The sequence below is a fragment of the Xanthomonas cannabis pv. cannabis genome (assembly GCF_000802365.1).
GTDB classification, from domain to species: Bacteria; Pseudomonadota; Gammaproteobacteria; order Xanthomonadales; family Xanthomonadaceae; genus Xanthomonas; species Xanthomonas cannabis.
In genome coordinates this window covers 1-41686 of sequence record NZ_JSZE01000055.1, presented here as the reverse complement: position 1 = coordinate 41686, position 41686 = coordinate 1, and the positions used below count along the sequence as shown (strand labels likewise).

Here is a 41686-nt window from a genome sequence, read left to right as displayed (position 1 = left end):
AGCTGCGACAGGAAGGACGCCTGGTGAACTACAAGCGCGTGGAGCGGTTGTATCGCGAGCAGCAGCTACAAGTCCGGCGCCGCAAGCGCAAGAAGGTACCGGTTGGCGAGCGTCAGCCGCTGCTGCGGCCAGCGCAGGCCAACCAGGTGTGGTCGATGGACTTCGTGTTCGACCGCTCCGCCGACGGCCGAGTGATCAAGTGTCTGGTGATCGTGGACGACGCAACGCACGAAGCGGTCGCCATCGAGGTGGAACGCGCGATCTCCGGGCACGGGGTTGCGCGCGTGCTGGATCGGTTGGCACACAGTCGCGGCCTGCCGCAGGTGATCCGCACCGACAACGGCAAGGAGTTTTGCGGCAAAGCGATGGTTGCCTGGGCGCATGACCGGGGTGTGCAGCTACGGCTCATCCAGCCGGGCAAACCAAACCAGAACGCCTACGTCGAATCGTTCAACGGCCGGCTGCGCGACGAATGCCTCAACGAGCACTGGTTCCCGACGTTGCTGCATGCGCGCACCGAGATCGAACGCTGGCGACGCGAATACAACGAGGACCGACCCAAGAAAGCAATTGGCGGCATGACGCCGTCCGCTTATGCCCAACATCTGGCAAACACCGATATCATCAACCCCGGACTCTAAACCCGACCGCTACTCAGGGCGGGGGGACGTCGCGTCGCATGTCGCATAATCGCAATGGCGGCGTAGGACCCAAGAAACAATAAGATGGCGGTCCTTGGGTTAGGGAAGGTCTGATCAACTCTCCACAGATGCGCGACACTACCGCCTCATGTAGAGGATTCATCCATGCAACTGACGTTCGGTGACGCTGAGGGCCTGGGCAAGCGCAAGCAGACCCGGCGCGAGATCTTTCTGGCCGAGATGGAGCAGGTGGTTCCGTGGCAGCAACTGCTCGGGCTGATCGCGCCGCACTATCCGGTGTCGGGGCGGCCAGGGCGGCAGCCGTACGCCCTGGCGACGATGTTGCGGATTCATCTGCTGCAGCAGTGGTATGCGTTGAGCGATCCGGCGATGGAAGAAGCGCTGCACGAGATTCCGACCTTACGGCGATTTGCCCAGCTCGGCGGGTTGGACGACATTCCCGACGAGACCACGATTCTCAACTTTCGGCGCCTGCTGGAGACCCATGGCCTTGCCGGGCGGATGCTGGAAGCGGTCAACGCGCATCTGGCGCGCAAAGGCCAGAGCCTGCGGTCAGGCACGATCGTCGATGCGACGCTGATCGCCGCACCCAGTTCGACCAAGAACGCCGATCACGCGCGCGACCCTGAGATGCATCAGACCAGGAAGGGCAATCAGTGGTATTTCGGGATGAAGGCGCACATCGGCGTCGATGAGTTTTCCGGGCTGGTGCACCATGTCCATTGCACAGCGGCCAATGTCGCCGATGTCACGGTGATGCATAGGTTGCTGCATGGCAAAGAAGACAGCGTGTTCGGCGACAGCGGCTACACCGGTGCAGACAAACGCGAAGAATTGCAGGACTGCGAAGCAGCATTCTTCATCGCCGCCAGGCCCTCGACGATCCAAGCCATCGGCAACAAACGCGAGCGTGCTCAGGAACAGCGTTGGGAACGCTTCAAGGCCAGCGTGCGCGCGAAGGTGGAGCATCCGTTCCGGGTGATCAAGCGCCAGTTCGGCTATACCAAGGTCCGCTATCGCGGATTGGCCAAGAACACGGCACAGGTGCTGACCTTGTTTGCACTGTCAAACCTGTGGATGAAGCGAAAGCAGTTACTGCCGGCTATGGGGAGCATGCGCCTATAAACCGGGGAATTCCCACGGAAAGCGCCATAAACGGCGAGAAATCCGAAGCTCCAAACGCAACTCTCCGGAACGATGCCACCTTCCGCCTTGTCAGGCATCGTTGTTCAGACCTTCCTTAGGTAACAGTCTTTCCCGACTAAATAGACCGATTTGCTTTTGGGCGTCCATTGAGTTGTGATAGATGGCTAACGCTTGAATTAAGCCGAGTTGCGAAGCAACTCGGCTTGAATGAGTTGTTAGGCAGTAAGTGGCCGCAAAGGTTGGATGGTGCAACCATGCTCTCCAGCACTGCCGCCTGGACCAAGTGTGCCACAGCTTGCGGGATAGAGCTTGTCCAGCGATGCAGCGGCGCGTGATGCCATAGAAGCCAAGCGCACCGAACGCGGCATGGGAACGACTTGCCAAGGAGAAGTACCAAACTTACCGCAACCAGCAACGGTGATGACTACTGTCCGAAGCCAACCGCATGCACGCCTGCGAACTCACCGAAGCGGCGACCACCAATGCATTTGCTCCACCACGGCCTAACGCCTGAATTAAGCCGAGTTGCGAAGCAACTTCGGCTTAAATGATTTGTTAGGCGGCTGATCCATTAATGGACGCCGCTGGGCGGACCGATGAGGGAGTCAATTCCCTCATCCCGAATAGTGCGCAACGCCTCGTCGAGTGCGGCCTGGTCCGTTGCGAATAGGTCATCCCAAACGGTGGAGTTGTTGAACTCATCAACAGCCTCAAGGGTCCAGTCGGTGTCGAGCCCGCGATAGATCTCTAGGCGAACAGTGCGGCCATCGGTCGTGACGGAGCGGCATAGGGGCGATGTAACAAGCTGATAGTTGTCCATGAAAAGTCTCAGTTGCGATTGTCTCTGTTCATCTGCCTAACGTCTGAATTTAGCCGAACCGCGAAGCGGTTTCTGCTTGAATGAATTGTTAGGCCATTGGTCGGGAGCCCATGGTCTGATGCAGCAGAACGAACGACTCACGAGCGCGTACAAGTCCCAGCCTTACCTCAGTGATGGAGTTCTCAGGCTTGTCCATGAAGAAGGCAATGTCATCGGGTGACGCAATCATGCTCTCCAACACTTGAAGTTGTGTCCCTGCAATTAGTGGATTTGCAATCTTTCCGTAGCTGAGAGAGTCCGCGACGCTCTTAAGGCAAACTGCGATAACGTGAACCTTTTCCGCCGCGTCATAGCCGGCGCTGGATGAAACAAAGTCTGCCTTTGCTTTTACAGCTGCGGCCAGCACCTCCACGGCGTTGATGCTCTTGCGGTATTGCCAGAAGTTCCAGAGATAGCGTGCGACCGATAGTGCGACCGCGCAAACAGCGACTGTCCCTATGAACTCAAGCATTTCGTCCCCCCGCGAAGATGTGTCCGCGGAGTATCTTCTATCGCTGGCGCTTTGTGAATGGGAGAAATCCTAGCCGCGATCACGGGATTACGCGACGGCAGGCGGACTCTACCTTTGCGCGGCTTCTAGTTTTATCCAGCAAGGACACAGGCGTAGAAATACACCCCCTTAAACAATGGCGTAAACGCATGTCCGCCGACGCAGTTGCTCTATCAAGTGCACGACCGCTTGCGCGTTCGGCACTACAGCCTGCGCACCGAGCAGGCGTGTCTCAGTTGGACACCGCGCTTCATCCTGGCCAGCGGCTCTCTACCGCAACGTATTGCGTATCGATCGGCATCACATGTCGACGAGATCCCTAGTGTTCAAGATCTTGAGTAGTGGCGTCATAGTGCACAACCGTGCACTCACGACATACGACGCCAGAAACGACAAAACCGCGCAATGCGCGGTTTTGTCGTGATCGAAGATCGATGCGCGATCAAGGACGACGCGCCAGCGCCTCCACGTCCTTGGCCTTGGGCAGCAGATCCTGCTTGGTCACCGCAAACGGTCCGATGCTCAGCATCGGCACCGCCACGATCACCGAGGAGATCACCACGATCACCGCGCCGATCATGTGCGTCTCGGCCAGGCCTTCCATCGACTCGCCGCCGTAAATGTACAACGCCATCGCCGACAGGAAGAACATCACCGCGGTGATCACCGTGCGCGACAGCGTCTGGTTGATCGAGCGGTTGAGCACTTCCAGCGGCTCCACGCGCAGGGCGCGGAAGTTCTCGCGCACACGGTCGAACACCACGATGATGTCGTTGATGGCAAAGCCCATCACCGACAGCAGGCCGGCCAGCACGGTCAGGTCGAACTCGCGCCCGGTCAGCGACACGAAGGCCACCGTGACCAACAGGTCGAACAGCGCGGTCAGGCTGGCCACCACCGCAAACTTCCACTCGAAGCGGAACGCGATGTAGATCAGAAAGCCCACCAGCATGAACACGGTGGCGTAGACACCGTTCAAGGCCAGGTCCTTGCCGACCTGCGGGCCGACGAATTCGCCCGGCTGCACGGTGGCGGGGTTCTGCGGGGTGCTGACGGCCTTGCGCACTTCTTCGGCGACGGTGCTTGCGGCATCGTCGCGGTTGTTGTGCTGCTCACGCGCCTGCAGGCGGATCATCACTTCGTTGCCGCCGCGTGCGTTCTGCACCTGGGCGTTTTCAAAGCCGGCCTTGGACAGTTGCTCGCGCACCTGGTCCACGTCCACGGTCTTCTGGAAGGAGGTCTGCACCAGCGTGCCGCCGGTGAATTCCAGTGCGTAATTGAAGCCCTTGCCGACGATGACGCCGACCGAGGCGACCGCGATCACCAGCATCAGGATCAGCACCGGCTTGCGCAGGCGCATGAAGTCGATCTTGGTGTCGTTGGGAATGAGATGAAGCGGGAACAGTTTCATGAAAAGAGCTTCCGTTAGACGACCGCACCGTCAAGGCCCGGCCGCTTGCGCAGGGATTCCTGCCGCGGCGTTGCGCAAAGGCGCGCGCCGCAGCAGGACTCGCATCTCAGATGGCCACAGACTTGAGCTTCTTGCGGCGGCCATAGATCAGAACCGCCAATGCACGCGAAACCGTGATCGCAGTGAACATCGAGGCAAAAATACCGATCATCATGGTCAACGCAAAACCGCGCAGCGGCCCGGTGCCGAAGGCATACAAGGCCACCGCTACGATCAGGCCGGTGAGGTTGGCGTCCAGAATGGTGCCGCCGGCCTTTTCGTAACCGGCCGCAATCGCCGATTTGGCCGGCACACCCAGGCGCAACTCTTCGCGGATACGCTCGTTGATCAACACGTTGGCGTCCACCGACAGGCCCACCGACAACGCCAGACCGGCAAACCCCGGCAGCGTCATGGTGGCGCCGAACAACGACATCACCGCCACCACGATCAGCAGGTTGAACAGCAGCGCCACCGAGGTGATCGCGCCGAACACGCGGTAATAGATGGTGAAGAACACCAGCGTGAATAGGAACGAATAGATCACCGCGGTGACGCCCCGCTCCACGTTCTCCGCACCCAGGCTCGGGCCGATCACGTATTCCTCGACGAAATCCATCGGTGCGGCCAGCGAGCCGGACTTGAGCAGCTTGGCCAGATTCTCGGCCTCCACCTTCTCAAGACCGGTGGTCTGGAAGTTCTTGCCGAACACACCCGCAATGCGGGTTGGCGACAGGGCCTCTTCCTTGACCCGCACGCTGCGCACTTCCTTGCCGTCGACCATGGTCACGGTGGGAATGCGTTCGATATAGACCACCGACATCAGCTTGCCGACGTTGGCGCTGGTGTAATCGAGCATGCGCTGGCCGGCCACGTTGTTGAGCGTCACTGCCACCGCGGGCATGCCGTTCTGGTCGGTGCTGACGCTGGCGCTGACCATCTGGTCACCGGTCACCAGCGCGCGCTTGTTGAGCAGCACCGGCGCGCCGCTGTCACGCACGCGGTAGACCTTGGCTTCCGGCGGGATGGTGCCGCTGCGCACGGCGTCTTCGGCATTGCCTTCGACCACGGCGCGGAATTCCAGCGAGGCGGTGGCGCCGATCAGGCGCTTGGCCTCGGCCGTGTCCTGCAGACCGGGCAGTTCGACCACGATGCGGTCTTCGCCCTGGCGCTGGATGGTGGGCTCGGACACGCCCAGCGCATTGACGCGGTTACGCAAGGTAGTGAGGTTCTGCTCGATCGCACCGCTGGCGATCTGCTTGAGTTCGGCCTCCGGCACCTTGACCGAGATGGTCTGGCCGCTGACGTCGTAGGTCAGCGTGGGCTGCGACTTGGCCAACGCGGTCCGTGCGGCATCGGCGCTGGCGCCCTCGCCCAACGAGACCTGGATGCTGTTGTCGCCACGACGCTCGACCGAGCGATAGGCAATGCGGCCATCGCGCAGCGTGGTGCGGATGTCCTCGGCAAAGCCCTCCAGACGCTTTTCCAGCGCGGCTTTCTGATCGACCTGCATGGCGAAGTGCACGCCGCCCACCAGGTCCAGACCCAGCACCATCGGCCGGCCGCCCAGCTTGGCCAGCCAGTCCGGCACGGTGGAGGCCAGGTTCAGCGCCACGGTGTAGTTCTCGCCCAGTTGCTGGCGCAGCACATCGTTGGCACGGGTCTGCGCCTGCAGGTTGGGCAGGCGCACCATCAGGCTCTCGCCTTCCTTGGTCACCGCCTTGGGGGTGATGCCGGCGGTCTTGAGTTCGGCATCGATGCGGCTGCGCAACGCGTCGTCGAGCTGCGCGCCATGACTGGCAGTGATCTGCACCGACGGGTCTTTCTGGTAGATGTTGGGCAGCGCATACAGCGCGCTGACCGCCAGCACCAGCAGGATCAGGAAATACTTCCAGCGAGGAAATTCGAGCATTGCGACAGTCCCGCGCTGCACCATCCCGGCGCCGCGCCTAGCAGTGAGAACGACTTCAAGCGGCCGATACAGCGTCGCGAGCGGTCATCCGGTGGATGCGAGCAGTGCGCGGAGCCGGCACGCCGGTGAGGCGCAGAACGGCTTCGTGCACCGACTGCGCCCGCCTGATGGTGCGCGCAGCTGTGGTGTTGCAGGTAGTGCGGTGCAGCGAGGTGGTGCGCAGCGGTTGCAGGCATCGGCAGCGCGGCGAGCCGCAAGTGTACGAGCGGTCCCTGCCGTTTTCGAGCAGCGGCCAGCCGCGCCGGCCGGTGCCCTCGGTGCCGACGGCGCGACTCAGCTGGCCGACTTCAGCGTGCCCTTGGGCAGCACATGGCCCACGGCGCTCTTCTGCACGCGGATGCGTACGTTGTCGGCCACCTCGATGCTGATGAAGTTGTCGCCGATGTCGGTGATCACGCCGGCAACGCCGCCGGAGGTGATGACCTCGTCGCCACGTGCCAGCTTGTCCAGCAGCGACTTGTGCTCCTTCTGACGCTTCATCTGCGGGCGGATCATCAGGAAGTACATGACCGCAATCAGGATGATCGGCAGCGCGAAGGTGGACAGGCCACCCATCGGGCCGGCTGCCGGCGCGCCACCGGTGGCTTGCGCCTGGGCGACGGGGATCAGGAAATCGAGCAAATTCATTCAGTGCATCCTAGTTTGGTGCCAGCGCGCCCACGGGCCCACTCGCTATTCAGGTACCGCCAGGGCGGAACAGCCGGGAATTATGCCATGCAGGTTCCAACGCGTCCGCGCCAGGGTGCGGGCGGCAGGGTTCAGCTGGTTTCCCCCGGCAACGGCGGCGTGGTGGCGCCGCGTGCCGCATAGAAGGACCGCCGGAACTGCACAAAGGTTCCCGAGGCGATCGCCGCGCGCATGTCGGCCATCAGCTTTTCGTAGTACCACAGGTTGTGCAGCGTGCCCAGCATCGGCGCCAGCATCTCGTTGCAGCGGTCCAGATGGCGCAGGTAGGCGCGCGTATAGCCGCTGCTGCAGGCATGGCAGCCGCAGCCCGGCTCGATGGTGTCCAGGTCGCGCTCGTACTTGGCGTTACGGATGCGCACGGTACCGAACGAAGTGAAATAGTGGCCGTTGCGTGCGTTGCGGGTGGGCATGACGCAGTCGAACATGTCCACGCCGCGGGCCACGCCTTCGACCAGGTCTTCCGGCCGGCCCACGCCCATCAGGTAGCGCGGGCGGTCGGCCGGCAGCTGCGGGTGCAGGTGTTCGAGCATGGCATTGCGCTCGTGCTCGGGCTCGCCCACCGCCAGCCCGCCGATCGCGTAGCCATCGAAGCCGATGGCGTGCAGGCCGTCCAGCGAACGGCTGCGCAGGTCCGGATGCACCCCGCCCTGCACGATGCCGAACAGCGCGGCATCGTTGCTCAGCCCGTCGTGCGCCTCGCGCGAGCGCTGCGCCCAGCGCAGGCTCAGCTCCATCGAGCGCCGCGCCACCTCCTCGGTGGCCGGGTATGGCGTGCACTCGTCGAAGATCATCACGATGTCCGAATCGAGCACCTTCTGAATCTTCATGCTCTCCTCGGGGCCCAGGAACACCCGCGCACCGTCGGTGGGCGAGGAAAAGGTCACGCCCTGCTCGGTGATCTTGCGGCGATGCGCCAGCGAAAACACCTGGAAACCGCCGGAATCGGTAAGGATCGGCCCGTCCCAGCGCGCAAACCCGTGCAGCCCGCCGTGGTCGCCGATCACCTCCAGGCCCGGGCGCAGATACAGGTGGAAGGTATTGCCCAGGATGATCTCCGCCCCCAGCGCGCGGATCTGCTCGGGCAGGATGCCCTTGACCGACCCATAGGTGCCCACCGGCATGAACGCCGGGGTTTCCACCGTGCCGCGCGGAAAGGTCAGGCGCCCACGCCGGGCATGGCCGTCGGTGGTCTGGAGCTGGAACTGGAGTCGGGACATTGAAAGGCCGGGATTTGAAATTCGGGATTTGGGATTGGCAAGAGCGGCTGCGGCGGTGGGCGGAAGGCCGCGGCAACGTGCGAGCCCGCTCACTTGATGTTTGATAGCCGTGTCGATATGGCGCTGGCTGTGCGTTGAGACTTGGGAAATCTGCAGCGAGTTTGGCGGAAGCGGAAAGCGCAGCAAACCTCCGCTTTTACGAATCCCCACTCCCGAATCCCCAATCCCTGCCCCACAGCAACATCGCATCGCCATACGAAAAGAAGCGATAGCGCTGGGCGATGGCGTGCTGGTAGGCGGCGAAGATGCGCTCGCGGCCGGCGAAGGCGGAGACCATCATCATCAGGGTGCTTTCGGGCAGGTGGAAATTGGTGACCATCGCATCGACGCTGCGGATGCGGTAGCCGGGCAGGATGAAGATCTGGGTTTCGCCGGCGAATGGCAGCAGTTCGCCGTCCGGGGCCGCATCTGTCTTGCGCCAGGCGCTTTCCAGCGAACGCACGACGGTGGTGCCCACCGCGATGACGCGGCCGCCGCGCTCACGCGTGCGGCGCACCTGCTCCACCAGCGCGGCACCGACGTTGAGCCACTCTTTATGCATCACGTGCTGCTCGAGCGCATCCACGCGCACCGGCTGGAAGGTGCCGGCGCCCACGTGCAAGGTGACGTGGCCGAACTCCACCCCGCGCGCGCGCAGGCGTGCCAGCAGCGCCTCGTCGAAATGCAGGCCGGCGGTGGGCGCGGCGACCGCACCGACTTCGCGCGCGAACACGGTCTGGTAGCGCTCGCGGTCTTCGATGCCCGGCTCGCGGCGGATGTAGGGCGGCAGCGGCAGGCGGCCGGCCTCCAGCAGCCAGTGTTCCAGCGGGGTCGGGATCTCGAAGCGCAGCAGATAGAACTCGCCGTCGCGCCCGAGCACCTCGGCCTGCCCGCCGGCATCCAGCGCGATCAGGCTGCCGGCCTTGGGCGATTTGCTGGCGCCGATCTGCACCCGCGCCTCGCGCTCGCCCAGCAGGCGCTCGATCAGGATCTCCACCCGCCCGCCGCTGGCCTTCTGCCCGAACAACCGCGCAGGAATGACCCGGGTGTCGTTGAAGATCAGCAGGTCACCGGGCTGCAGCAGCTCCGGCAGATCGCGCACCTGGCGGTCGCTGAAGGCCTCCGGCGCCGGCGGCACCACCAGCAGGCGGCTGGCCGCGCGCTCGGCAAGCGGCGCCTGGGCGATCAGTTCGTCGGGCAGGTCGTAATGGAAATCGGACTTCTTCAAGGCCGCAGGATTGGTTGGCAGAGGAGCCGGGCATTGTAACTGCGGCCGGGATTGGGGATTGGGGATTGGGGATTGGGGATTGGGGATTCGGGATTTGGGATTTGGGATTCGCAGTGAGGCAGGGATTGGAAATTGGGGATTGGCAAAAGCAGGATCCGCTAGCCGGAACGTGTACGACACAAGCCTGCCCGCTTTTACGAATCCCCAATCCCCAATGCCAAATCCCGGCTCCCCTCACCGCTCAAACTTGGTCGACAAAATGATCGAACTGGTCGTGCGCTCCACCCCGTCGATCGCGCCGATGGCGTCGGTGAGCACGTCCATCTCGTTGACCCCGCCCACCACCCCCAGGGCGATCAGGTCGTAGGCGCCGCTGACCGAATGCAGCAGGCGCACCTCAGGGATGTCGCGCAGCGCCTTGACCACGGCCGGCATCTTCTTGGGCAGCACGGTGATCAGGATGTGCGCGCGGATGCGGCCCTGCTCGTAGTCGTCATGGGTGCGCACGGTGTAGCCGCTGATCACGCCGTCGCGTTCGAGCTTTTCGATGCGGCTCTGCACCGTGGTGCGCGAGAGCCCGAGCCGGCGCGCGATCTGCGCGGTGGAGGCGCGCGCGTCCTCGCGCAGCAGCGATAACAGGCGTTCGTCGGATGGGGTGATCTTCACTATGCGCATTCGTTTCGGCGAATCGCCGAAAATACCGCACTTCCTGCCCAGATTCACGCTGCCAAACGCCGATCTTCTGCCGATAATAGAAGAACAACGCCACCTTGCAGGAGATGCGCCATGTCCGTCCTCGCCCCGCTCGCCCCGCTGCGTGCCCATGCCGGCCGCCGCCTGACCGATGGCCTGGACGATGCCGCCATCGTGCGCCTGGCTGCCAACCACCCCGACCTGCAACACGCCATCACTGCGGCAGCCGCCGAATACGCGCTGGTGCGCGATGAGGCCGCCGACCTGCTGGACCTGGACGAAGACGCCCAAATCGGCGCGGTGCAGGACGGCTTCATCAACTTCTACGCCGACGATGCGGTGACGCCTTACGTGGCGCTGGCCGCCCGCGGGCCGTGGGTGGTCACGCTCAAGGGCGCGGTGCTTTACGACGCTGGCGGCTACGGCATGCTTGGCTTCGGCCACACGCCGGCGCCGGTGCTGGAAGCCATGGCGCGCCCGCAGGTGATGGCCAATGTGATGACGCCCAGCCTGGCGCAGCGCCGGCTCGACCGCGCCCTGCGCGCCGAGATCGGCCACAGCCGCGGCGGCTGCCCGTTCGCACGCTTCATGTGCCTCAACTCCGGCTCCGAAGCGGTGGGCCTGGCCGCACGCATCGTGGATACCAACGCCAAGCTGCACACCGACCCGGGCGCGCGGCATGCCGGCGCCACCATCAAGCGCCTGGTGGTCAAGGGCAGCTTCCACGGCCGCACCGATCGCCCCGGCCTGTATTCCGACTCCAGCCGCAAGACCTACAGCAAATATCTGGCCAGCTATCGCGACGAGGACTCGGTGATTGCGATTGCGCCCTACGATGTGGCCGCGTTGCAACGCGCCTTCGACGAGGCGGCGCGCAATCACTGGTTCATCGAAGCGGTGTTCCTGGAACCGGTGATGGGCGAAGGCGACCCGGGGCGTGCGCTGCCGGCCGAGTTCTATGCCGCCGCGCGTGCGCTCACACGCGCGCACGGCAGCCTGCTGCTGGTGGATTCCATCCAGGCCGGCCTGCGCGCGCATGGCGTGCTGTCGGTGGTGGACTACCCGGGCTTCGAGCAGCTGGACCCGCCGGATCTGGAAACCTATTCCAAGGCGCTCAACGCCGCGCAATACCCGCTGTCGGTGCTGGCAGTGACCGAGCACGCCGCGCAGGTGTACCGCAAGGGCACCTACGGCAACACCATGACCACCAACCCGCGTGCGCTGGACGTGGCCTGCGCCACGCTGGCCTTGTTCACTCCGCAGGTGCGCGACAACATCCGCACCCGCGGCGCGCAGGCGATTGCCAAGCTGCAGGCCCTGCAATCGGAGCTGGGCGGCCTGATCACCAAGGTCCAGGGCACCGGCTTGCTGTTCTCGTGTGAGCTGGCGCCGCAGTTCAAGTGTTACGGCGCCGGCTCCACCGAAGAGTGGTTGCGCCACCGCGGCGTCAACGTGATCCACGGCGGCGAGAATTCGCTGCGCTTCACCCCGCATTTTGCGATGGACGAAGAAGAACTGGACCTGCTGGTCGGCCTGATCGCACGGGCATTGAAGGAAGGCCCGCGCCAGACCCAGGCCGAGGCCGCCTGAGCCGGGCGGGTGCGCATCGGCTGCGGCGCAGTCGATGCGGGCCTGGTGGTAACGCGCCTGCCCCGCCCGGTGGGTGTGACGCGGGTTGAAGCGTTTGGTTTGGGTGACCAGCTGATTTCGATCGTGCTGGCAGCGCCAGTCGGGGCAGTGCAGCCCGATCGGCCATCGCGCATCGCAGCGTGATGGCAAGCTGCACTGCGAAGTACATGACGTCCGCGTCCTTTCGCGCGACTGAATACCACAGCGCCAGACCCAAGGCGTTGCCCCGTCGGCCGCCGCTCAGATCGGCACTGCACTCAACTTGCGCCGCAGATAATTGGTCACCGCGCGCCGTGGCGATTTTCCCCGCCACGACGCCCAGCACAGATGCGAGCCCACCGCGGCCTTGCCGCCACGATGACCCAGGCCGAACCAGGTGCGGTCCGGGTGGAACGCATCGCGCGGCGGAAACACGATGCCCGCAAACTGTGCAGCGTGCGCGTTGTAGAAACGCGTCAACCCGCGCGGCCCGGAAATCATCGGAATCTGCCGGTGGTCCTCCAGCGTTTCCGGCGCATACACGTTGAAGATGTGCTCGATGAACGCGCGCCAGAACGGATGGCCCGCTTCGGAGCCGAACACGGCATTGCCGATCTTGAAGTCGTCGTGACCCGGAACGCCTTCTTCGATCGGCAACACGCACTGCTGCGACAGCACGTCCGCAGCCAGCGGACGCAACAGTTTGTAATCGGTATCGAAGTAAAACCCGCCGTGCGCATGCATATAGGCACAGCGCGCAATATCGGCCTTCATCACGCCGAAGCGGATGCGCTCGTAACGCTCGGCAAACTCCGGGAATGCACGCCGCATCAGTTCCGAATTATCGGCATCGTCCCAGAGGTAGCACGTCCATCCAGGCAGCAGGCGCTGCAAACGGTCGCAAATCCTGCGCTCCTCCCATAGCAGATGCTTGGTCGGTGCGGTCAGGTGAAAGAGCGGGGGAATCATGGGCACGGCTCGGTGGGGCTGGGGGAACCGGACCCTGCGCCGTGGCACCGCATTGCAGGGCGCCACGGACACGAGTTCGGCGCACCCACCGTAGCCGCATTATCAATGTGACGTAATTCGCATTTTTCGATAGGACACCCGCGCGTTATTCGAAGAATCTATGCGCGCGCGAAGGTTCCTCACAATGCCCTCATTCACCACGACGATTCGCCCGAATAATCGTCGCGTTGTCATCTTTACGTCACTCCCAGCACCGATCCGCCCGCCCTTTCAAGGTCGCCTCGCGCGGGCACGTGCGTGGGGCGATACGTCCTTGCACATGCTCGATCAACCGCTTTGCACCCTGTGCATCGCGTTGCAATTCGAATGCGTCGTACAAGCGGCCTGTGGCGGTGCGCGATTCGTACACCAGGCGCTGCCTGTCCAGTCGAAGCACCTGATACAACTGGGTGTCTTCACCCACCGGCCGCATGGTCTTGCGCGCCATGTCCGAGAGGCGGTACTGCTTGGGCCCGGCCACCGACACCACGAATACCGGCGTCGCCTGCCCCGGCTGGTCGCCGCGCCGGCCGTAGGTGTGGTCATGGCCTTGCAGCACCAGATCCACCTTGTGCCGGCGAATCACCGGCAAAACCTGCTCCACCAGTTTTTCGTTCTCGCGATCGGCACGCGGCGAGAAGAACGGCTGGTGGATGAGCACGATCGACCACGGATGCGGGTTGTCGGCCAATACCTTGTCCAGCCACTGCGCCTGCGCCGGGCCGGTGCCCAGATCCAGCACCGAGGTGCCATCGAGCACGGCAATGCGCACGCCCTGGTAATCGAACCAGTAGCTGGTGCGCGCGGTGGCCGAGGGCCCGTTATGCGGCAATGCAAAGGTCACCGGCCAATGGTTGCCCAGGGTGCGGGTCGCCTGCGGAGACTCGTCGCCTTCCTCGTGATACTCGTGGTTGCCCGGCGCCGGCGCCACCGCGGTGCCTTCGAGCAGCCAGCGCCCGGCTTCGAACCATTCCGCCCACTCGTTGTCGTCCTGGCCGTCCTTGCCGCTGACCAGGTCGCCGGCGAACAACGTAAGCCGCGCGTCCGGCGCCGAGCGCCATGCCTGGCGGATCACCCGCGAGACCAGGCTGAGGTTCTTGTTCTGGGTATCGCCGAAATACAGCAGCGTCAGCGGGGCGTCCGGCGTGGCAGCGGTACGGAACTGATTCCAGGCGCCCCAGGTGTCGTGGCCCTGCACGCGATAGGCATACAGTGTGTCCGGCGTGAGCCCGGCGATCTCGGCCCGGTGATGGTGCGAGCTGCCATTTTCGCTGGCCAGCGTCGCCGTGGTGGCACGGATGCGCCGCGGCGTGCCCAGGTCGGGCGAATCGCCGGCAACCACCAGTTCCAGCCAGGGCTGGCTGACGCTGGCATCGGTGCGCCAGGCCACCGCAAACCCGGTGCCCGCATCCTGCGCCGGCGTGGCGACGATGCGGTCGGGAAAGCCGTCGGCCACATAGTGGGTGGAGCCGGCCGGCACCTGCGTGTTCGGCTCGGCAGCGTGCTCGGCCGCACATACCTGGCCAGCGGCCAGCGCAAGCACCGACACCACCACGGACAGCACCCTGCGTGGGGCGTTCATGGCGCGCAGTCCTTCAGCCGCAAGGTGCGCGCGATGTCGCGCCAATCGAAGGCCGCCACCGCCTGGTCGTCGTGCAGCGCGTAGAACACGCCACCGGGAAAGCGCGCGTCGCCACGTTGGTCCAGCCACACACCGTCGGTGTTGGCAGTCACCCGGCCGGCGAAGGCGCCCACGTGCGCCAGCGTCTCGCGGTCGAACACCTGGAACACGCTGCGGTCCTTGAACTGATCGGTGGCGATCCAGTAACCGCTGCCGTCGGCGCATTGCAGCAAGGTCAGGCCTTCGGCCTGCGCCTTGAACAGCCCGGTGCCGACATTACGCCCGCGATAGCGCCCGTCCATGCCGTATTCGCGCAATTGGGTGCCGACGGCCACGTCCTCTTCGGCAATCATCAGCCGCGCATTGGCCTCGTCGCCGAAGACCGACTCGGCAATACGGATGGCACCGGCCTCGGTGGTATCGCCAAAGCTCTGCGTCAGCCGCGCCTGCCAGCCCTGCCCTGTCGCGTTCAGCTGATAGCGCCGGAAACGCTGGCCCAGCTCGGCCAGCGGCGGCGGCTGGTCCTTGTTGGCCGGCGACATGTAGTTGTCGCTGACCACCACCTCGTAGCCGCCGTCGTGCTTGCGCACCCACAGCCCGTAGGGCTCGCGCAGCGCATCCTGGCCGAACGCGGTCAGCGGCCTGAAATCCGGCAGCGAAAACACCTGCACGCGGCGGTTGTCGCGCTCCACCACGAACACCAGGTCATCCACCACCGAAATGCCGTTGGGGCGATCCAGCTTGCCCAGTGCCTTGCCCTTGCCGCCCACCACCCGCAGCCGCTTGCCGCTGTCGCCGTCGAACACCACCAGCGCATGCGTGGCCTTGGCGGTGGCGATCAACCAGCGGCTGCCATCGGGCGCACTCCAGCTGGCCGGCGAATCCAGATTGTCGGCCGGGGTCAGCGCGGTGATGAAGGCCTCCGGCACCACCTGGTGCGCCACCTTGGCCTCGCTGAGCAAGGGGTCTTTCAGCAATGCCTCGTCGGCTTCGCGGTCGGCCGGTGCGCTGGCGCAGGCGGTCAGCGCCAGCGCGCTGGCGAGCAGCGTGGTGTGGAGTAACGTTGTGTGGAGCCGCGCGCGCGTTGCGATCACAGTGCCACCTTCAGGCCGAGCGCGTAGGTGCGGCCGTACTCTTCGTTCTGCAGCGTGCGCGAGGGCACGCCCTGGTACAGCTCCAGCGGTTCGTCCAGCAGGTTCTGCGCTTCCAGATACAGGCTGACGTGGCTGTTGAATTGGTAGTTCATGCTGAAATCCAGCTGGGTATGCGGGGCGACATAGATATCGTACGCGCGGCTTTCGCCGATGGTGTCCAGGTACTCGCTGCGGTACACCGCCGCAACCCGCGCACTGAAGCCGTATTTTTCGTAGCCCAGGTGGCCGCTGTAGATGCGCTTGGACGAGCGCGGCAAGGTGAAGTCCTCGCCGGCGCGATCGCTCAGGCCGGGATCGAAGTCGCTGTCCAGCACGGTGGCGCTGGCGCCGACCAGCAGGCCGTTCCAGCCTTCGGGCAGGAAGTCCAGCGCCTGCTGCCAGTTGAATTCGGCGCCGCGCACCTTGGCGGTGTCGCCGTTGATCGAGCGCGTGACCTGCAGGTCGGGGAACTCGGCATCGTTGGTGCTGATGGTCTGCACGATGTAGTCGTCGATCGACTTGTCGAACACGCCCAGCGAGATCAGGCCGGTGCTGCCGATGTACTTTTCGAACGACAGGTCCAGGTTGGTGGAGCGATACGGATCGAGATCGGGGTTGCCGACGTTCACCTCGTTGTCGCCACGATTGATGCTCACGCGTGGGGAGACATCGCCGAACGCAGGCCGCGACAAGGTCTTGTTGGCGGCAAACCGCAGCACCCAGTCGTTGCCGGTATCGTAGCGCAGATGCAGGCCAGGCAGCACGTTGGTGTAGCTGCTGGAGGCTTCGCGCGGCGTCACCGTGGCGGTGCGGCCGTTCTCGGCCACGTCGACCTGGTTGCCGGTGGCGTCGAACTGGGTGTTTTCCACGCGCACACCGGCAATCGCGCGCAGCGCGCCGATGTCCCAGGTGCCCATCACATAGGTGGCGAACACGTCTTCGGTGGCCTTGTAGTCGTCCTGCAGCGAGGTCTGCAGATTGCCGCCGACATCCTGCGGGCGTGCGCTGTACAGATTGCCGGAGGTGTTCCAGTAACGGCGCATGCCGTCCGAGCCGATGCTTTCGCCCAGGGTGCCGCCACGGTGTTCCGGCGCGGCGGTGGTCCAGTCGCTCAGATCGATCGCCGGACCGCGACGCAGCTCGCTTTCGTCCACATTGACATCGCGCTCGCGCCAGCGGCCGAGCACCCCCATCTTCAGGCTGGAATGCTCGCCGTCGAAGCGCACGTTGATCTGCGCGCTGCGCTCGCTGTCGTCCACCCGCTTGGGCGCAAGCACGAAGCGGTCGAACACGAACTCCTGGTTGCTCTGCCAGCCGTTATCCGAAAACCCCAGGCGCGGGATGCCGCTGCGCTGGTCCACCGTAGCCGAGAGGTCGTCGCCGTCGTAATCGAAGTACGCCTCCATCTCGTCGTTCACCCGCTCGGTGGTCTTGGTGTAGCCGGCCTTGTAATCGATGGTGGCGCTGCTCAGGCGGTTCTCGCCACCGACGCTGATTGCGGTGTTGTCTTCCTTCTTGGTGCGGTAACGCACGCGCTTGGAAATGCTGTCGGCCGGCAGATCGGCCACGGTGTAGGTGCCATCGCCGTTGGCGCTCACCTGCCCATCGGCCAGGCCGAAGATGGTGCGCTGGCGCGTTTCGGCATCGTCGAAGCGGCTGTACAGCGTGCGCAGGTAATAGCGGTTGTCCGCGTCGGGGCGCCAGTCCAGATTGAGGTTGGCGCCCATGCGGGTCCGCTCGATGAAGTATTTGCGGCGCTGCACCTGGCCAGCGAACAGATCGTCAGCAGCGCCACCTTCGAAGCTGTCGTAGGCCACTTCGGTATTGTCCGATTCGAACTCGCGGTCCTGGTAGTTGACCCCCACCGCCACGCCGAAGGTGCCGCCGACAATATCGCTGTAGTTGAACGCGCCCTTGGGGCTGGTCTTGCCGGACAGCGACTGATGGCTGCCCTCGATCGAGCCGCGCAGCGTGCGCCCATCGCGGTCGAAGGCGGAGGTGGATTCGACCTGGATGGCGCCACCGATCGAATCGCCCGGCATGTCCGGGGTCGGCGACTTCACCACCTTCAGGCGCTCGGTGGAATCGGAGGGGATCACGTCCAGCGGCGTGGAACGCGTGCCGTCTTCGGGCGTGCCCATGTTCATGCCGTCGATGGTCACGCTGTTGAGCGCCGAATCCAGGCCGCGGATGACCACAAAACGCCCTTCGCCCTGGTCGCGGGTGACGCTGACACCGGGCAGGCGCTGCAAGGATTCTGCAACGTTCTTGTCGGGGTAACGCCCCAGCGCATCGGAGGCGACGGCGTCCTGGATGGCATCGGAGCCGCGCTTGAGGTCGACCGCGCGCTCCTGCGCTTCCTGTTGCGGGCGCACTTCCAGGCGTTCCAGATCGATGGCGGCTGCACCGCTGGCGGCACCGCCGGCGGCAACAGGCTCTGCCGCATGTGCCTGCGGGCCCCAGCCGGCGCTCGCCAGCGTCAGCGTGATCGCGAGACAGAGCGGAGTCTTGTTCGACACGAGTGCTTCCCCAATCGGTTAAGAATGGGTGTGCACACTATGTCCGCGACGTTTCACCGACATGACATGTGCAAGCGCGATCACATGCGCACTGTGGCGACGCCCTGGCTGGCTGCGGCACACTGTGCCTCTTTCCTGCCTGTCGCCGCCCATGAAAATCGTCGAAGTCCGCCACCCCCTCGTCCAGCACAAAATCGGCCTGTTGCGCGATGCCGCCCTGAGCACCAAGGGCTTTCGCGAACTGGTCACCGAGCTGGGCACCCTGCTGGCTTACGAGGCCACGGCGAACCTGGACACCGAATCGCATGTGCAACAGGGCTGGGCCGGCCCGGTGAACGTGCAGCGCATCGCCGGGGCCAAGATCACCCTGGTGCCGATCCTGCGCGCGGGCCTGGGCATGCTGCCCGGTGTGCTGGCCCTGATCCCGGCGGCACGCGTCAGCGTGGTCGGCCTGCAGCGCGACGAAGAAACCCTGCAGCCGGTGCCCTACTTCGAACGCCTCACCGGCCGCCTGGAAGAGCGCGAGGCACTGATCCTGGACCCGATGCTGGCCACCGGCGGCACCCTGATCGCCACCATCGACATGCTCAAGCGCGCCGGTGCGCGCCGCATCAAGGGCATCTTCCTGGTCGCCGCACCGGAAGGCCTAAAGGCCCTGGAAGCAGCGCATCCGGACGTGGAGGTCTACACCGCCGCCATCGATGACCACCTCAACGAAAAGGGTTACATCCTGCCCGGCCTGGGCGATGCGGGCGACCGGATCTTTGGCACGCGGGTGGAGTGAACGGCGCTGGCTTGAGGCCCCTCTCCCCTCGGGAGAGGGGTTGGGGTGAGGGTACGGTGCGTCAGTGTTCCTGCCGACGCCGCACCCTCATCCGGCGCTACGCGCCAGCTTCTCCCGAGTGGAGAAGGAACAGCTGCAGTGTGCGATCGCTACGAGGGTGCCGGCACCACTTCGAAAACCGCACGTCCTACCGCGTCGATGCCTCAATCGCCGCACTCACATACACCAGCGGCGCGTTCCAGTTGATGGCCACCTCGTTGGTCGCGTAACTGCAGGTGTCATCCAGATACGACAGCGCCGGCAACGTGGACGGATAGGCCACCTTGCAGTCTTTGGCGTCCTGATGGCCCGGCTGCGGGCCGCCGGCCAGCCAGCCCGGCACCGGCGCGGCGATGCCGTCCGCTTCGGAAGGGCGATGGTGGATATGCATTGGCGTGCGCTGCCCGACCCCGGTGACAAACGACAGGCCCAGCGGATTACGGCCCAGGATGTAATCCAGGTGCGACTGCGCGGCATCCAGATACGTGCGCTGCCGGGTCAGGCCATAGCCTTGCAACAACATCATCGCGCGGTTGAGCACCGCGGCATTGCTGCCCCAGACGAAATCCTCGTCGTTCATCGCCAGCCGCCACGGCGATGCCTGCCACGCATCGGCCAGCTGCTGCGCCAGGCCGGTGATTTCGCGCGTGATGCGGGCACGGTCGGCATGCGCGGTCAGCGTGTCGCGGTGCGCGGCCAGCGACATCCAGGCCAGTCCGCCCACGCTGCCCCAATTCGGCACGCTGGCCGGCACGTTGCGCGCCAGCATCGCATCGTAGAACTTGTCCTCGCCGGTGGTCACGTACAGCTCCGCTGCTGCCCAGGCAAATTCGTCGTCCACCTGCGCGTCGTCGTAGCCACCGGTACGCACATCGTCGGGCTGGCGATAGATCACATCCGGATGCTGCTGCGCCCACGTCCACGCGGCCCGCGCGGCCTTCAACATGCGTGCCGACATGCCCGGATACTGTTTATCGAAGGGTGCATACACGCGGCTGGCCGCGGCCATCGCCGCGGCAAAGTCCAGCGTGGCGGCTGCGGCCTTCATCACCACATAGCGTTGCTGCTTGGCCTGGTCCGGCATCACCAACCCGTCGAACTGCTTGTCGGTGAGCTTGTGGTAGACGCCGCCATCGGCCGGGTCCTGCATGGCCAGCATCCATTCCAGGTTCCACAAGGTCTCCTGCAGGATGCCCGGCACGCCGTGCGCGTCGTCCGGAATGGTCAGGGGCTTTGCCTTGAACAGCGCCGGATAATGTTCGTAGGCCGCCAGCAACGTGTAGGTGCTGATGCCGGAATTGACGATGTACTTGTTGTAGTCGCCAGCGTCGTACCAGCCCTTGGGCGCACTGATCACGCTGTCGGCCGGGCGCGTGGCCGAGGCCGCGGACGGATGGATGCGCACCTGCGTATCCGGATGCCCGGCCGCACGCGCATAGCGCCCGGCAAACTGCGCCGGCAGCGCGGTACTGGCGCGGTTGAAATAGAACGCCTTCAGCGAGGCATCGACCAACGGCTGGTAGGCGTGCGCATCGATGGGGAACGGATCCGATGCCGGCAGCCCGTCGACCTTCAACCGGTAGCTGCCGGCCGCACGCAGGCCGGAAAAATCCGCCACCCGCGCCTGCTGCCCGGCTGGCGTCCACAGCGCTGGCGGTTGCAAGGTGCCTTGCAGCACCTTGCGGCCGTGTGCATCTTCGACGGTAAAGCGGTCCGAGCCGATCGCCGCACCCTGTGGTAGCGCGACAACCGCCAGTTTGGTCGAGCCAGGCAGGTACCCGAGCTGGTTGACGCGAATGAGGCCCGGAGCGGCATCGGCTTCCTGCTGCGCAGAGCAACCTGCAGAAGCGAGCATGAGGACAGTGGTCAGCACAACGTGGCGAATAGTCATGCCTCAATGGTGACGGCGGTGCATCGCGACCACAAGCCCGGACTGCACTCGCAACCAGCCCGAACGGTCAGCAGCCGGCCCTGCGCCAAGCACGCTATCACCAGCGCCAGGTTCGGAACCCTTGCACGGACCAGCACTGAGGTAGCGGTACGTGCGGCCGGTCGTGCGTTTCCAGCCCGCGCTTGCGAATTGCCGCCACCTTCATCGCACCTCGTCGGCGATTCCACCGCATCGGTGCGATCGCTCGTGCACGCCACTGACCCCGACGCGATCACTGGTCGTTTCCCAGCGAAGACACGGTGATTGCCATCGTTTCGACCAATTTTTTCCGATGTCGCGGATCTACCCTGGCGGCGCCGTGACGAACGGCATCACCGCACCCTTGCGCGGCAGTTATCGATACCCGCATCCGCACGCGGGCACCGCACATGTCGCATCGCGCCTTTCTCTTTCAAGGACCGCCCATGACCATCCAACCGATCACCCACTGCTCCCATGCTGTCCATCTGCATGCACGCCCAGCCGGACCGCGTTCGCACGCACGCGCATGGCGCGTGTTTGCCGTCCTGCTGTCGATGAGTTTGCTGGCCGTGAGCCAGAGTGCGCTGGCGACACAGCAATGGAATGCCAATGCCAATCAGGCCATCAACAACTGGATCTCGGGCATGTACGCCAACATCGGCGGGCCGCTGCAGACGATCCTCCGGCAATGTCAGCTTGCACCGCAAGCCACGTGCGAGGTCACGATCCAGGCCAATGGGGGCGTCCATACCAGCGCAACCGACGACACGCAGCACTTCACGCTGCGCTTCGCTGGCAACCCCGCACCGTTTGGCGCATGTCACATCTATCCGCTCAACCCAGGCAGCCCAGGCGACAAGCGCCTGCAGGGCGCCACCTGCTACGACGCCCAACACAACGGAACCTACTTCAAACTCAATTGACAACGAGGAGTTAGAGCCTATCTCCAGGCTCTGACGCCGCCACCTCGTCCTTGCAAACGGCGGCGCAGGGTGGGCCCGCCCACCCTGCGCCGTTGCGCCGGCCGTCAACGGCCGCGTATCTGCGTTGCGGCGCACGTACGGCGAAACTGCGCGCTCACTGCCCTGGCGTCGCCAGCTGCACCTGCGCCTTGCCCACCGGATTACGTGGGTCGCTGCCGCCGCTGAGCACGTTGCGGCGCTTGTCCCATTCCACGGTCTGCAGGTTGCCCCACACGTGGCTGGAACCGCGGCCGCCCTCGGCGGTGTCGCCGGGCAGTTTGAGGGCGTGGCCCATCGCTTCCAGGCCCTTGGCGGTCTGCGGCGAGAAGGCATCGGTTTCGGCGTCGATGACGTCCGGCAGCCACTGGTGGTGATACCGCGGTAGCGCGCTCACTGCCTGTGCATCCAGGCCTGCGTCGTAACCGAGGATGCCGAGCAGCACCATGGTGATGATGCGGCTACCGCCCGGCGTACCCAGCACGATGGCCTGGTCGGCCGACTCCATGAACGTGGGCGTCATTGAGCTGAGCATGCGCTTGCCCGGCTTGGGCGCGTTGGCTGCATAGCCCATCACGCCAAACGCATTCGGCGTGCCCGGCTTGAGCGCGAAGTCGTCCATTTCGTTGTTGAGCAGCACGCCGGTGCCCTTGGGGATCAGGCCCGAGCCGTACAGCAGGTTGACGGTCTGGGTGGCACCCACGCGGTTGCCTTCGCCATCGATGATGGAAAAGTGCGTGGTCTCGTCGTCTTCCAACGGGGTGGGATTGCCCGACAGCAGATCGCTGGGCGTGGCCTTGTCCGGATTGATCGTGGCGCGCAGGCCTTGCGCATAGTCCTTGCTGGTCAGCACGCGCTGCGGCACCTCCACGAAGTCCGGGTCGCCCAGGAAGAAGGTACGGTCGCGGTAGGCGCGGCGCATCGACTCCACCACCAGATGGGTGCGGTGCACGTCATCGAGTTTGTTCAGGTCCCAGCCTTCCAGAATCTGCAGCATGGCTGCCAGCGCGATGCCACCGGAGGACGGCGGCGGTGCGGTGGTGATTTTCCAGCCGCGGTAATCGAACTGGATCGGCGTGCGCTCCTTGACCCGATACCCGGCCAGCTCGGCGGCCTTCCACTGACCACCGGCCTGCTTCACGCCGGCCAGCAGCTTCTTGGCGGTCTCGCCTTTGTAGAAGCCGTCGAAGCCCTTGTCGCCGAGCAGCTGCAGCGTATGGGCCAGCTCCGGCTGCTTGAAGATCTCGCCTTCGGCAATGGGTTTGCCGCCGCGCAGATACACCTGCCGCGTGCCGGGGTAGCGCTCCATCACTTCGCGCCGCGAGGCATAGCCTTTGGCCATGCGCGCGTACACCGGGAAACCTTCGGTCGCGATGCGGATCGATGGCGCCAGCGACTGCTTCAGCGGCAGCCGGCCGTGCTTGGCAGCCAGTTCCACCAGCGCCGCCGGCAGCCCAGGAATACCGGCCGACCACGCGCCGTTGACCGAGCGGTCACGGTCCAGCTCGCCTTTCTTGTCGAGGAACTGCGCTTCGGTGGCCGACGCGGGCGCGGTTTCGCGCGCGTCCAGCATCACGTCCTTGCCGGTCTTGGCGTCGTGCAGCAGGAAGAAACCACCGCCACCCAGCCCCGAGCTGATCGGCTCGACCACCGCCAGCGTGGACGACACCGCAACCGCGGCATCGAATGCATTGCCGCCCTCGCGCAGGATCTGCAGGCCGGCATCGGTGGCCAGCGCATGGCCGCTGGCGATCGCCGCGCCAGGCGGATGCGCGGCAACCGGTGCGGTGCCGGCCGCTGCCGACTTGGCGCCGTCGGCAGACCACACAGGCGGTGCCAGCACCAAGGCCAGCAACAACAGGCCGCGCAGGGAGAAGCGTGGGGAGAAAGTGCTCACGGGGCGGGAGGCTCCTGTTCGTACAGTTCGGGATGATCGCGCTGCAACTGCATCAGCTTGGCCAGCAATTGATCATGGGTTTCCGGAATGTCCGGATCCGGGTCGATGCATTCGACCGGGCACACCACCACGCATTGCGCTTCGTCGAAATGGCCCACGCACTCGGTGCAGCGTGCCGGGTCGATGACGTAGATGGTCTCGCCCATCGAGATGGCCTGATTCGGGCACGCCGGCTCGCAGACGTCGCAGTTGACGCAGAGCTCGTTGATTTTCAGCGACATATCGACACCACCATGCAATGCGGGGCAGCGCGATTCAACTGCAGGCGCTGGAACGCAACGTACTGCTGCAGGCAGGCGCACATGGCGCGGATGATGACCACCTGGACAGCGCCTTGCGCGCTGTCGGACACCGGCCTGACACGGCCGGCGCCGGTGACGTGCGGAGTCAGCATGTTGCTGACTCCACACACGGCGGCCGGGTGCGCCCTCCCGCGCATCCGGCCTGGTACGGCATTACTTGGCTTCAACGAAGGTGTATTCCACGCCCTTGGGCTGGACGATAGTCTGCACGCGGGCATTTTCGGCAGCGTCGCCGATGAACAGCACGCGCACGCCCTTCATCGAATCCGGCTGCACGTCCTTGAACGCGGCGTCGATCAGGTCGGCCATCTTGGTGGACGCGGACGAGCCGAAGGCCAGCATGTTGCCTGGCTGCACGCCACGTGCCAGCGCGGTCTTGACGCTTTCCAGCTGACGCTCGTAGCTGCCGGCGAACTCGGCATCGGACTCCGGCGGCAAGTAGTACAGGAACGGGCTGTTGGTGATGGCGCCCAAGTTCTGGCCGACCACTTCCTGCAGGTACTTCTTCCAGCCGGCGTTGTCGTCCTTGGCCGGTGCCTTCAGCGGCGCCGGTGCGGCAGCGGCGGTCGGCGCCGGCTCTTCCTTCTTGCAGGCGGTGACCGCCAGTGCGGCGATCGAAGCGAGCGCCAGAGCGCGCATGGTGTGTTTCATGAAACTCCTCCCTTTGAAATGCATGTGGTGATGTAACTGCAAAAGCTCAGGCCTGCGCGCGGGATTCGCGCACCTGCCGCAACGCCTCGACGACCGAGGCCGGAACAAAGCCGGACACATCCCCGCCCAGACGCGCAATCTCGCGCACCAGCGATGAGGAAATGAAGCTGTATTGCTCGGCCGGGGTCAGGAACAGGGTTTCCACCTCCGGGATCAGATGGCGGTTCATGCTGGCCATCTGGAATTCGTATTCGAAGTCGGACACCGCACGCAGGCCGCGCAGCAGCACGCCGGCGCCCATGTCGCGCACGAAATGCGCCAGCAGGGTGTCGAACCCGCGCACCTCCACGTTGGCATGCGCGGCCAGGGCTTCCTGCGCCAGCGCCACGCGTTTTTCCAGCGGCAGTGCCGGGCCCTTGGACGGGCTATAGGCAACCCCCACCACCACGCGTTCGAACAGCGGCGCGGCGCGGTTCACCAGGTCGATGTGGCCATTGGTGATCGGGTCGAAGGTACCGGGATAGACGGCGGTGCGGCTGTTGGCCACGCTCATACGGAAACTACCGGGGTCGGATCGCTCTTCAGTGTAGCAGCGGCCCGGCGGTACAGCGCATAGCGCACCTCCCGGGTGCCGCCCTCGCGGTGCAGGTGCCAGCCGGAAGGCAGCGGGGGCACGCCGTCGGCGGGCGCTTCCAGATACAGCCAGGCCTCGGCGGCCAGATGCCGGGGCAAGCGGTCCAGCACGCCGGGCCACAGCCCGGCGGCGAACGGTGGGTCGACGAACACGATGTCGGCCTGGGCCGGCGGGGCGCGCTCCAGCCAGCGCAGCGCGTCGTCCTGCAGCACCTGCACCTGGCCGGCGGCATCCAGCTTGCTCACATGCTCGCGTAGCCGCTGCGCCAGGCCGGGGTCGCGCTCGATCAGGGTGGCATGCGCGGCGCCGCGCGAGACCGACTCCAGCCCCAGCGCGCCGGAGCCGGCGAACAGGTCCAGCACGCGCGCACCAGGCAGGCGCGGCATCAGCCAGTTGAACACCGTCTCGCGGACGCGGTCGCTGCTAGGGCGCAGGCCCGGCAGGTCGGGCACCGCCAGTCGCGTATTGCGCCAGCGCCCACCCACGATGCGCACCTGGCCGTCCGCGCCGCGCGGCGCCGGCCGCGCCGGTCGGCTCATCGCCGCGCGCCCGGCGTGGGCAGGCAATGGCGGCGTAGCGAGGGCACGAGTGGCGGCATGGGTCGGGGCGCGGTCAATGGCCGTCCATGATACCGCTGTGGCTGCCGTTCCCGCCCCGCCCTGCCCGCCGATGCACCACACATTCGGGCACGCCCGCCTTGAAAAAATCCGCCGACGGCCTCATCCCCCAGGCCATCGGCCGCGGTGCGGCCTGGACCACCATGGAGCACGACCCCAATGACCGTTGATACCGACAAGCAGACGCTGGGCTTCCAGACCGAGGTCAAGCAGCTGCTGCAGCTGATGATCCATTCGTTGTACTCGAACAAGGAAATCTTCCTGCGCGAGCTGGTCTCCAATGCCGCCGACGCCGCCGACAAGCTGCGCTTCGAAGCCTTGGTCAAGCCCGAGTTGCTGGAAGGCGGCAGCGAGCTGCGCATCCGCGTCGACTACGACAAGGACGCCCGCACCGTCACCATCGACGACAACGGCATCGGCATGAGCCGCGAGGATGCGGTGTCGCACCTGGGCACGATTGCAAAGTCCGGCACCGCTGATTTCCTCAAGCACCTGAGCGGCGACCAGAAGAAGGACGCCAATCTGATCGGCCAGTTCGGCGTGGGTTTCTATAGCGCCTTCATCGTCGCCGACCAGGTGGACGTGTACTCGCGCCGCGCCGGCCTGCCTGCCAACGAAGGCGTGCATTGGTCCTCGCGTGGCGAAGGCGAATTCGAAATCGCCAGCATCGACAAGCCCGAGCGCGGCACCCGCATCGTGCTGCACCTGAAGGACGGCGAAGACGGCTTTGCCGACGGCTGGACGCTGCGCGGCATCCTCAAGAAGTATTCCGACCACATCGGCCTGCCGATCGAGATGCGCAAGGAGCACCACGGCGACCAGGCCGACGCGCCGGCCGAGCCGGAGTGGGAAGCGGTCAACCGCGCCAGTGCGCTGTGGACGCGGCCCAAGTCCGAGATCAAGGACGAGGAGTACCAGGAGTTCTACAAGCACGTCGCGCACGATGCCGGCAACCCGCTGGCGTGGAGCCACAACAAGGTCGAAGGCAAGCTGGAATACACCTCGCTGCTGTTCGTGCCCGGCCGCGCCCCGTTCGACCTGTACCACCGCGATTCGGCCAAGGGCCTGAAGCTGTACGTGCAGCGCGTTTTCATCATGGACCAGGCCGAGCAGTTCCTGCCGCTGTACCTGCGTTTCATCAAGGGCGTGGTGGATTCGTCGGACCTGTCGCTCAATGTGTCGCGCGAGATCCTGCAGTCCGGCCCGGTGGTGGACTCGATGAAGTCCGCATTGACCAAGCGCTCGCTGGACATGCTGGAGAAGCTGGCCAAGGACAAGCCGGACGACTACGCGACGTTCTGGCGCAACTTCGGCCAGGCATTGAAGGAAGGCCCGGCCGAAGATTATGCAAACCGCGAAAAGATCGCCGGCCTACTGCGCTTCTCCTCCACGCACGACACCACCGGCGCGCAGAGCGTGGGCCTGGCCGATTACGTGAGTCGTTTGGCCGAGGGCCAGGACAAGCTGTACTACCTCACCGGCGAGAGCTACGCGCAGATCAAGGACAGCCCGCACCTGGAAGTGTTCCGCAAGAAGGGCATCGAAGTGCTGCTGCTCACCGACCGCATCGACGAATGGCTGATGAGCTACCTCACCGAATTCGACGGCAAGTCGTTCGTGGACGTGGCACGCGGCGACCTGGACCTGGGCAAGCTGGATTCGGAAGAAGACAAGAAGGCGCAGGAAGAAGTCGCCAAATCCAAGGAAGGCCTGGCCTCGCGCATCAAGGCCGCCCTGGGCGAGGACGTAGCCGAAGTACGCGTCTCGCACCGCCTGACCGACTCCCCGGCCATCCTGGCCATCGGCCAGGGCGACCTGGGCCTGCAGATGCGTCAGCTGCTGGAAGCCAGCGGCCAGGCCGTGCCGGAGTCCAAGCCGGTGTTCGAATTCAACCCGGCCCACCCGCTGATCGAGAAACTCGATGCGGAACAGGACATGGACCGGTTTGGCGATTTGAGCCGGGTGTTGTTCGACCAGGCTGCGTTGGCGGCAGGCGATAGCCTCAAGGACCCGGCCGGCTATGTGCGGCGTTTGAATAAGCTGCTGTTGGAGCTGTCGGCGTAAGCGGCAGCTGCACTGGGTGTCATCCAAAGACCGGCCTGCGCGCCGGTCTTTTTTTTGCACATGTTGGCAGGCACTCGACATCGCGTCCCTACCGCATGCCATCGACGCTGGCCAACCGCCAGAATAGGTGGCATTGCGATCTGTACTCGACCAGGCGGTCGCGGCGCAGCGAGACTGCGGCCAACTTGCTCATCGCAGAGCGCTGTGGATCGTCAACAAAATTCCAGCTTGCGCTTGCGAGGCTATCGCTGGAGCAGTTGCGACGTGCTGTTGGTTGCCGGTTGCAGACCGTTACGCATCGAGGCGAGTTGGTGGTGACTGTTGCAGAGGATTCCGTGGCTAGGCGGTGAGGTTATGCGGTGCGATGGATTGTCTGGGGGGGCTTGGCCTGCGTACCCTCACCCCAACCCCTCTCCCGGGGGAGACGGGCTTCCTCCCTGCGATGGTTGCTTATGATTCCTTGCTGGTTGTGCGCTTGCGGTGTGTCATCTCCGCGTGACGCAGCGCGCAGGTAACCGCAGCAATACGGTGGTCTGTGCCTTGATCACGCCGACTCCAGCACCCAACACCCAAACGCCGGCCCGGCCGAATAACCGGTTTCCGGTTCAATGCGGATCTGCAGGGTGGCGCGACCTGCTACCGCTGTGGGTAAGGCATAGTCCACGTCGACGAAATCCAGGCCGCGGTTGCCGTCGAGGCGTTCGTTGGCGATGAGTTCGCCGTCGGCGAGGATGCGGAAGCGGCGCCGGGTTTCGTCGCCCCAGTAGCGCAGGCGCAGGATGCGGGCCTGTGCGGTGTTGCGCACGGTAAAGGCGATGAAGCCGCCGGTGCGGGCGTCGCGGCCGGCGCGGCGCCGGTAGCTGAGTGCGTAGGAGCTTCCGCTGGTGAGCGCGTGGGCTTTTTCGGAGGTGTCATCGCCAAGCGCAACGTGGTCGAGCGCGCGCGTATCCAGGGCTGTTTGCCGTTGCGCGCTAGCGGCCCGTTCGGCCTGGCGTTGCTGCCAGGCGGTGGCGTCGCGGTGTTCCAGGTACACCGCGCTGCGACGATCGAACTGGGCGTAGAACGGCGAGAAATGCCAATGCTCGGCGCCGTCGGCATATGCGTAGTGGCCGTGTGCCGGCAGTGGCTGCAGGCGTTGCAGCACCTCATCGCCGCCCACCAGCGCGGGGGTCTTGGTGCTCCAGGGCTTTGCGGCGTCGCCAAGGTCGGCGGCGAGTACCAGCGGGCCGCGCATGAGCGCCACCCACGCCGGGTCGTCCGCTGTGGGTTCCAGGCGCAGCGGCATGTCCAGCTGCAGGGACACGTTGTCGCCAGCCTTCCACACCCGGGTGATGCGCAGGTAGCCGTCCACCGGTTGCAGGGTCTGCAGCTCACCGTTGATCTGCAGCGTGGGCCCACTGGACCAGCCGGGCACGCGCAAGGCCAGCGTGCGTGCCTCCGCTGGCGCGGCGTCGATGCGCAATGCGACCTGGCCTTGTTCGGGCAGCGTGCTGTGCAAGGTCAATGCGAAGCCGGCGGCATCGCGCACGGTGGAGGGCACATACAGATTGACGTACACGCCCTGCCCGTCTTCCCAGTAGATCGAGTCGCCGAACTGCGCGTGCGCCTCCATGCCGCTGCCGACGCAACACCAGAAATCGTCGAACGGGGACGACCAGGCGCGCGCTTCGCCGGCCAGCAGCGGTGTCATGTAGGTGAACATGCCGGTGCGCGGGTGCTGCTGCGCCATCACGTGGTTGAGCAAGGTGCGTTCGTAGTAATCGAAGAATGCCGCCTGCGGCCCCCATTGATACAGATGCCGGGTGAGCTTGAGCATGTTGTAGCTGGCGCAATGCTCGCAGGTCTGCTCGGTGAGGAATTTCGAGATACTGTCCGGCTGCTGGAAATATTCGCGGTCGCCGTTGCCGCCGATCACATAGGTGTGGTGGTCGGTGACGGTGTGCCAGAAGAAGCGCGCTGCGGCGCCGGATGCGGCATCGCCGGTCACTTCGTACTCGCGTGCCAGGCCGATCAGTTTGGGGATGTTGGTATTGGAATGCTGGTGCACCAATTCGTCGCGCTGGGCGATGAGTGGGTCGAGCACGGGGTGGTGATGCAGGCGCTGCGCCAGCGCCAGCCATTGCGCGTCGCCGGTTTGCACATGCAGTTCGACGAACGACTCGTTGAGGCCGCCGAATTCGCACGACAGTACTTTTTGCAGCTGCGCATCGTCCAGTGCAGAGAAAATGCCTTGCAGATACCCTGCCAAGTCCACCGCGACCTGCAGCGCTTGCGCGTTGTCGCAATGCGCATGCACGTCGAGCAGCCCGGCGAACAATTTGTGCCAGGTGTATAGCGGCGCCCAGCTACCGTTGAGATAGAACGGCGCCGGGTCGATCTTGCCGCGCTTGAGTTCGTCGAAGACCGCACGCCCGCTTTCGATCTGCCCTGCCGCGTTCTTGCGGGTGAAGCCGGCCACATAGCCATCGCCGGCATGCGCCTGGCAGCGGGCCAGTTCGCTGACGATGTAGGCCGCGCGCGTGCGGCATTGCGCATCGCCGGTTTGGGCATGCATCAGCGCCAGTGCGCTGAGGTAGTGGCCGAGCGTGTGCCCGGCGATGGTGTCCGCTTCCCAGCCGCCATAGGCCGGCGCCTTGGGATCGAGGCCGGCGTATAGCACGAAGTTGTGCAGCAGGCGGTCCGGCTGCAGGCGCATCAGGTAACGGCGATTGGTATTGAGCGCATCCAGGAACAACGACGGCGTGAGCCTGACCTGGGCCAGTGGCACTGCGCGTACGCTGCCCGGTTGCGCAGCGCTGGCCTGGGCCGGGAACCGCAGGAAGCCAGCGGCAACCGCCAGACTGCTCCAGGCCAGAAAACGCCGCCGCGACACATTCAGTGCGTGGGCGTCGGTCGATTCAGTCGCAAGCATCTCCGTCATGGGCTCAGCTTAGCTCCTGTCGGCACGCGCGGACTGCGCGCGCCATTGCAACAAAGGCCTGTGCAGCCGCGCAACTACTTGCGCTGCACAGGTGTGCCGCACGCGACCGATTAGCCCCGGACACATCCCATAGCGACGACACCGCCGCACTCAAAACTTCACCGTTGCGCGCGCCCAGTAGAACCGACCCAGCAAATCGTAGGTCGCCACGTCGGTGTTCGCATTACCCACGTTGTTGGAGTAATACAGCGGCGGCTGCTTGTTGGCGATGTTGTCCACGCCCACTTCAAAGCGCGTGTGCCACGGCTCCACGTTGTAGCCAAGCTGCAGGTTGTTGTAGACGTAGGCGCCAATGTTGCGCACCACGGTCGGCTCGCTGGAGTCGGCCGACAGGCTCTGGTCCGGATCCGAATTGCCGATGGCGGTGTGCCCCACATAGCGGATGCGCCAGGTGGCGCTCCAGTCGTCCAGTGCCCAGCTCAGCGTGCCCAGTGCGCGCCAGCGCGGGAAGTTGCCGTAGGCCTGGGTGTAGCGGCCCACGTTGTGGATGGTGACCGAGCTGGGGTCGGTGGTGTCGGGCAGCACGTCGTAACGGGTGAGGTAGGTGCCGTTGAGGCCGGCAGTGACATTGCCCCACGCAGTTGTCGGCAAGCGATAGGTCAGGTTGAAGTCCATGCCCTTGGCCCAGAGCTTGCCCAGGTTGACGGTGGGCTCGGCGATGTAATTGATGGTGCCATTGCCGTTGCGATGGATCAACGGGCAGAACGCGCTGGCCGGATTGGCAAAGCATTGATTGAGCACCGTCTGCGCCGACACCGTGGTGATGGTGTCTTCCAGGTCGATGCGCCACCAGTCCGCGCTCAGCGACAGGCCGTCGATCCAGTGCGGGTCGTACACGAACCCCACATCGTACGACTTGCCGGTTTCCGGCTTGAGCTGGTAGCCCGCCACCGCCGCACCAGACACCTTGCCCGACACCTGCCCGTCCGATTGCTGGTAGCTGCCATCGGTGGGCACGTTGGCGCAGGCTACGCTGTTGCCACCGGTGTAGCTATTGCAGGGGTCGTTGACGGTCGCCGCATCGCCGGCCACGCCGGCATACAGCTCGTTGATGTTGGGCGCGCGAAACACCTGTGAGACGGTACCGCGTAGCAGCAGGTTTTCGATCGGGCGGTATTCCAGCGACAGCTTGCTGTTGGTCTTGCTGCCCACCGAGCTGTAGTCGGAAAAGCGCGTGCCCACGGTGATGTTCAACGCGTTGATGCCGGGCAGATCCTTGAGCAGCGGGAACAGCGCTTCGGCATAGGCTTCCTTGACATCGAAACTGCCGCTCAAGGTGGACGAGCAGAACTCGATCACCCCGCACAGGCCGTTTTCATCGCCGGTCCACAGCGGGTCCGAGGCCGTGGTGGAGCGCTCCTTGCGGTACGAAATGCCGGCCGCCAGGCTGGCCGCTCCGGCAGGCAGGTCGAACAGGGTGCCGTTGGCATTGGCCTCGAACTGCTTGACCGTGTACACGCTGGTGACGATGGGATTGACCACCATGCCCCGCAAAGTGGCCAGGTTGGAGCTGTCGTTGAGGTTGAAGAAATTCAGCGGCGTGCAGCCGGCAATCGCTGCGCCGGCGCTGCCGCACCTGACCACACCATCGCTGTCCAGGAACGACGGGCCGATGGCCTGATTGAACGCGGCATAGTCGAGAAAGCCGTTGTTGATCGACTTCTGCTTGACCTTGCCGTAGTTCAAGGTGGCATCCCATTGCCAGGAGCTGTCGCCGAAGCGGCCGCGCAGGCCGGGGCTGATCTGGAAGTTGTAGGTGTCGTATTGGTAGCTGCGATTGCCCAGCACTGTGGCGCGCGTGTTGAGGTCGTTGTAGGAGGTGCCGGTGGTGCGGTCGGTGCCGAAGTTCACGCCGAACGGGTTGTAGTAGCTCTGCGCCGACACCAGGATGTTGTCGCCGTTGGAGAAGATCGGAATCGGCGCGATGATCGAGGCCGATTCGGTTTTGCTGAACCAGGTATTGACGTAGCCCTCGACGCTGTCGCTGAAGCGATAGGTGCCCAGCAGGAAGGCATTGGTGCGCTTTTGCGGCGTTTGCAGCAGGTTGAACGGCTGGTAGTTGTAGGAGTCTGCGCTGGCGTTGTAGCAATGGAAATCGCCCGGGCCGGCGCGCCCGCTGACGCCGCTGTTGAGGGTGACGCGCCCGCAGCCATTGGACTGGGCGAGCAGCAGCGATTGCTCCGAACCATCGTTGAAGTTGACCGTGCCGGTGGGCGTGGCGGACGAGCCCTGCTTCACCGGTTGGCCATTGGTCAAGGCGAGCGCGTCCCTGGAGTAATCGCGCGCCGCTGCCGACACCGGGTCGATGTTGTGATACGACAAACCGCCGATCAGGCTGCCGCGCTCCCAGGTCTTGCCGGTGGTCAGTGCGAAGTTGCGGCGGTTGCCATCGCCTTCGCTGCTGGTGCCGAAGTCGCTGCTGAACTGCACGCCATCGAAGCGCGTGCGCAGGATGAAATTGACCACGCCACCGATCGCATCGGAGCCGTACACCGCAGACGCACCGTCGCTGAGCACTTCGATCCGCTCGATCATGCTGGACGGAATGGCGTTGACGTCGTTGTAGGCCAGCCGGATGCCGTTGACCAGCACCAGGGTGCGTTTGTCGCCCAGGCCGCGCAGCGAAATGGCGGATGCACCGGTGCCGCCGCCGTTATTGGTGTACGGGTTGGTGGCGTTGCCGGCGATGGAGGGCAGCTCCTGCAACAGATCGCCGACGGTCGCCTTGCCGGTGGCGGCGATCTGTTCCTGGCTGACGGTGACGACCGGGTTGGCGGTCTCGGTATCCACGCGGCGCAGGCGCGAGCCGGTGACCACCACGCTATCCAGGGTCTGCGTCGCATCGCCAGCGGTCGCCTGCTGTGCAGACACCGGCGCGACCGCACCTGCCGACAACGCCAGCAGCAACGCGGTGGTGAGCATGCTCGGCAATGGCCGCACGGTGGCGCAGCAGGTGCGAGAGAGAGGCAACGGCAACATCGGCATGCAAGGCTCCTGAGTCGTACAGCAGGCGAACGATGGGCAACACACGCCCGTGCCGGCGTACAGCGGCGCAGGTCGAGGTGATTGGCAGACGCATGACGCAGCGAAACCGCTGCTCACGCCGTATTGCAGACACGCGGACAACCTGCGGCACAGGCGATCGAAAGATCGCGCTGCAACGCGTGTTGCCAGGAAGAATTTGATTCCGTACTGAAGGCGCCCATGCGCTTCAGTTTCATCAGCTGGTCACAATGTGCCTGTGCGCACGCGTCACGTCTTGTCGCATTTGGCGACAGCGCGTGCGGAAAACAGCATGGTTCGCAAGTGAACCATCGTGCGCCGTTGGCGCGAACGCGCTTCAGTCCGCAATCGCACGCACATTGATGTGCAGTGATTGCCGGGGTTGCAAACGTGCGAGAGGCCATTGCAACGGGGCAAGGACCGGCAAGATGGCCGCTAGCGCTGGATGCTGATGCAGCACGCGACGGTTGAGGTACGACGAGGTACACGCGTGTCCTCGTGAAGAGCGGGCCAGGAGCCACTAGTACTCACGGTGCAGCACCGGCAGCGCCGGCACCGGCACCGGGGGCATGCTTCGCTTTGACGGCCACACCCTTCCATTCCTGCAAGGCGTGCGCGGCATCATGGCTGCTGGCACACCGGCGAGGCGCACCGATTGCAGCGCCTGTGGTCGGGCATATCGGGAAGGTCAGCAGTTGTGCCAATTGCGCAATGCTGCACGGCCCGGCGGCGCAGCACCGCCGGGCTGGCGCGCGGTGCCGTGCCTCAGCCGTACCACGCCTTCACCCTGACCGTTGCCGCGCCTGCGGGCAGCGCCACGCGGTCAGCATGCGGACCTTGCAGGCGCGCCGGTGTCTCGTCGATGAGCACGCGCTGCAGGCGCGTGCCCGCTGGTGCACGCAGGGTCAGCCAGGTGCGTTTGGGTGCACGCACGGGTAACTGCACCTCTGCATCGATACGCCGCGCGGCCACGTCGGTCTGCAGGCTCAGCGTGACCGTGCCCCAGCGCGTGGGCGCCGCGGTGATGCCGACGTGTGCACCACTGCCCAGCCACGCACGTGGCAGCGCGCGGGCAAGGAACAGCTGCTCGCCCGCGCTGTCGTCGCTGACCAGCATCCAGCGCAGCAGCAGCGGAATGGTCATCTGCGCCGGCATGCAGAACAACGGCATGCCACCGGTGATGCCACTGACCTCGCCTGCCGTCCAGCTGCCGCGCGTGTGCACCTGGTAGCGGTGGGCGTAGACGAACAGCAGGTACTCCTCGATGCGATCCAGCCGCAGCAGCTGCTGGGCATAGCCGTAGGAGATGAAGCCGAGCAGATCGCGGCTGCCCGGTTCCGGCGGCGCGATATTGGCCACTACCCCGATGCTGGTACCGCCATGGCCGCGCAGGCAATCGACCACCAGGTTGGCCAGATCGTCCGGCAGTACGTCGGCCTGCAGCAGCTCGGCATAGGCACGATGCGGCCATTGCTGTTCGCTGGGTTTTTCCTGCAGCAGCGATTGGCGGAAGGTCAGTGTGGTGCCGGGCAACGGGCCCACATACCGTGGCGAGAGGTTGCGGCGCACGTTGGCACGCAGGCTGGCTTCCAGGCGCGCGCGCAGTTGCCTGGCGCGGCGCTGCCACTGCGTTGCCTGGCCAACATCGCCGCCGAGCGTCCTCCACACCTGCGCGATGTCTTCCCAACCCCGGATCGTCAGCGCGCTGTTGGCGTAATACGGCTTCCACCACAATGATGGATCGGGAAACAGGCAGGCATCGGATTCGTTCCAGCCATGCAGCAGGCCATGCCCGTGCGCGCTGCGCGGCAATGCCAGTGCCTGGTCGTGGAGATCGCATAGCACCTGTGCGGTGGCGGCAATCTTGGGCAACACGCGCCGCAGCCGTGGCGCATCGCCGGTGTAACGCAGGTAGCGCGCCAGCAGCGACAAGGTCAGCCCGAACTGGCCGACCTCGGGCCCACGCATGTTCGGCAAGCCATCGTCCTGCACGAAATCGTCGAAGTAGTTATCGAGCACCGCCGCCGCCTGCGCGAAGCGGCCCCACTCCAGGTTGGCGTAGAACGAACTGGTAAACGTGTCCTGGAAGCCATCGTATTCGTTGCCGTAATAGTCGCGCTCCACCGCACCGTACTTGGGGTAATCGCCACCCGGGCGCACCACCAGCTCGCGCGCGAACGCGAACTGCGCCATGTCGTTCCAGCTGCTATCGGGCAGTTGCGCTTGCACGGTACCGTCCAGCGCCTGCTGCCAGTACGCGGCGAAATCGATCAGTGCCGCGTAGAACTGTTCGGCAGTGGCGGCGCTACGCGATGGCGCAAATTCGGGGTAACTGTGCGTGTAATGCACCGCCACGATTTCGCCGCCCCGCACCTGCATCGTGCGGTGCCAGGTCTGCACCACGAAGCGATCAGTGGCGCGCACATCGGCAAACACCAGCACGTCGTACCAGGCATCGGGCTCGCCGTCGCGGCGCATGACCTTGCGCACCGCCGGCATCCAGCCACCCAGCATGCCTTCTTCGCGGCGCTTGATCAGCGCTTCCTCGCCCAGCTCGGTGAAGGCATGTTCCGGACGCGAGGTGCGGCTGCGGCCGTTGGGCAGGATCGGCATGGTGTCCAGGCTTTCGCGCGTGCCGACGAAGGTGGTCCACGGCCAGCGGCCGCCGTTGTCCTTGGGGTCGAGCAAGGACGCCGGCGGCGGCGCCACATCGCGCACCTGTGCCTCGTCCGGGTCGCCATCGCGCAGCAGGCGGTCGGCGAGCAGATCGGCCTCGGCCATCGCCACCTCGGCCAGCGGCATGCCGAAGTAGGGCTTGCCCTCTGCCGGATAGGCCGGCTCGGTGCGTTTGTCCAGGCGCAGCATGCCGCTGTCGGTCCACAGCGTCAGCGCACCCTGTGGGTCGTCGAGATGCTCGTAGATGGTCCAGTCCTGCCGCAGATGCCGAACACTGCAGAGCTTGCTGCCCACGTGCGCTGCCGAGGGCAGCGGCTCCAGCCGCGGCGGTGCCGACGGAGGGGGCAACGAAGCAGCCGAGGGGACGGCCTGCGCCGCCAGCGCTGCGCCGGTGCCGAGTGCCGCGGTTGCGGCCACGCCCTGCCGCAGAAAGCTTCTCCGATCCATCGTCGCGCCCTTGAGTGATCAACCCGCATCGTGCGCGCGCCGCCCCTCGGCGTCTTGTGGCACAGGTCGGGTGCGCGTGCGGAACTCTGCACACCGCCCGATGCACGGCAGGGCTGCGCAGGCGCTTGCCGATGCAGGGCGTGGCAGTGCGCACAGGACGATGGCGCTGTCTCAGGATCTGAGGCGCTGCTGCAGCACGCTGGCCTGGCTGCAACGTTGCACGCCCCGTTTGCCAGTGGCGCCACCGAAGGGCGTCCCGCTTCGCCTGCCGATCGAGCACGTGCGCCGGCAAGGCGCTACGCAGACGGTGCATGCGCTTTACTGTCACGCGGATGGCGGTGCAGGCAGGCTGGGGCGTGGTTGCGCCCGGCGGCAGCCGACCTCCACCACCGGCCTGCCGCACGCAACGCCCCCTCCCGATCGAGAGCCATCCTGCATGCATACCATCCTCCCCGGCAGTGAACGCCAACCCGTGGCCTCCACGCTCCAGGCAGGGCCACCGCCGGGGGATGAGCGCCTGCGCGTGCTGCTGGTGCTGCGCATGCCGGCGCTCAACGCCGCCGCCGAGGTCTTGCTGCAGCTGCAGGCAGGAACCCTGCCGGTGGCATTCTCGCGTGAGGAATTCAGTGCGCGCTTTGCGGCCAGCCAGGCCGATCTGCAGGCGGTTGCGCAGTTCGCGGCCAGCTACGGGCTCAGGGTGGAGCGCGCGCATGCCGACAGCGGCAACGTCATCCTGGAGGGCAGCGTGCAGCAGTGCGAAGCCGCTTTCCAGGTGAGCCTGCGTGAGTACGTGGACGGTATAATGCGGTATCGCGGCCGCACCGGCCCGGTATCGATCCCGCAGACGCTCGACGGCATCGTCACCGGCGTGCTGGGGCTGGATGCGCGCCCGCAGGCGCAGACACTCCCCGCTGCACCCACGCCCGCGCCCACACAAGCGGCGCCCCAGGCACCCACGCCACCGGTCGCATCGGCCGAAGGCGACGCGCCGATCATGCAGTACACGCCGCCGCAACTGGCCCAGCTCTACGGCTTTCCCGAGCACGACGGGCACGGGCAGTGCATCGGCATCATCGTGCTGGGCGGCGGTTACACGCGTGCACAGATGCAGACCTACTTCGCGCAGCTGCGCCTGCCCATGCCCACCCTGGTGGATGTGGTGCTGCCGGGCGCCGACAATGTCGCCGGGACCGGCACCGATGATGCCGATGTCGAAGCGCAGATGGATATCCAGATCGCCGGTGCCATCGCGCCGGGTGCCAAGCTGGTGGTGTATTTCGCGCCCAATACCGACAACGGGTTTCTCGAAGCGATCAATGCCGCCATCCACGATACCGAGCACGCGCCCGGCGTGATCGGCATCAGCTGGGGCTTCACCGAAGCGCAGTGGACGCTGCAATCGCGCCAGGCCTACGACTGCGCGTTTCAGGCAGCGGCGTTGCTGGGCATTACGGTGTGCATCGCCGCCGGCGACGATGGGGCCAGCGATGGGCAGCCTGGCTTGAACGTGTGCTTTCCGGCATCCAGCCCGTTCGTGCTGGCCTGCGGCGGCACCCGGCTGCAGGTCACGGCGGACAGCGCCGACGAGCAGGCGTGGGCCAACGGCGGCGGCGGACAAAGCAGGTTTTTCGCACGCCCGGCCTGGCAGAAAGATCTGCGCCTGACCGATGCGCAGCACCAATCTCGCCAACTGCGCATGCGCGGCGTTCCCGATGTGGCCGCCAACGCCGATGCGCAGACCGGTTACTACCTGTCGATCAACGGGCAGCCGGCGGTGATGGGCGGGACCAGTGCCGCCGCACCCCTATGGGCGGCCCTGCTGGCACGCATCTATGGTGCAAACGGAATGCAGCCCCACTTCGTGCTGCCGCGCCTGTACGGGCGACCGGATGCGTTCCGCGACATCGTTGCCGGCGACAACGCCGGCTTCCGTGCATCCGCCGGCTGGGATGCCAACACGGGATTGGGCGTGCCCGACGGCGCACGCCTGACCGACGCGCTGCGACCGGACCGAGAGCGCCGCGGGTGATACCGCGGGCGGCCATTACAGCGCACAGGGCCAGCACCAACGCCCGCGTCTAAGCGTGGTGACTGCCGCCGCAGTCGCCGCTCCCCTCTCGGCTCTCTGCAGGTTTGCCTGACGCAGTCGCAGACGCAGGCGACTTGCGCGCGGCGCGTACCACGCGGCCGATGTTTCGGCATCAGGCAGGTGCGTCGTGGTCTGTGCACGCTAACGCCCCCTGCCATTTGACCGCATGACTTTCCGGCCGGGCCCGACGCGTACTGCCTCGGGCACACTCACCGCACGTCCACTGCCGCGGCGTGCGCTTGCGGCAGCGCGGACATGCGCCTTCCACAAGGAACGTCATGCAGATTCCCTCCTATCCCAAAGCGGGCGGCGGCGACACAGCCGATGCACGTTCCGCTCCATCACCGGTTGTGCCCACTCGCTTGCGACGTCGCGTGCGGTGGTCGGCGGTGCTCATGCTTATCATGCCCTGCATCGCACAGGCACAGGTGGACCTGTCGCAACTGGATGCAGAGATGGCCGCGCCACGCACGCAGGTGCTGGTTCTTGGCAGCGTGCACCTGTCGCAGTTACCCAAGGGCAGCGATGCCTCTGCCGCGCGCCTGCAACCGTTGCTTGACCGGCTGGCGGCCTACAAGCCCACCATCATCACGACGGAGGATCTTTCGGGCGAAACCTGCGATTTGATGCGCAGACATCCCATGATCTATCTGCCGGAAGACACCACCACCTATTGTCCGGACACCACCGAGGCTGCGCGGGCCACTGGTCTGGATGTGCCAACCGCCATTGGCCAGGCGCGTACCGCTCTGAAGTCCTGGCCGGACGCACCGACCCCGGCACAACGTCGCCGGCTGGCGGCGTTGTTTCTGGCCGCGGGCGATCCCTCCTCTGCGCTCGTGCAATGGCTGCAGCTGGCGCACGCAGAGCAGCACGCCGGCGACGGACTGGATACCGTGCTGGTCGCACACTTGCGCAAGGCAGAGGACCACCCCAACGAGAGCAACCAGATCGCCGCGCGGCTGGCAGCACAGCTTGGTTTACAGCGTGTGTACCCGGCCGACGATCACACCGGCGACAACGTCGATCTGGGCGATCCGGCGGCCTACGGCAAGGCAATTCAAGCAGCCTGGGACAAGGCCGCGCCGCGAGCACGTGCCATGCGTGCGCATGAAGACACCCTGGCTGGCGAAGGCAGACTGCTGGAGCTCTACCGCGCGATCAATCTACCAGCCAGCCAGCAGTTGGCCATCGCGGTGGATTTTCGCGTCGCATTGAGCGAAAGCTCGACGCAGCACTATGGTTATCGCTACGTCTCCGGTTGGGAGATCCGCAACCTGCGCATGGTGTCCAATGTCCGCGCCAGCTTTGCCGACCAACCCGGTGCACGCGTGCTTGCAGTGGTCGGTGCCATGCACAAGCCCTGGTTCGATCAGTGGCTAGGCCAACTACAGGGCGTGGATATCGTGGACGCGGCGCAGGTGTTGGGCCGTGACGAGCGATGACGGCAATGAGTACCACGATTGCAGCATGACGCTTTTGGTCAACTGCACAGTGACGTCATTGCGTCTGAATTGCAGCAAATACCGCAGCGTCGAGGGTGTGTCCTCACCGCTCGTGGGACCGTGGGCGGCATGGATGCCGCGCCAGAGCTTACAAGGATGTACTTGCAGCGTGTCCCGCGATGGTGGGCGGGCAAGGGCTCTGCAGCACACGCAAGACGTCGAGGGCGCGGTGCCCTCACCGCTCGCGGGACACGCCGTAAACCCATCCATGGGGGCTCCGTGGCGGCATCCATGCCGCCAAGGGTCCCGCAATCGGTGAGGACACCGCACCAGACAGTTGGCTGGTGGTTCTACTGAAGAGCGAAGATACCGCGTCGCACGGTTTACTGGTTGCTCTGTTAAAAGCTCTGCACACCGACCAACGCGACTGGTCCTTGCCCGCTCACCGTCGCGGGACCCTTGGCGGCATGGATGCCGCCACGGAGCTTACATGGACGTACTTGCAGCGTGTCCTGCGATGGTGGGCGGGCAAGGGCCTTGCAGCAAAGGCGCAGATGATCCGCTCTCCGCCTGATCTGTCCGTCATGAGCAATCAGGTCGAGACGCCTGCACTGTGCGCACTGCGATCACTTGGCTGTCTTCACGTCTGGTCGAGGGCGCGGCGCCCTCACCGCTCGCGGGACACGCCGTAAATCCATCCATGGGGGCTCCTTGGCCGCATCAATGCCGCCAAGGGTCCCGCAATCGGTGAGGACACAGCACCAGATAGTTGGC

General features: G+C 65.2%; 29 protein-coding genes and 1 pseudogene. 8 read left to right on the top strand and 22 right to left on the bottom strand.

Going from position 1 to position 41686, the window contains the following annotated elements:
• Together OZ10_RS11175 and OZ10_RS11170 are read left to right on the top strand one after the other, a co-directional pair.
• Positions 1-641 (top strand): annotated as a pseudogene (locus OZ10_RS11175) (IS3-like element IS1389-B family transposase); the annotation flags it as partial.
• Between the two features lie 165 nt (positions 642-806).
• Complete coding sequence (locus tag OZ10_RS11170; RefSeq protein WP_039564869.1) at positions 807-1787, top strand: IS5 family transposase; 981 nt, start codon at positions 807-809, stop codon at positions 1785-1787.
• 592 nt (positions 1788-2379) lie between these two features.
• Here the strand turns inward: OZ10_RS11170 and OZ10_RS11165 are convergent.
• From OZ10_RS11165 to OZ10_RS11130, 8 genes are all read right to left on the bottom strand, one after another.
• On the bottom strand, positions 2380-2628 hold the full coding sequence (locus OZ10_RS11165) for a hypothetical protein (protein ID WP_011035590.1): 249 nt from the start codon (positions 2626-2628) through the stop codon (positions 2380-2382).
• Positions 2629-2716: 88 nt separating this feature from the next.
• The gene (locus OZ10_RS11160) at positions 2717-3139 is read right to left on the bottom strand and encodes a hypothetical protein (RefSeq protein ID WP_039412966.1); all 423 of its coding nucleotides are present in this window, start codon (positions 3137-3139) and stop codon (positions 2717-2719) included.
• Between the two features lie 481 nt (positions 3140-3620).
• Positions 3621-4589 (bottom strand): protein translocase subunit SecF, encoded by a 969-nt coding sequence (secF, locus tag OZ10_RS11155; protein ID WP_039412963.1) that lies wholly within the window; start codon positions 4587-4589, stop codon positions 3621-3623.
• 106 nt (positions 4590-4695) lie between these two features.
• Positions 4696-6540 carry a protein translocase subunit SecD gene (gene secD, locus OZ10_RS11150; protein ID WP_039412970.1) on the bottom strand — a complete coding sequence of 615 codons (1845 nt, stop codon included), beginning with the start codon at positions 6538-6540 and terminating at the stop codon, positions 4696-4698.
• A 333-nt stretch (positions 6541-6873) separates the two neighbouring features.
• A complete protein-coding gene (yajC, locus tag OZ10_RS11145) occupies positions 6874-7227 on the bottom strand; it encodes a preprotein translocase subunit YajC (RefSeq protein ID WP_039412960.1) in 354 nt (117 codons plus the stop codon).
• 131 nt (positions 7228-7358) lie between these two features.
• Positions 7359-8504 (bottom strand): tRNA guanosine(34) transglycosylase Tgt, encoded by a 1146-nt coding sequence (tgt, locus tag OZ10_RS11140; protein WP_039564867.1) that lies wholly within the window; start codon positions 8502-8504, stop codon positions 7359-7361.
• Positions 8505-8700: 196 nt separating this feature from the next.
• Complete coding sequence (gene queA / locus OZ10_RS11135; RefSeq protein WP_039564865.1) at positions 8701-9771, bottom strand: tRNA preQ1(34) S-adenosylmethionine ribosyltransferase-isomerase QueA; 1071 nt, start codon at positions 9769-9771, stop codon at positions 8701-8703.
• 234 nt (positions 9772-10005) lie between these two features.
• On the bottom strand, positions 10006-10437 hold the full coding sequence (locus tag OZ10_RS11130) for an Lrp/AsnC family transcriptional regulator (RefSeq protein WP_039412949.1): 432 nt from the start codon (positions 10435-10437) through the stop codon (positions 10006-10008).
• A 120-nt stretch (positions 10438-10557) separates the two neighbouring features.
• On the opposite strand from OZ10_RS11130, the gene OZ10_RS11125 reads away from it, so the two are divergent.
• Positions 10558-12054, top strand: a complete 1497-nt coding sequence (locus OZ10_RS11125; protein ID WP_039412946.1) for an aminotransferase class III-fold pyridoxal phosphate-dependent enzyme — start codon at positions 10558-10560, stop codon at positions 12052-12054.
• A 279-nt stretch (positions 12055-12333) separates the two neighbouring features.
• Here the strand turns inward: OZ10_RS11125 and OZ10_RS11120 are convergent, their stop codons facing one another.
• From OZ10_RS11120 to OZ10_RS11105, 4 genes are all read right to left on the bottom strand, one after another.
• Positions 12334-13041 carry a glycosyltransferase family 32 protein gene (locus tag OZ10_RS11120; protein ID WP_039564862.1) on the bottom strand — a complete coding sequence of 236 codons (708 nt, stop codon included), beginning with the start codon at positions 13039-13041 and terminating at the stop codon, positions 12334-12336.
• Between the two features lie 241 nt (positions 13042-13282).
• Complete coding sequence (locus OZ10_RS11115) at positions 13283-14662, bottom strand: purple acid phosphatase family protein (RefSeq protein WP_039564860.1); 1380 nt, start codon at positions 14660-14662, stop codon at positions 13283-13285.
• Positions 14659-15795, bottom strand: coding sequence for a phytase (locus OZ10_RS11110; RefSeq protein ID WP_039564859.1), 1137 nt, complete (start codon positions 15793-15795; stop codon positions 14659-14661). Before OZ10_RS11110 ends, OZ10_RS11115 begins: the two co-directional genes overlap by 4 nt.
• Entirely contained in the window at positions 15792-18353 is a 2562-nt protein-coding gene (locus tag OZ10_RS11105) for a TonB-dependent receptor (RefSeq protein WP_039564857.1), read from the bottom strand. The genes OZ10_RS11110 and OZ10_RS11105 overlap by 4 nt, the downstream gene beginning before the upstream one ends.
• Positions 18354-18504: 151 nt before the next feature.
• Between OZ10_RS11105 and upp the strand changes: the two genes are divergently transcribed.
• On the top strand, positions 18505-19137 hold the full coding sequence (gene upp, locus OZ10_RS11100; protein ID WP_039410779.1) for a uracil phosphoribosyltransferase: 633 nt from the start codon (positions 18505-18507) through the stop codon (positions 19135-19137).
• Positions 19138-19324: 187 nt separating this feature from the next.
• On the opposite strand, the gene OZ10_RS11095 is transcribed toward upp, so the two are convergent.
• Complete coding sequence (locus OZ10_RS11095; protein WP_039564854.1) at positions 19325-21067, bottom strand: glycoside hydrolase family 9 protein; 1743 nt, start codon at positions 21065-21067, stop codon at positions 19325-19327.
• 554 nt (positions 21068-21621) lie between these two features.
• Between OZ10_RS11095 and OZ10_RS11090 the strand changes: the two genes are divergently transcribed.
• Positions 21622-22011 (top strand): hypothetical protein, encoded by a 390-nt coding sequence (locus OZ10_RS11090; protein ID WP_139051316.1) that lies wholly within the window; start codon positions 21622-21624, stop codon positions 22009-22011.
• A gap of 154 nt (positions 22012-22165) precedes the next feature.
• Here OZ10_RS11090 and ggt read toward each other — a convergent pair whose 3' ends face one another.
• The 6 genes from ggt to rsmD all read right to left on the bottom strand — a co-directional run bounded on the left by ggt (position 22166) and on the right by rsmD (position 26130).
• Complete coding sequence (gene ggt, locus OZ10_RS11085) at positions 22166-23944, bottom strand: gamma-glutamyltransferase (protein ID WP_039564850.1); 1779 nt, start codon at positions 23942-23944, stop codon at positions 22166-22168.
• On the bottom strand, positions 23941-24225 hold the full coding sequence (locus tag OZ10_RS11080; protein ID WP_029220241.1) for a YfhL family 4Fe-4S dicluster ferredoxin: 285 nt from the start codon (positions 24223-24225) through the stop codon (positions 23941-23943). The genes ggt and OZ10_RS11080 overlap by 4 nt, the downstream gene beginning before the upstream one ends.
• Positions 24216-24398, bottom strand: a complete 183-nt coding sequence (locus OZ10_RS11075) for a hypothetical protein (protein ID WP_039410785.1) — start codon at positions 24396-24398, stop codon at positions 24216-24218. The genes OZ10_RS11080 and OZ10_RS11075 overlap by 10 nt, the downstream gene beginning before the upstream one ends.
• Positions 24399-24459: 61 nt before the next feature.
• Positions 24460-24957, bottom strand: a complete 498-nt coding sequence (locus OZ10_RS11070; protein ID WP_039410767.1) for a hypothetical protein — start codon at positions 24955-24957, stop codon at positions 24460-24462.
• A 46-nt stretch (positions 24958-25003) separates the two neighbouring features.
• Complete coding sequence (gene coaD, locus OZ10_RS11065) at positions 25004-25510, bottom strand: pantetheine-phosphate adenylyltransferase (protein WP_039410764.1); 507 nt, start codon at positions 25508-25510, stop codon at positions 25004-25006.
• A complete protein-coding gene (gene rsmD, locus OZ10_RS11060) occupies positions 25507-26130 on the bottom strand; it encodes a 16S rRNA (guanine(966)-N(2))-methyltransferase RsmD (RefSeq protein ID WP_039410762.1) in 624 nt (207 codons plus the stop codon). Before rsmD ends, coaD begins: the two co-directional genes overlap by 4 nt.
• A gap of 237 nt (positions 26131-26367) precedes the next feature.
• Between rsmD and htpG the strand changes: the two genes are divergently transcribed.
• A complete protein-coding gene (htpG, locus tag OZ10_RS11055) occupies positions 26368-28272 on the top strand; it encodes a molecular chaperone HtpG (RefSeq protein ID WP_039410759.1) in 1905 nt (634 codons plus the stop codon).
• 544 nt (positions 28273-28816) lie between these two features.
• On the opposite strand, the gene OZ10_RS11050 is transcribed toward htpG, so the two are convergent.
• The 3 genes from OZ10_RS11050 to OZ10_RS11040 all read right to left on the bottom strand — a co-directional run bounded on the left by OZ10_RS11050 (position 28817) and on the right by OZ10_RS11040 (position 37378).
• On the bottom strand, positions 28817-31192 hold the full coding sequence (locus tag OZ10_RS11050; RefSeq protein WP_039564849.1) for a glycoside hydrolase family 127 protein: 2376 nt from the start codon (positions 31190-31192) through the stop codon (positions 28817-28819).
• Positions 31193-31342: 150 nt separating this feature from the next.
• Complete coding sequence (locus OZ10_RS11045; protein WP_039410755.1) at positions 31343-34237, bottom strand: TonB-dependent receptor; 2895 nt, start codon at positions 34235-34237, stop codon at positions 31343-31345.
• Between the two features lie 783 nt (positions 34238-35020).
• Entirely contained in the window at positions 35021-37378 is a 2358-nt protein-coding gene (locus OZ10_RS11040) for a hypothetical protein (protein WP_039410753.1), read from the bottom strand.
• 436 nt (positions 37379-37814) lie between these two features.
• Between OZ10_RS11040 and OZ10_RS11035 the strand changes: the two genes are divergently transcribed.
• Positions 37815-39407 carry a S53 family peptidase gene (locus OZ10_RS11035; protein ID WP_039410751.1) on the top strand — a complete coding sequence of 531 codons (1593 nt, stop codon included), beginning with the start codon at positions 37815-37817 and terminating at the stop codon, positions 39405-39407.
• Between the two features lie 455 nt (positions 39408-39862).
• Entirely contained in the window at positions 39863-40912 is a 1050-nt protein-coding gene (locus OZ10_RS11030) for a DUF5694 domain-containing protein (RefSeq protein WP_039564847.1), read from the top strand.
• Positions 40913-41686 lie beyond the last annotated feature (774 nt).

Excerpts from the sequence above, each read along its gene's own strand:
- OZ10_RS11170 (WP_039564869.1), top strand. The coding sequence starts at position 807 with ATGCAACTGACGTTCGGTGACGCTGAGGGCCTGGGCAAGCGCAAGCAG.
- coaD (WP_039410764.1), bottom strand. The coding sequence starts at position 25,510 with ATGAGCGTGGCCAACAGCCGCACCGCCGTCTATCCCGGTACCTTCGAC.
- yajC (WP_039412960.1), bottom strand. The coding sequence starts at position 7,227 with ATGAATTTGCTCGATTTCCTGATCCCCGTCGCCCAGGCGCAAGCCACC.
- OZ10_RS11040 (WP_039410753.1), bottom strand. The coding sequence starts at position 37,378 with ATGGATCGGAGAAGCTTTCTGCGGCAGGGCGTGGCCGCAACCGCGGCA.
- OZ10_RS11030 (WP_039564847.1), top strand. The coding sequence starts at position 39,863 with ATGCTTATCATGCCCTGCATCGCACAGGCACAGGTGGACCTGTCGCAA.
- OZ10_RS11075 (WP_039410785.1), bottom strand. The coding sequence starts at position 24,398 with ATGCTGACTCCGCACGTCACCGGCGCCGGCCGTGTCAGGCCGGTGTCC.
- OZ10_RS11095 (WP_039564854.1), bottom strand. The coding sequence starts at position 21,067 with ATGACTATTCGCCACGTTGTGCTGACCACTGTCCTCATGCTCGCTTCT.
- OZ10_RS11070 (WP_039410767.1), bottom strand. The coding sequence starts at position 24,957 with ATGAAACACACCATGCGCGCTCTGGCGCTCGCTTCGATCGCCGCACTG.
- OZ10_RS11120 (WP_039564862.1), bottom strand. The coding sequence starts at position 13,041 with ATGATTCCCCCGCTCTTTCACCTGACCGCACCGACCAAGCATCTGCTA.
- OZ10_RS11050 (WP_039564849.1), bottom strand. The coding sequence starts at position 31,192 with ATGACGGAGATGCTTGCGACTGAATCGACCGACGCCCACGCACTGAAT.
- secD (WP_039412970.1), bottom strand. The coding sequence starts at position 6,540 with ATGCTCGAATTTCCTCGCTGGAAGTATTTCCTGATCCTGCTGGTGCTG.
- rsmD (WP_039410762.1), bottom strand. The coding sequence starts at position 26,130 with ATGAGCCGACCGGCGCGGCCGGCGCCGCGCGGCGCGGACGGCCAGGTG.
- OZ10_RS11115 (WP_039564860.1), bottom strand. The coding sequence starts at position 14,662 with ATGAACGCCCCACGCAGGGTGCTGTCCGTGGTGGTGTCGGTGCTTGCG.
- OZ10_RS11125 (WP_039412946.1), top strand. The coding sequence starts at position 10,558 with ATGTCCGTCCTCGCCCCGCTCGCCCCGCTGCGTGCCCATGCCGGCCGC.
- OZ10_RS11035 (WP_039410751.1), top strand. The coding sequence starts at position 37,815 with ATGCATACCATCCTCCCCGGCAGTGAACGCCAACCCGTGGCCTCCACG.
- upp (WP_039410779.1), top strand. The coding sequence starts at position 18,505 with ATGAAAATCGTCGAAGTCCGCCACCCCCTCGTCCAGCACAAAATCGGC.
- OZ10_RS11165 (WP_011035590.1), bottom strand. The coding sequence starts at position 2,628 with ATGGACAACTATCAGCTTGTTACATCGCCCCTATGCCGCTCCGTCACG.
- htpG (WP_039410759.1), top strand. The coding sequence starts at position 26,368 with ATGACCGTTGATACCGACAAGCAGACGCTGGGCTTCCAGACCGAGGTC.
- secF (WP_039412963.1), bottom strand. The coding sequence starts at position 4,589 with ATGAAACTGTTCCCGCTTCATCTCATTCCCAACGACACCAAGATCGAC.
- OZ10_RS11045 (WP_039410755.1), bottom strand. The coding sequence starts at position 34,237 with ATGCCGATGTTGCCGTTGCCTCTCTCTCGCACCTGCTGCGCCACCGTG.
- tgt (WP_039564867.1), bottom strand. The coding sequence starts at position 8,504 with ATGTCCCGACTCCAGTTCCAGCTCCAGACCACCGACGGCCATGCCCGG.
- OZ10_RS11080 (WP_029220241.1), bottom strand. The coding sequence starts at position 24,225 with ATGTCGCTGAAAATCAACGAGCTCTGCGTCAACTGCGACGTCTGCGAG.
- OZ10_RS11160 (WP_039412966.1), bottom strand. The coding sequence starts at position 3,139 with ATGCTTGAGTTCATAGGGACAGTCGCTGTTTGCGCGGTCGCACTATCG.